Below are 56,754 nucleotides of genomic sequence, written 5' to 3'. Positions count from 1 at the left end.
GGCTTTTGCCTGCTACGGCAGGAAGGTAGAAAAGGCGATAGCCATGCGCAAGGCGGGAGCCAAGACTGTGTTGGTACACGAGTATGACTTCTGGGATGTTGTGGAGGAGAATCGACAGTAACTGTAGTGCCCGATCCAGCAGCATAGCGAAGATGGTAGACTCCACGTCGGCCCAGTCGACCTTGGCGGCAAGTACAAGCAAATAGAGTTGCGCCTAGATGTTGGGCAGCGATACTGGGGCTTTAAACAAATAGCCGTCAACCCATGGAATTGGAGTTGCAATATTTTACTGGAGACTTCGGGAATGGATACCCTGCCCCTTTTACCACCGCACCCATAGAATAAGTGATAGCATGCATCCTATGTCGGATAACCTGGCCCAATGTCGGACAAAAGTCGGATAAAGCTTTTCTTTTAACAGTCAGGCGCACTTGCGTTGCTTTGTCAAGTTTTTCAGTTATAAAACTTGACAAATTTCCTGCTATACACATTAGCGGTACAGCATGTGCGAAGTATGTTTATTTTAAATAACGTAAATTATAATTTACAAAATTAGGTATATTTGTAAAATATAGTTTACGTTATGGCCAAATCAAAAACTTTATACCCATCCTGGCAACGGCTATTGGCTGAGCTGGGGGAAAACATTAAGCTAGCCCGGCTGCGGCGCAGGCTCAGCACCGAACAAGTGGCCGAACGTGCGGCTATTTCTCGGCCCACACTTAGCCAGATTGAGAAAGGGGAGCCCACCGTGGCCATGGGGAATTATTTCAAGGTGTTGGCGGTGCTGGGACTGGAAAAAGACCTGGCGCAAGTGGGTCGAGACGATAAGCTCGGCCGCAAGTTGCAGGATGCAGAACTGCCGGTGCGAGAAAGGGCTCCTAAGCATTCAAGTGATACTTAAGAGAAGATGGCAAAGCACAAGGTAACCAACGCTATATATGTGTACGCCGACTGGGTCGAGCTAGGAGGGCCTCGGCTGATGGGCACGCTGCAGGCGAGCGTCGTGCGGGGCAAGGAGGTGTTCTCCTTTGAGTACGAGAAGACCTGGCTTAGCAGCGAATACGTCCAGGTGCTGGACCCTGAGCTGCAGCTGTACACGGGGCCGCAATTCCTGGCAGGGGAGGAGAAAAGCAACTTCGGCGTGTTCCTGGATTCCTCCCCTGACCGATGGGGCAGGGTACTGATGCGAAGGCGCGAAGCAGCGCTGGCCCGCAGGGAAGGGCGGGCGGAGCAGCGCCTGCTGGAGAGTGACTACCTACTGGGGGTGTACGACGGCCACCGCATGGGGGCGCTGCGCTTTAAACAAACACCAGACGGCCCTTTCCTGAATGACAACCGCGAAATGGCTACACCGCCTTGGACGGCTTTGCGTGAGCTGGCCTATGCAAGCCAGAAGCTGGAGGAAGATGACATCAATCAGGACGAGGAATACCTTAAATGGCTCAGCCTGCTGGTGGCGCCTGGTTCCTCATTGGGAGGAGCCAGACCGAAGGCGGGGGTGACTGACGAGAAAGGAAGGCTGTGGATTGCCAAGTTTCCAAGCCGTACCGATAACAGGGACGTCGGTGCTTGGGAGATGGTGGTGCAGGAGCTGGCTCTGATGGCGGGTATTAGCATGGCAGAGGCCAAGATAGAGCGCTATGCCTCCAGGCAGCACACCTTCCTGACCAAGCGCTTTGACCGCACTGAAACAGGGGAGCGTATTCACTTCGCGTCTGCCATGACACTATTGGGTTATCACGACGGCATCGACTACCAGGATGGGGTAAGCTACCTTGAGTTGGCTGAATTCATCACCACGCAGGGTGCCGCTCCTGAAAAAGATCTGGAAGAACTCTGGCGGCGAATTTTATTTAACATCTACGTGAGTAACACAGATGACCATCTGCGCAACCACGGCTTCATCCTTACCCCCTTGGGCTGGCGGCTATCTCCTGCCTATGATTTAAACCCGGTGGAGACTGGGGCCGGCCTCAAGCTCAATATCACAGAGGAAGACAACGCACTGGATCCGGAGCTGGCACTCGCCACGGCAGACTATTACCGCCTTTCCCCAAAGCAGGCGGCAGCGATACACCAGCAGATCAGCGAAGCCGTGAGTAATTGGCGTAGCGTGGCCAGCAAGTATGGTATCTCAAAGGCAGACCAAGAGTTAATGGCGCCTGCCTTTCAATAGGCAGGAAGACAAAAAATTTCAAAGTTCAATCCAATATTTTTATAAATAAATACTTTAATATTGATTACATTTAAGAAACCTTACTTTGACCAGTTTAAATAAAGCAAATGGATAACTTTAATTTCGATGATTCTAAATCCCAGGAAGAGAACTTAGAAGCATTCTTCAACTTTTGTATTCAAAAAGATCCTGTTTTGGGGAAGATTATTGCTGACAATAAGGACCTTTTAACAAGGGTGGATAGTGATGCATCCAATCTGAAATCTGAATTCAGAACAAAAGTTGCCCAACAAGTTTCAGCGGTATATAAGCAGTCTGAATAATGAAAAGGTATTTCTTAAGGCAAATCGAAATAGAGGGCTTCAGGGGCATAAACAATGAAAATCATCCATTAAAGTTAAAGATTGCACACGATAAGGTTTGCTCAGTCTTTGCCCCTAATGCATCTGGGAAGAGTTCAATATTCGATGCGCTTTGCTTTTCCTTCAAATCGGAGATTTCCCGCTTTAAGAATATACAGAATAAAGAGAACCCAGGAGAATACTACATCAATCACTTCCATTCCACTGGTAGATCCACTATAAGCATCAATTTGCAAGCTGATGATGGCAGTGAGACGGTTGACATCTTAATACAGAAGGAGAGGTCAGGAGAGCGTATCGTTACTTCTCCAAATCATCCTGATCCAGAGGAATTGCTTAAGTCTTTGAACCATGATGGGTTGATGATAGACTATGACTTATTCCGATCGTTCATAGACAACAGACCATTGGAAAGAGGGCGTTCTTTCTCAATGCTTATCGGTCTTTCTAAGATTAGTGCCTTAAAGCAAAGGTTAGATACCCTCTCTAATACGAAGAACATAAACACCGATCACAATTATGATACATTAAAGACAAAGCACCAGGCTAAACAAGATGAGTATAGAAAAACTCGCAATACCATAATTGAGACTTTAGGGAGACTTGAATTAGCGCATTTAGACCTAAATGATATTCCCAAACTTGAGTATCAGGCAATCTCTGTATTGAAGAATATTTCCATTTTTAAAGACATACTTACAGAAAAGGAATTCAAACACATTGATTTTGAAAGCCTTATAAATGTTCTAAAGAAAACTGAAGGAAGTAAGCTTCAGACTGAGTTCATAAAAAAAGATAACCTGAAAAGGGAAATAGAGAGGGTATTACCTGACAGCATAGACATTGAAACTGAGCAGCTCAATGAGTTGGCAAACTTGGTGGAAAGCAAACAAAAACTTTTAAAGTCAACCTTGGGGAAGGAATATCACACACTCTATAAAGCAGCCAAAAAAATCTTCGAAGACTTGAGCTACCCTAAGGCTACTTGTCCGCTTTGCGAATCAGCTGATCTAAACTTTGAAGGTGTCCCGCTTTATGACTTTGTGGTAGCTAAGCTCGATTCGTTCGAACGAATCGAGCAGGCAGACAAGGATATTAAAAGACTTTGGAATTCTTTTACGGGAAGGGGAAGGCATCTAAGAATACAAAGTTTGTTGACTGCTCATGCCATAAGCACAATAGCGGAAGGCGATTTAATGATTAGCTCAGAAAAGCTAGATCAGGAGTCATTTATGTCGCTAACGCAGAAGTTACAAGCCACTGATAAGCTAATCCTAGAGCAGCAAAAACAGCTTAACATAGATATAAAAGAAATCAGCGATAAGCTTCCACCTTCAATCACGGACACTGTCCAAAAAATTACAGACGTACGCAAACTAGCAGAAGACATTGCTCATCTCGCGAAAGTCAGAGATGAGGGAATAGAACTTAAAAATCAATGTGAGCATATAGAGCGATGGAAGGAATTTATTAATAATATATCTTTTCAGATTACCCAAGCAGAAACAGCTTTAAGCCAAGTGATCTGCTCTGAAATAGAAGAAGACACCCGTAATTTCTTCCAAAGGATCATAAATAGCAATAGAGTTGTTCCTAGTCTAAAGCGGGCCACAAACAAGCAGGACTTGGACCTTGTACTCGATTCATTTTTTAGCACTACAAATCTTTATGCTTCCCCCTTATTATCTGAATCATACCGTAATGCCTTCGCTGTTTCTGTTTATTTGGCAGCTCTAATCAGGAGTAAACCCAAAGCAAGGTTTCTGATCTTAGACGATGTCACCTCAAGCTTCGATGCAGGAAACCAACTAAGCTTAATAGAGCTTTTATTTTCAGTCATTTCAACTGCTAATAATCCCAATGGATTGCAGATAATAGTCTTAAGCCATGATGGGCTTCTTAAGAAGTATTTTAACACCCAAGCTTCTGGGTTAAGTGACAAATGGCAGCATTATGAGCTTGGTGGTGTGGCCCCAGAAGGACGTGTAACGGCCAACTTGATCGGGAATGATAATTTAAGGAGCAGGATCGTGGAGAGTCTGCAAGCAGGGGAATCTAATTTAGGAGCTTTGTTAATGAGACAGTATCTGGAGTTGAAGATAATGGAGGTGATAAAGAAGCTAGATATTCCTGTACCGTTAGACATTGCCTTGAGAGAAGACTCGCGAATGATAAGCGATTGCTTAAAGGCAATCAATTCTCACATTCAGCTAACTCATCAGGCTAACATCTGTGTACTTGATCAACAGCAATTGGACGCTCTCCAGAATACAGTAATCCCGTCCATCTTATCAAATTACTTAAGTCACTTAGAAACAAACTCGATCCTAAGCATTAATAATCAAACGTTACTTGGGTTGGTAGCAAGGATTGATGAGTTTAGTGAAGCCTTTAAATATACAGATGATAGGGGTGAGAGGAAGTATTATAGATCACTTACAAGGATAAGATGAAGCCTACTTAACATAAGGTAAATTATAAGACAATAAATATATAGCTATTTATGGTTACTAAGCCCAAACAATAAGTTTCTATCATCTGCTAGGACATTGGAGGTCTAGCCAAAATCTTACTTATTCATTCGCTTTATAATTCAGGTATTCATTTTTCTCCCCTGTAACCTCACTATAACTAAAAGTCTTCTCATCAATCTGCTTGCCGTTCTTATAAATAACAAAATGCATCTGCATAGAAGCAGGACCATCCTCTACAGCACTAAACTCATTGGCAGCATGAATGGTAAGTTCCCTTACATTATCCGCTTCAAAGGAATAGGAGGTCTCCGAAAGGTTCCCGTCAAACAACACGGGCGGCATGGCCTCGGTAGTCCCCCTCACTTTGAAATCGCCCCCTCCGATGGTAATAATCTTAATGAATTTCTCATAATCCCCAGACTGGCTGTAGTCGACCCGATAGGTAGCAGTATCAGGCAGCACAGGGTCCTTGCCTTCGTCATCACAACCAGCAAAAAATAGAACTGTACATAACAGAAGGGAGAAGAAAGATAGCTTTTTCATAGCCTAAAAATTAAATGGTTTATAGTTAGGTGAAAAAATATTTTCTACAGAGATGTAATTAACCGGAACAGCCAGTCGAGACACAGAAACTGCATTTCCTCTCCTAATGTCTTTGACTGCTATACTAGATTCAAGGTCATAACTTCACTTTCATAGGAATACGATTCTCCTGGTCGTTTTTGGGATGTATGATGTCGTTATAGTCTTTATGGCCAAGGGGCTTATGCACCTGAAGTCCAGAACGAATACCGGAGTTCTTCTCAAAGGCAAAAAGGCTCAGCTTGTCTACAGGAATATCAAACTTTTTCTCATCCAAACTGAAGGTGATACTGTCGGCATTCTTTGTAAAGGTGTAAGGCTTAGCTGCTATCGCCGTGGCCAGATAGATATCATAGATCTTACCCTGGTAATCGTTATCGAAAATGGTATGCTTTTGAGCATGCGGCCACGCCTTCAGGGAAAGCTCCACCTGCATCCTCGACATTCCCCCGCCGAACGAGACGAATACTGAGTTACTGAAGTCCCGTTTGTCCTTCTCCAGCTGATAAAAGCTCATGGCATCTATAGGGTTCTCTGCGAAGTAGACATGGCGTGTAAGAACCAGGTTCTGCGCAAAATCGGCTATCCAGACACCGTGCTTGCGGTCGCTGCCCGCTGCCACGCCCTTAAAACCATAATTGCGCAGGTCGTAGCCTATCGTCTCACTGCTACCCGGCTTTTGCAGTGGGAAGGCGATATTGGTATAGGCGTTATCCTTCTCCGCGTCCCGCACCAGCCTAATGTAAGGCAGGAACAGCTGCACCGTCTCGCTAGAGAGACCTCGTTCCTTGATCAGGTAATGCAGCTTAAAAACAGAGGCTTCCGATTCGACAAACCTGCTTTTGTCAAAAGGCTTCGCTTCCGTAGCAGCGTAGGCTGGAGCTTTGGGTTGAGAGGCATGGGCATATCGGGACAGCACCTTATTGATACCGTCGATCTCATTGCGGAAGCTTCCCTGGAAGCGGTGCAGCCGATTGGACACGAAGTCTATTAAGGACCCCTTGTCGTTGCTGCCATCCCGATTAAAGTACATCTGCCGGGAGCTGTCGCCCGGGTTGTTGATGATAATCCTGTCTCCGTCAGGGTGCCTAAACTCGGGGCTCTTTCTGCCCTTCAAGGGGTCGAATACATAGCCAAGCGACTCGGCGACCTGAATAATCGACACCTGCTCTCTGTATTCCTGAAAAGTCATAGGCAAGCTAACGTTTAATAGACACAACAGGGGTTTCCTTCACTGCCAAGGTATGGCTTTCTTTTACTGAGACCTGCCCCTCCATTATTTTCAGTCCTTTAGGATTGTTCAAATCCAGGCGGGCCGTAATCAGCTGATCCTTAGCTTTGGAATAAAGCTCCAAGGTACCTCCTTGCCGCAGGTGCTCTTTCTGATCAGTACTCAACACGATGTCCCTGATAGCACTGGGCACTTGGATATCCCGTACCCTTACCCTTAGAATCTCATTGGTCTCCTTATCCAATTGGAAAACATACAGTTCCTTCTCACCATTCAGCGACTTAAACGGCTTTACCAATAGCTCTCCGTCTAGCAGCTTCTCCAGCTCCTGCTTACTGGCTCCAATCTCGTTCTGTATCTCCCTTCGTATCGGGTGGATCATTAGCGATAAGGTGTTGTCTGGATTCATCTTCAGGCTCAGTTTGGCATCCACGGTAAGAGGCTCCAGATTAGTATCCTTTATGGTATAGGTATTCAGGCTCGTTCGCCGGCCAGTCAGTAGATTGACCAAGTCCTCAGATTTCATAGAAAGTACGTCTTTCTTGTTCATCCCCAAGCGCTCAAACTGACCGTAAGGCAGATCTTTTATATCGAAGTTCATAGTCTACTTAGATTATAGATATCTCTAACTAAATCTACGTTAAAATATTACTTAAGTATATATTATAAATTAATTATTGATTTTTTTAATTATTAATTATATATAAACAAAATAGTTATACATGATTTGTATAAAATATAAAGATATCGTTCACTTACCATTGTGGCTCAGCACTGATTTTACCTTAGACTACTTCCATTACTGAAGAAATCTATCTATTAAGATAAGATTAGTTATGTAGTTAATTAAGCGTTTGTTCTAAGTATGTAACTGCAGCGCTGCTAAAGCAGTACAACTGCGAAATTATTCTTATCTTTGCATTCATGAAGTACCTGACTGTCATTTGGGCGATTGTGATTCTGGCCATGGCGTGCTTGCCGTGTGCAGATGAAGGCGCAGCCTTTGCCCAAGGCAAATCTACGACAGTTCAGGCAGATGATTTTCACCAGGACGGTGCGCAGGACGAGGATCTTTGCTCGCCGCTGTGTGAGTGCAACTGCTGTGGCGGCATTACGCTCATCTCTTGGATAGCCCCGCCGTCAGAGCCGCAGCCATATCCGCAAAGCACGTACCGCAGCGCCTATCTTGATGACGCCGCCTATTCGCCTGAGTTCCCCTTCTGGCACCCGCCTAAGGTTTAACCTACCCTTTTCTGTTCAGGAAAACATGCCCTGCTGCATTGCCAATGCAGCTAAGAGTGGCATGCGAATATACGTTGTATATGTGGTTTTTTAGGTTAAATCAATCATGTAGTGTTAGATAAAATCATTCATTTTTCTATCTACAATAAGCTCATCATCGGCATTTTAACGCTGGGGCTTATTGTATGGGGCGGCTATTCCCTGACGCAGCTGCCCATTGATGCCGTCCCGGACATCACCAACAACCAGGTACAAGTCATCACCTCCAGCCCTTCGCTGGCAGCCCAGGAAGTGGAGCGGCTCATCAGCTTTCCGGTGGAGCAGACCATGGCCACCATTCCCGACATCGAGGAAGTGCGCTCCATTTCCCGTTTCGGGCTCTCGGTGGTGACCATTGTGTTCAAAGAGAACGTGGACGTTTACTGGGCACGCCAGCAGGTGGCAGAGCGGCTCACGGAAGCTTCTGAAAACATACCACCTGGCGTCGGCAGCCCCGAGATGGCACCTATTTCCACTGGCCTGGGGGAGATTTACCAGTATGTGGTGCATGCCAAACCAGGCTACGAAGACAGGTACACGGCCATGGAGCTGCGCACCATTCAGGACTGGATCGTCCGCCGGCAGCTGCTGGGCACGCCCGGCGTGGCAGAAGTAAACAGCTTCGGCGGCTACCTGAAACAGTACGAAATTGCCATAGACCCAGACAGGCTCAAGGCGCACAGCCTGAGTATCACGGATGTCCTCACAGCCCTGGAGCGCAACAACGGCAACACCGGCGGAGCCTACATCGACAAAAAGCCGAACGCCTACTTTGTGCGCAGCGAAGGGCTCATCGAGAGCCTGGGCGAAGTAGAGAAGGTGGTGGTCAGCAACACCTCCAACGGCACGCCGGTCCTCATCTCGGATATTGCCCAGGTGCAGTTTGGCGCCGCCAACCGCTACGGCGCCCTGACCGATGCCCAAGGCGAAGCAGTAGGCGGCATTGTGATGCTGCTCAAAGGCGAAAACACCAACCAGGTGGTGGAGCGGGTAAAGGAGCGCATGGAGCAGATCCGAAAGACCCTGCCCGAAGGCGTGGCCGTGGAAGCCTTCCTGGACCGGAGCGAGCTGATCGGCAGAGCCATCAGCACGGTAGAGAAGAACCTGATCGAAGGAGCCCTGATCGTAATCTTTGTGCTCGTGCTCTTTTTGGGGAACCTGCGGGCCGGTCTGGTGGTGGCTTCCGTTATACCGCTGGCTATGCTGTTTGCCGTCATCATGATGCGCCTGTTTAATGTAACGGGTAACCTGATGAGCCTGGGGGCCATAGACTTCGGCATCATCGTGGACGGCGCCGTGATCATCGTGGAAGCCACCATGCACCACCTGGGTTTGCGTGGCGGCAACAGGCTCACCCAGGCCCAGATGGACGAAGAAGTATATGAGTCGGCCCGTAAGATCCGCACGTCGGCTGCTTTCGGCGAGATCATCATCCTGATCGTGTACCTGCCTATCCTGGTGCTGGTGGGGATAGAAGGAAAGATGTTCCGGCCGATGGCGCTGACGGTTTCCTTTGCCATTCTGGGTGCTTTTATCCTTTCCCTGACGTATGTGCCGATGATGTCGGCGCTGGTGCTGAGCAAGAACACGGCGCACAAGCGGAACTTCTCCGACAGGATGATGGACTTCTTCCAGCGCCTGTACAGTCCCGTCATCAAAGGAGCCTTACGGTTGAAAGCATTGGTGCTGCTGGTAGCCGTTGGCTTGTTTGCCCTGGCCCTGCTGCTCTTCTCGCGCATGGGCAGCGAGTTTATACCCACGCTGGACGAAGGCGACTTTGCCCTGGAGACCAGGCTGCTGACGGGCAGTTCCTTGTCCGAGACCGTCGAGAAAGTGACGCTGGCTTCCCGAATCCTGAAGGAGCGGTTTCCGGAAGTAAAGGAAGTGATCAGCAAGATCGGGGCTGCTGAGATACCGACAGACCCGATGCCGATGGAGGCGGCGGACGTGACCATTATACTCAAAGACAAGGAAGAGTGGACCAGCGCCGACACCCGCGAAGAATTGGCCAGTAAGATGACCGAAGCCCTGGAAGCCATTCCGGGTGTCACCTTCGGCGTTTCCCAGCCCATACAGTTGCGCTCCAACGAGCTGATTTCGGGGGTGCGCCAGGATGTGGGCATCAAGATATTCGGGGAAGACCTGCAGGAACTGACGCGCCTTTCCCAGGAAGTAGGCCGTGTGGTGTCAACGGTAGAGGGGGCGGAAGACCTGTACGTGGAGCAAGTGTCAGGCCTGCCGCAGATTGTGGTGGACATTAACCGCGACCAGATTGCCAAGTTCGGCTTGGATGTGGAAACGGTAAACCAGGTCATCAACTCCGCCTTTGCCGGGCAGAGTGCGGGCATGGTGTACGAGGGCGACCGCCGCTTTGAGCTTGTGGTCAGGCTTGCGCAGGAAGAGCGGCAAAGTATAGATGACGTGCGGCAGCTTTACGTCACAGTGCCCAACGGCATGCAGGTGCCGCTGGAGCAGCTAGCAAATGTGCACTATCAACAGGGGCCGAACCAAATTCAGCGGGAAGACGCCCAGAGGCGCATCATCGTAGGCTTCAACGTGCGGGGCCGGGATATTGCCAGCGTGGTGGAAGAAGTACAGGATAAGATCGACCGCGCGGTTCAGCTGCCGACCGGGTACTTTGTGACCTATGGTGGGCAGTTTGAAAACCTGGAGCAGGCCAACGAGCGGCTTTCGGTGGCCGTGCCTGCTGCCCTGGCGCTTATCTTTTTGCTGCTCTACTTTACTTTTAAATCCGTACGGTTCTCGCTGCTCATCTTCACCGCCATCCCGTTCTCGGCCATTGGGGGCGTGCTGGCCCTGTGGGTGCGCGGCATGCCGTTTAGTATCTCCGCCGGGGTAGGTTTTATCGCTCTCTTCGGCGTGGCCGTGCTGAACGGCATCGTGCTCATTGCCGAGTTTAACAGGCAGCGAAAAGAATACCCCGACCTAAGCCTGCGCGATGTGGTGCTGGACGGTACATCGATACGTTTGCGCCCGGTGCTGATGACGGCTACCGTGGCTTCGCTGGGCTTTCTGCCGATGGCGCTCTCCACCACGGCAGGCGCGGAAGTACAGAAACCATTGGCTACCGTCGTGATCGGTGGCCTGATCACATCCACCCTGCTGACCCTGATCGTGCTGCCCGTACTGTATGTTTTATTAGAAGGTTATTACATGAAATATCAGCGTAAAAAAGCAAAGGGCGGACTTTCGGCGGATACGGCCTTTCTCTTCCTGCTGGCCGCTTTCACCGTGCTGTCGCTTGCCGCACCGCAGCAGGCAAAGGCGCAGCAAGGCGCAAAGGTGTACACGTTGCCCGAAGCGGTTTCCCAGGCACTTGACCGGAACCCAAGTGTAGGAGCTGCCAAGCTGGGTATGAAAAGAACAGAGGCACTGAAAGGGGCAGCCTGGGATATGGAAAAAACCCAGGTGCAGTACTCTACGGGCAAGCTTTCGACGGGTGCGTATGACAAGGAGATCTCCGTGTCCCAGTCGCTCCCGTTCCCCACGGTATACGCCCATCAGGCTAAGCTGGCGGAAGAGCTCACCCAGGTAAGCAGGCTCAACCTGTCACAGCGCCAACGGGAGATTGTGAGGGATGTCAGGCTGAACTACTACGGCTTGGTGTACACCCTTTCGCAGCTGAGCTTGCTCCGTTACCAGGACAGCCTGTATGCGCAGTTTCTGAGAGCAGCCCAGGTCAGACTGCGAACCGGGGAGACAAACCTGCTCGAAAGGGTAACAGCCGAGGCGCAGCTGTCGGAAGTGCGCAACAACGCCTTCCAGGTAGAAGCAGACAGGGCCATTTTCCAGGAGCGACTGCAGGCTATCTTAGCGACAGATGCAGGTGTCGCTCCGGCAGACACCGTTCTGCAAAAGCTGCCATTCCCAACGGTTACCGAAGATATGCTGGAGCAGCATCCACGCCTGCAGCTGGCACGGCAACAGGTAGAAGTGAGGCAGGCCGAGACAAAGGTGGAGCGGGCAAGGCTCCTGCCAGACCTGCAGGTGGGATACACCAACCGCACCTTAGGGGGCACCCACGAAAGCGTCATTGCCGATGTGGAGCCGGCGCAGGAAGTGTCGTTCGGCGTGGCCATACCCCTTTGGCCAAAACCGCAGCAGCGACGCATTCAAGCCGCCAAGCTGCAGGCCGATGCCGCCAACCTGGACCTGCAACAAGCCCGCAATGAGCTACTGGCAGATACCGAGGCGGCCCTGCAGCAGGGGTTAAAACTGCAAAGCAGCCTGGCCTACTACGAGGCAACCGCGCTGCCACAGGCGCAGCTCATCATCGAGCAGGCCACAAAAGCTTATCGGGTAGGGGAAATCAGTTACCAGGACTATGTGCTGAACCTAAACAGGGGGCTCCTCATCCGGACAAACTACCTGGAAACACTCCACGCCTACAACCGGGCCGTGATTGAGCTGCAGTTTCTTATCGAAAATCAAAACAACTAATCAATTTGAATCCATCCGAAATGAAAAGGATCAGCTATATAGTATATTTCATGGGGCTATTCCTGTTTAGCGCCTGCGGCAACGAAGCAGAAACTGCTCAGGAGCCCGGGCACCGGGAAGAAGAAGCGCATGAAGAAGAGAGCCCGGCAAGTGCCGAACTAACGGAAGAGCAGTACCAGGTGGCAGGCATTGCCTTAGGCAAGCCGCAGCTGCGCAACTTGAGCAACACCCTCACGCTCACTGGTAAGCTGGACCTACCGCCACAGAACATGGCTTCTGTAACGGCTCCTCTTGGCGGGTTTATCCGGAAAACCCAGGTGCTGGAAGGCACCTATGTTAAGAAAGGCGACCTGCTGGCTACCATCGAAAATCCGGAATTTGTGACGCTGCAGGAAGACTACCTGAAAGAAAAGAACCGCCTGGATTACCTGGAACTGGAGTACAAGCGCCAGCAGGAACTGCATGAGGAGCAGGTGTCCTCTGCCAAGACCTACCAGCAAACGGTGGCCGAGTACAGAAGCGTGCAGGCGCGGGTACAGGCCTTGGAGGAGCGGTTGGCTATCATCGGCATCACGAACGGCTCCCTTCGAAGCGCAAAAATCAGACGCATACTGCCGCTCCATGCGCCTTTAGAAGGCTATATCACTTATGTCAAGGCAGACGTGGGGCAGTATGTTGCCCCCACGGACGTGCTGTTCCGCATCGCCGATACCGAGCACCTGCACGTGGAGCTAACCGTGTTTGAAAAAGACCTGACTTCGCTCAAGAAAGGGCAAGCGGTGCGCTACTCCTTGCCTGGAGAAAGCGCGGCTCAGCGCGAAGCCACCATTTTCCTGATCGGCAAAGAAATCAGCCCGGAACGCACCGTGCGTGTGCATGCCCACATGGAAGAGGAAGACAAGGACCTGGCACCGGGCATGTACGTGCAGGCCCAGGTGGCACTGGATGACAAGCAGGTACTCGCCTTACCGGAGGCGGCGGTAGTGCAGGAAAACAATGCTTCGTTTGTCTTTCTCTACACAGGGCAGGAGCAAGAAGGAGACGCCCTGATGAAGAAGTTTAGAATGGTACCCGTGGAGCGCGGCGTGGAGCAGGGGGGCTTTGTACAGGTGGCGCTCCCAGCTGGAGTAGATACGGCTGCCGGAAACTTTGTAATAAAAGGTGCTTATTCACTGCTTTCGAAGATGCGCAATGCCGAGGAAGAAGGCGGTCATCACTAACCTGCAGCTAGTATAGTCGCTCTTTATGGAAGCGACTATACTAGCTTTGTTACATTTTAACCTTTCTTATAGAAAATGGATAAATCAACCTTCAAGATAAAGCAGATGGATTGCGCTTCCGAGGAAAACATGGTGCGCATGAAGCTTGATGGAATGCCCACAGTAAAAAGTCTGGAATTCGATCTACCCAGCCGCCAGCTCACTGTGTTCCACACGGGGGAACTGCAAACCATAGAAGCCTCCATCCATGAACTGGGACTAGGCTCCTCGTTAGTAACAACAGAACGTACGGAGCAGGAGCTAACGTTAGAAGACACACAAGGGCAAAGCAGGCTCCTATGGACAGTGCTGCTGATAAACTTTGGTTTCTTTGTAGTGGAGATGGTAACGGGGCTCCTATCCAAGTCAATGGGATTGGTAGCCGATTCACTGGATATGCTGGCAGATGCACTGGTATACGGGCTGAGCCTGTTTGCAGTAGGCAGCACCATTGCCAGAAAAAAAAGCGTTGCCAGAGCAAGTGGCTATTTTCAACTTACCCTGGCTGTAGTTGGCTTTGTAGAGGTGTTACGCAGATTTATTGGAGAGGAGCCACTGCCCGATTTCCGCACGATGATCGTAGTGTCCATCCTTGCTTTGGTAGCCAACGCTTTCTGTCTGTACCTGTTGCAGAAGGGGAAAAGCAAAGAAGCGCACATGCAGGCAAGTATGATTTTTACCTCGAACGATATCATCATCAACGGAGGTGTGATTCTGGCAGGCTTGCTGGTACTCTTTTCTGATTCTGCCCTCCCTGATTTGATTGTTGGTGCGGCTGTATTTGTAATTGTTATGAGAGGAGCGTTCAGGATCCTAAAGCTGGCAAAGTAGATAGGAAATGCTGCACCCCAGCTTCAACAAAAAACCAAAAATGGACATAGTAAAATCATATGGGAGCCTTTTTAGCAGGCTTGTGTGAAATTAGGGGAGGTTACCTAGTATGGAGCAGTAGGGGCTGTGGCCCTTGTGCTCTATGGCGTGATAGTCACCTACGGAGGATTCTTCATCATCATGTCCCTGGTCTGGGGCTGGAAGGTAGATGGCCATAGACCAGATAAGTGGGATATTGTTGGAGCCTTGATCGCGTTGCTAGGTACCTGCATCATTATACATGCCTAGAAAATAAAAGCAACCAAGTTCTAAACCATGCTACAGAAATTAGACAACATCCTGCTGGAGAAAGAGATCAAGCCAACAGCCATGCGTCTGCTGGTGCTGGACTTTCTTCTATCGCAACAGACAGCTGTGAGCCTCAGCGACCTGGAGGCAGCTTTTTACCGCTCAGACCGCATCACTCTATACCGTACCCTGAAAACATTCGAGGAAAAGGGGCTGGTGCATAGCATTATGGATGGCACCGGTTCGGTAAAGTATGCGATTTGCGAAGAAGGCTGTGAATGCGCTCCGGAGGATATGCACGTGCATTTCTTTTGCAATAAATGCCAAGAAACAATTTGCCTGCCCAAGTCCCGCATCCCTAAAATCCCCCTGCCGGACAACTTTAAGCAGGAAGAAATTAACCTGGTGATCAAGGGTACCTGCGGCAACTGCAGCTAAACAATGCAATGCAATTGCAGGCGGCTGGGCAGTACTTTTGTAAAAGAAAACAAGAGAAGGACCATGAAATTTAACTGGAGCATGCCCACACCCCTCCGGGCTTATTACCGACAGGAGCTAACCTCTTACCGCACGCTATGGCAGCAGGGGCTTGCTGCTGAGGCATGGCGGCATCTGGAGCGGGCGCACATTCTGGGGCAGCCTTACCCCATAGAGCACACTGCCGTACACTGGTATATGCTTTTGTTTGGTTTTAAAACCAAGAACGCTAAGGAGATAGTAGGGCAGTTTCCCCGCCTGCTGGTCGGGGGAGTGAAGTCATGGGCAGGGATGATACCGGTTGGAAACACCGGTGGTGCCAACGTGCCGCCGCTCCGGCCTATGCCGATTCCCGATGAGCTGCAGCTGATCATTCAGAATGCCCGTTAACCATTAAGCATTCACCACTATGGAAAAGAAAAACGACATAGCCAAAAACATAGAAGAAGACTTTAAGCCGTTGGAGATCACTTCGCCCCGCACGGCGGAAGCTCCCGGCCCTAATGTGGGGGCCGAGTGCTGCTCCGTGGACGGAAAGACAAAACAGGCAGGTGCCGTGGAGCACGAGCACGCCGAGGAGGAAGCCAAATCATCCTACATTCCTACAGCGCTTAGCCTTATCCTGCTATTGGGCGGCATCCTGCTGGACTACCTCGACACGCCCTGGTTTACCGGCTATGTGAGGCTGGTCGTGTACGGCATCGCCTACGTGCTGGTGGGCTGGCGCGTGGTGTGGCACGCCATAAGGAGCCTTCGGGGCAGTTTCTTCAACGAGTTCTTCTTGATGAGCATGGCCACGCTGGGGGCTTTTTACATCGGAGAATATGCCGAGGGCGTGGCCGTGATGCTCTTCTACGTGGTTGGAGAGCACTTTCAGGAAGCGGCCGTGTTGCGCTCCCGCCGCTCCATCAAGGCAATGATCGACAACCGGCCTGATGAAGTAGGGCTGGTGACTGAGAAGGGCATAATTAACGTGAAGGCAAAAGAAGTGAAGGTGGGCGACGTGGTGCAGGTAAAGGCCGGTGAGAAGGTAGCCCTGGACGGGGAGCTGCTCTCCGAACGCTCCTCCTTCAACACCGCCGCTCTCACCGGTGAGTCGAAGCCTGACACGAAACTAAAGGGGGAGACGGTACTGGCCGGTATGATCAACCTGGATCGGGTGATAGAGCTTCGGGTAAGCTCTGCGTACGAGAACAGTGCCCTGTCAAAGATCCTGAAACTGGTGGAGGAGGCTGGCAGCCGGAAGGCCAAAACGCAGCAGTTCATCACCCGGTTCGCCAAAGTCTACACGCCCATCGTGTTCTTTCTGGCCGTGGGCCTGGTGTTCATCCCATACTTTTTCGTGGAAGCCTATGACTTCAACCAATGGCTGTACCGGGCCTTGATCTTCCTGGTGATCTCCTGCCCCTGCGCACTGGTGATCTCTATCCCGTTAGGCTACTTTGGAGGTATTGGGGCGGCCTCGCGCAACGGTTTGCTCTTTAAAGGCTCTAACTTTCTGGACCTGATGACGCAGGTGGATACGGTGGTCATGGACAAGACCGGCACTTTGACAGAGGGGGTGTTTAAGGTACAGCAAGTGGAGACGGTTCTGGATGACAAATCCTGGTTCCTGACGGCCGTGGCTGCGCTGGAGAGCAAGTCCACGCATCCAATCGCGCAGGCCATTATGGCCGAGGCAGGCCAGGCATATACACAACACCGTGTGGAGCAGGTGGAGGAGATATCCGGGCATGGGCTGAAAGGTAAGGTGGACGGCAAAGAACTGCTGGTGGGAAATACCAGGTTGCTGGAGAAGTTTCATGTTGCTTTTGACCCGAGCCTGAAGGAGATCGTAGAAACGATCGTGGTAGTGGCTGTGGGCGGAGCTTACGTTGGCTATATCACCATCGCCGACAAAGTTAAGGAGGATGCGCCGCTGGCTGTAAGAAGGATGCGGGAGCTAGGGGTGAAAAGGCTGGTGATGCTCTCCGGCGACAAGAACTCGATTGTGCAGAAAGTGGCGGGCGAACTGAAACTGGACGAGGCATATGGCGGGCTTCTGCCGCAGGACAAGGTGAACAAAGTGGAAGAGCTGAAAGCGGAAGGCCGAACTGTGGCCTTTGTGGGGGATGGCATCAATGATGCGCCCGTGATAACGCTCGCAGACGTGGGCATGGCCATGGGCGGGCTGGGGTCCGATGCGGCCATCGAGACGGCGGACGTGGTGATTCAGACAGATCATCCTTCCAAGATAGCCACGGCCATCAATATCGGTAAAAAGACCAGGCAGGTCGTTTGGCAGAACATCGCCCTGGCTTTCGGTGTGAAGGCCATCGTGCTGATCCTGGGTGCTGGCGGTTTAGCTACCATGTGGGAGGCGGTGTTCGCCGATGTGGGGGTAGCCTTACTGGCCATCCTTAATGCCGTGCGGATACAGCGGATCAAGTTTGACTGAGGCAGTAAGGACAGCCGCAGAATCAGCTTTGTGGAAGCTGTAGCTTGTTTCCTTAACTTTCTGAGGCAGATAAATTACAACTGGTAAAGGCTCAACATCGGAGATGAAGCAACTTGAAAACAGGTAATTTCTGATCTGTAAACGGTTTGCAATAGGCTTGATTTCGGGTTGCAATCGGGTTCAAGTGAAAGGTTGGCCATCTTAACAAATGACCGAAATTTGAGATAGATAATTCATCCCTGGCAGAGAATTAGCCTTCTAAGTCCTCCAATTACCACTCTGCCTTGCATATCAAATAAAATCGGGCAATGGTTGTATTTAAGCATTCTCTTTAATAGTAAAATTATTCTACTTTTGTAGTATAAATTACCTGTACCAGAAAAACACCTTCCAAATGGAGCAAGAGAAACAGTCACCCTGCATAAGGGTTTATGCTAATTAAAAAGCAGATAAGTTCCTGCAGAAGGAGAATAGAGGACTTAACGGACCCTATTCAGTTGCTTTCCAGCACACTGAGCCTGGCCGGAAGTGAGGCTCGACTAAAAATACTTTTCCTTCTCAAAGAGGAAGGGGAGTTGTGTCCCTGCGACATAAGCGACATACTGTATATGTCTGTTCCTGCTATCTCGCAACACTTGCGCAAACTTAAAGAGGGCGGTCTTATCACAGCAAAGAAAACCGGCCAAACCATTTTCTATGCGCTTACCCCTAAAGCCCAAAAGTTGCTCCAGCGCCAGTTTAATTTTCTTGCAAACGCTACCATAAATACCACACCATGAAAAGCCAAGGAATACCATCTACAAAGAGCAAGGAAACGCCTGCAGCAAAGGTATGGATAGGGGCAGGTGTAATATCTGCCGTTGCAGCCTCGCTTTGCTGCATTTCTCTCCTACTGGCAATTATGGCGGGAGCTAGCGGTGTTGTCACTGCTTTTTCATGGCTGGAGCCACTGCGCCCTTACTTGATAGGTTTAACAGCGCTGACGTTAGCCTTTGCCTGGTACCAGAAGCTAAAGCCTGTCAACAAAAAAGATTGTGATTGTAATACGAATACTAAACCTAACTTTATGCAAAGCAAAAACTTCTTGTCCATTGTAACCGTGTTTGTCGCTGTGATGCTGGCCTTTCCTTCCTATGCCCATGTCTTCTATCCACAGGCACAAGGACAACAGGTAGCGGCTAACAAAGCAAATGTCCAGACAGTAGAAATCAAAATAAAGGGAATGACCTGCGCTGGTTGTGAAGGGCACGTGAACAGCGAAGTCAACAAGCTGGCTGGTATCCTGAAGGTGAAGACTTCCTATGCCAACGGCAATACGCTGGTGCAGTTTGACAAGTCCAAGACAGATGTAAAGCAGATTGAAAAAGCCGTGCTAGCCACAGGCTATAAAGTGACAGAAGTAAATAAACAATAATGGTAACTGTACTTCAATCAACAATTACTTGCCCGCACTGTGGGCATCAAAAAGAAGAACAAATGCCTGTAGACGCTTGCCAGTACTTTTACCAGTGCGAACAATGTGAGGCTATCTTGAAGCCAAGGCAGGGCGATTGTTGTGTATTCTGTAGCTATGGCACCGTACCATGCCCGCCAATTCAACAGGATAGAAGCTGCTGTAGATAATTCTTCCACAATTAGTTGATTGAAGTACGGTTTAGGCTTCTTAACAAAAGAAGCCTATAATTGTGGAAGAAACATCAAGAATTAATGTACTGCTTCCTGGATTTACGACTCGTCCAGAAAAGTGTTAACCATTCATCTTTTAAACAAGATAAATCAAGAAAGATTATTGAAAAATTGGCTGTAGAAACAAAATGAATCAGGGGGTATCCAGCAACCGAATCACCTCCTCAATCTGCGTGGAAAATTCACTTTGGGCGAGCTTCAGCTTTTCAACGGCAATGCTGTTGAGGCTGTGGCTGTTGGACAGTTTCTCGTGCTTCTCCAGGATGTCGAAGTTGTCGGAAAAAAGAAGGTCCACGTGAAAGTACTTGCTGTAGAAGCTGAACAGAAGCAAAAGCAATTCGATCGTCCCTCCCACCCCGTTCTCCAGCCGGGATATCTGGTTCTGGTTCACCCCCATGGACTCTGCCAGGCTTTCCTGCGATAAATCAAGCCGCTTCCGCAGCAGCTTTAGCCTTTGGCCTAACTCCTGTATGCTTACGCTCATACCTGTAACGCTGTGATTAGTGTCTTAACCTCATTCCTAATTTTATTGTAGTTTGCTCTCAGGATTTGGTCTTTTTGGTCGGGGGTACCAAAGTTATAAAATTTTGGCAGGTCAAGATACTGCTTTTCTTCCTGTTGTATGTTATCGAGGTCTAAATTAATTTTACAGTGGTAGGTACTGGCAACATACTTCCCGCTATACTCTTCGCTATCGGAAGCCACCTGTCCTACCAGTTCACCAGCCTGCAAATTGGCTATTTTGGATGCCGGAATCAGCGGTCCCATTTCCTCATTCATGTTCACCGAGGTACGGTTCCGGTCCACGCTGAGCCCCTCCTTTAGCTGCCTCACCCTACCAAACAGTTTCTCCAGCCAGTCAAGCGTTTCTTTATTACGGGCAGAGCCCGAGAGTACATTGGCCGCTACCGAGCAAATGGTGTCGGCTGTTTCCCTGCCATACTGCTGCCGCAGCTGCGGTAGTTCCTGTAAACCCAGCAGCACAGCTATCTTGTTACTCCTGGCGGTAGCGATCAGGTTCTCCACCCGGTGTATGTAAAGCGTGGGAGACTCATCTACGATCAGCCCACAGGGCAAGTTCCCCTTTGTATTGATCAGGCGTGTCATGCGATTGAGGATAAGCGCATTGCAGGCGCTGTTAATGCTCTGTGTGGCCGGGTCATTTGCAATCACCAAAACAGAAGGATTTTCCCGGTCCGTTATCTTTAAATTAAAGTCGTCTCCTGATAATACCCAGAAGGTTTCTTTTGTGGCCAGCCGGCCAATATTAATCTTTAAGGTGCCAATCTGCCCTTCCAGCTGCTCAAAAGCTCTGTTTTTATATGCTGTGGCAAAAGGCGAAAGCAGACTCTCCAGCTCAGGTTCGGAAAAGAGCACCTCGAAAATCTGATCATAGCTTAGGTTAATGAAGGAAAGCACATGCGGAAACGAAGAATACCGCCCCCCTTCGTGGCGGCTCAGAAAGTAGATGCAGCTGGCCAGGAAATTAACGGCTGATTGATTGAAGAATTGAGCAGTCCCTGAGTCCCTGTCTCCTTTCCGCAGAGCCTCCAGCAGCGCCTCAGCCGTTTCGGTGGCATCGGCCAGGGTAGGTAGGTATTCTGGCTTTAAAGGGTTAAACCTCCTGCTGTGCTCTACGCTGTTAAAATTGATGACATGGAACCTGTGGTTTTTCAGTACCCCTCTCTTTCTATTGACCAGGTAATGGTAATAAGTCGTTTTGGCAAGGTCCGGAAATTTGAAGTCGTAGACCATCAAAGAGAAGCCTTTTCCCAGAAGCTGTTTGATAAAAGGCAACACCACTGAGAAAGATTTTCCAGAGCCAGGTGTACCGATCAGCAATGTTGCCCGAAAGGGGTTCACCACGTTGAGCCACCCGCGCTGTATCCGCTTTTGGTAATAGTAAAGCATTGGGATATTCACCGAGTAAGGCGTATGCACCGGTTTCCTGGACTGCTCAAAGGACTCATTCTCCACGTTGAATTTGTCCTTCATCAATCGGTGCTGTATATGCTTGGAGATGTTATCCAAGGCTATATGAATCATCACCGCACCTAAGAAAGAGAGCAGGATGTAAGCCGCATCAGACAGGGACACATCCCAGAAAAGAATACGGCTGCTTTCAGAGTAATAAAAGAAACCCGAGCCAAAGAAAAAGGCGCAGCCGATGAGTAAGGGAAGGAAGATATGCCGGAGCGGGTCGAGGTTCAGGTTCTTCCTGGCCTTTGTGCCAATGCTCACGATCAGAATCAAACCGAAGGTAAAAGCTTTGGAGAAGTAGATGTGCTCATAAATAGCCATGCGCTTTACCTTGCGCAGTACAGGCTGCAGCTGATACATACTGTCCGAATCCATAAAGAGGAAAACAGCTGCCTCTACCACAATGGTGAAGTAGATAAGTCCCTGCAGGAAGGAGTAAAGTTTTTTGATTTCGCTGGATTCTTCCATATCGTTACTGATAAAGGTTATCCAATACTACCTGATAGATGTGAGGGAAAGTCTTGGCAAACTTTCATTCCTGAGAAAATTCCCATCGACTAGCTGATACCTGCTCACAATGGAATTTTGATGCCTGCCAGCAAACCAGCCCTGAAGTTGTGGTTTACCCGGAGTACCCCCTCGTTTTTCTGTTGGAGCATCAGCACCAAATTTCCCGGCAGCACATAAACCAGCTCCAGGCCTGCCTGCAGCGCGCCAATGAAATGTGCTGTATTAGAGCCAATGCCCGTTCCTAGGCGCAGTTTGAGCAACGTGTTTCTGGAACGGATGAGCATGGGTTTGTAAGCTCCCACTAACCAGTTTTTGTTGGCGTCCACGTTGCTCTTATAGGCATCACCGAAGATCTCATAGGAATTGTGGTGGCGTTGGTTAAACTCCAGGGCAAGATTAGCAGTTAAGGCATCCTCGTACATCCAGCCGCCTGCCAGGTTCAGGTGGGTATAGCCCTCCTGCGCCCGGCACGGCAGCACAACCAGGAGCAGCAGGGAGAGGAGTAGCGTCTTTCTCATAAGGTGTCTGCATGAAGGATATCTGAATAATCGATTTTAAGGGAGATGGTGCGCCCTGAAATCTGCTCCTCGGCCACCTCAATATTGAACACCTTTTCCTCTGGAAAAGTGAACTTCCTGAACACAAACACGTTCCGGTATTTGCGCTTGAAGTTACCCGTGTCATAAAGCTGAAAATTGGGCTGTAGCTCCACCTGCTGAAAGTTAGTGGCCTTGACAACCTTTTTATCCTCTATCTTAAACCGTATTTGATCGATCGTATAGGGAATGTTGGTGTCATTCTTGATGGAGAGATCAATAAAGAAATAGTCCCCCACCGTATAGATGTTGTTCAGCCGTGCCCGCATCCCATGCCCTTTCGTAGTCACACTATTGAACTGTGGTTTTCGCTGGAGAGCCAGCAGCGCAAACCGCGCCATGTCCTCCCGGCTCATGGCCACAGCCGGGTTCAGGTAATCATCCACCCGGGTGGGGTCTATACGCACCTCCGTGTCTGCCCGATCTGCTCGGCTGTAGGCCAGCTTATACTGTACCAGGAAGCGCTCTGCAACGATGGTGATAATACCCGGTTTTGCTCCGCCATGCTTGGGTTTGACCCGAAGAATGTTGGCAACAGGTATGTCTCCGGCCACATCATCTGTGGAGATATCTACATACTGTATTGGCTCAGGACTCACAATATGCGTGGAGATGCTTTCATGCACGTGCACTACCTGAAGAGAATCCTGTGCCGAGGCAGAAAACAGCAGGGCAAACAACACATATAGAAGGAATAGCTTTTTCATATTATTGGGCTTTATTATCTATCAAATAAACAATGGTGTTGTACTTCAACTTAGCTTTGTTCTTCCGGATGGCTTTGCCTGCAGCGCGGGTGGTGGTCTGCGAAACCCTTTCCAGCATAGAATAAAGCATTTGGCTGGCATTGTCAGGTGAATCCTCAAAAGTCAGTGTCTGACCACTGCTCACATTCCCGGCAAGCTCTTTTGTAAAGTCCCGGAACTGTGAATCTGGGACATACAGCCCAGCCAGGCCGTCGTTGTCGTAGATACTCAGGTCTACCGGGATGATTTGATTGCCGTAAAGTATAGAGCGGATGGCTATCTCAATTCGTTGGGCACTGAAACCGGAGACTGTGCCGTAGAGGTAGCTGCCTTTCTTTATTTCGTAATCCCGCACATAGATGTCATCCAGCAAGCGAATCCTGATCCTGCCGCCTTGCATCACCTTCAACCCTTCGTCCAGGATGGCTCTGATAAACTGCTCCTCACCGTCGGCTGTAATGGTGTTGAAAAAGGCTTTGTTCGAATTTCTGTATTTGCTCACGGGTAACGGTGCCGGCTCTTGCTTCTCGGAGGCTGGTGCATGGGCCATCGTCGGCTGTGGTCCCCTACGTGAAGGCACAGGCTCCTCTCCTACCCGGCTCAGGCTGTCAATAAACATCATCTGCTCCCGGAACAGCCGCATTTCCTTTTCATATGCCGATTCAACTTTCCGCATAGGGCGGGTTGACCGTCCAGGCACAGAGGCAGTAGCCGATGCATAGCGCTCTGAGCTGAGGCGCTGCCGCTGGCTTACCCGCTCCATAAATCCCTCCGGCTGCTGATCCGATAGGATACGGTTATTGAGACTGTCGAGCATCCGCCGCTCCTCCTCCGTGTACACGCTGCCATAGGCAATGTCCCTAGGGTCTACCCTATCCTCCCCGATTTCCTGCATGGCCGAGTAGTCGGTCCTATACTTAAACTCGTCCTGAAAAGCCGAGAACTTATCCTTCATGTCCCGCTTTCTCAGGTTGGCATCCGGAAGAGAGGTATTAAGGGCTGTTGTCTCGGTGAACTCTACTTTCGTTTGTGATGTGGTGGCCGCCGGTGTCATGTCCAGCCACAGGTAATTAAGCAGGACAAGGAAAGGCAGTATGATGAGAGGGATGGCATACCTGGGATGTCGAAAGTTAATTCTCTTCATGGATGATTCGGTTTAAACGCTGATCAATGTATTTCAGGAAAACACTGTCTTGGGCACGCAGGCTGTCAGGATTTAACTGCCTAGCCGCGTTATAGAGCTTTATCAGCTCAAGCATATCTGCGGTATTCGACCTGCCTGTATTCATCTTGCTGCCAGAAGTATCAAGTTGCCTGTACAGCTTGCCAGCCGATACCGCATAGGTCCCCTGGTGCAGGTGCCGGACGATGAGCAACCCTATGACAGCCACAGAAAGTAAAACCAGCATGGCCAGCACCACTGCTTTAGGATTCGAGGCACAGTAGTCCCTGACACTTCCCTTGAGGTATGAAAGCCTTTGCTTTATGTTACCGCTAAAAGGATTTCTTTTCGACATACTCCAGGTCCTTGTTCATGACCGTTTTCCAGTTCTTTATCAAAAGCCCATGGGGGTTGTTCTCTGTGCGCGGCACTTCCTCGAGGTCCCCCTCCGTTACAAGAAGTCTTTTCATCACAGAGGTCTCCCGCTCAATGCGTTGCGTGGCGTAGTAGGTAAAGTGTCTGTTTTCGTCCACTTTAACGCTATCGGTTTTGATCGTCAAAACCGCAGAGCTCGCCAGAATCTGGTTGTAATAGCCCTTCTCCTTCAGGTTGTTGTATTGTGCCAGCCCAGACTCATCGATCAGGTACATGGCCTTGGAGATGTTATTTTTCATGTAGGCGTCATCTGGCGGTAGCGTGAAGAAGAGCAGGTGAAACATGTTCACGTGCGACTTGTACTCTACCGTCCGGTTTACCCCCAGCTCGGTCTGCTCCACCAGCAGCGGCACCGAGTGATCGATCACATAAATCTTCTTCCGCTGCTCCTCGGCATAACGAAAGGCAAAGACGCAAACCGTACCTACTATAATGATGGAGGAGATAAAGCTGCCGATACTCACGGCAAATGCCAGCTTCATTTTCTTTTCGAGGTTGTTTATCATAGCAAGCGCTTTAGGTTTATTTTAGAATTCCTCCGGCCGCCTTCGCAGCTCCTCCTGCCATCGTACCAATGGCATTCCCCACGCCCGTGGTATGCACGATCCAGGTGGAAATAATGGGAATGGTCAGCATGGCCAATCCTCCCACAATCAAGGAGACGATGTAGAAGCTGATGCCGCCCGAGGGAAAGGAAACGTAGGCAATGAACATCTCTTCGTTGCCCAGTACTGCCTTCAGGATATCAATTTCCTTCATCAAGCCATACTTGACCAGCACAAAGGAGATGGACATAATGATATAGCCAATGCCTGAGTACAGCCCCACGGAGATATAGCGGGCAATCCATGTCAGGTAAGAGTCCCGAAAGCCCGGCAGCACGCTAAGGGCAAAGGAAAATGGGCCCAAGATCACCAGGATGCCCGCAAAGATGATCTGCAGGAAATAGATAATGTAGGAGCATACCTGAAAGATGGTGATCACAATCCACTCCACCACCATCATCGCCGTAAAGTGCAGCTTGGCCATCAGCATCAGATAATAGCCTTTCATTTTGTTAAACAGGGGCTGCAGGTCGATTCCCATGGTTTCGTACCAGCTCGCGTCGCTGGCCTCGCTCTCAATCCGCTCAAACTCAGCGCTGCTCTCAGAGAGTTTTCGGGCCACACTGTCCACCAGCGCGAGGCGTTCCCGGTGCAAATCTTCCACCTGGTCTACCTGTGAGCCATACATGCCTTTTGCCTGATCATTGACTAGCTGTAACGGCAGGTTCACAGCGTCAATAAATCCTGGCCAGAAAACAATCACCAGTGTCAAGGCGAAAGGGCGCAGCAAGGGCATGATGCGAAGCGTTTCATCCCCGGCCATCATTTTGTAAGCCTCAAGGCCAAAGTACAGCAGCATGCAGATGGCGCAAAGCGCCTGCGCATCATAAAGGAACACGCTGACCAGATCCTGTATATGGAGAAAGAGCCCGTCGAACAGGTCAAATATGGCTTTATCAATCAATTCACGCATAGCATCAGTCGGTTAAGTTTTGGCTCGTTTTAAAGAGAGAGATGAGCCGCCTGAAATCATTCCTCAAGACCGTAAGCTCCTCGATATATACCCGCAGCTGCTCCCCTTTTGTGGCATCGTCCAAGTAAGAGTCCAGGATAATCCCGATGTCGGCGTTGATTCTGTCCCGCTCGGCATGGACGGCCAAAATATAATCTGACTGCACCCCAGCCTGCACCGCCTCAGCATTCATCCCCAATAGGGCTGTGTTAAGTTCATCGATCTTCTTTTTATACAGGAGGTGGTATCCTTTATTCAGGGACCTGTCGGCAAACTTGAACATCTCCTGCTCAAATACCTGGCTTACTGCTTCCTCCTGCGCCTCCGCCTTCACCCTGTTCTGGTTCAGCAAAGCCATGGTAGGCGCAAGCTGCAGCATGTTCCGCTTGTCAGGTCCTTTCCTGTACTTGTTATGGAAAAGAATAAAGTACCATTTCGGGTTGAACTTTCCCCAATGAGTAACAACCTCCCGCTCCAGCTGGTACCTCGTGTTTTTACTGTTAACTGGCTGCACGCCTTGCCCCAGGGCATCTGTAAAGAGACCAGAAAGCAGGGCCAGGCACAAAGCGGGTACACATAACGTCTTCATAACAATAAAGGTGATTTATTTTTTGATTGCCTTGTACTCATCCATCAGGGAACGGATAATAGCCTGGCTGTTGTCAGGGTAAGCAAGCCCCATCGGATTCATGGTCTTCAAAAGCCCCGCGTACTTGGCCACACGCATCTTTCGGGTAATGGAATAGGCCAGCCCCCGCATCACCCGCAGCTCGTCCACCACATGGCGGATAAGGGTGAGCCTGTCGGCATTGTTCATCAGGTTCACATCCGTGCCGATGACAGCCACCTGGTAGATATAAGTAAATAGGTCGGAGGTACGGTTGAGCAGCTCCAGCTCTGTTTTGGCGGCGATCAAGAGCAACTCGTTATCACCACGCGCCAGTTCCATCATTTGGTTTTGGTAGTGGCCTATGTCTGCGGCAATTTGGGAGGCATAGATAATGTTTTTACTTTGCCCGATAATGGATTGAACGGATTTGAGAGAGTTGTACATCTTTTCCTCCAGCTCTTTGATCTGCGTCATCTTCAGGCTGATGGTAGTCTGTAAGGCCGCAATCTTTCCTTCATTTTCCTTAATGTCGTTTAAGGCCGCCTGCTGGGCTGTATGGTTCACAACAAGTGTGGAGACTACCGCTGGGTCAAAAACAACCTGCTGGGCTAGTACATGCCCTGTTACCAGGCTCATAAAGCTAAGCGTGCATAGGTACTTTTTCATAGCTGCGTTGCAAAATCAGGTGAACAAATTCATTTAGCTTGAGGCCCGAGACCCTGAAGTCCGCGACAAATTTTTCCAAGGCTTCCCTGAAATTCCCATACTTGCTCAGGTACACTTGCATGGCCTCTTTTTCCTGGCGCTCGGTGGTATAGGTCAGGTACTCTTCCAGCGATACCTCCACACCATACACCTCACCGGTGCCCCCGCGCTTGATGTAGACTTCCTTGAAGCGGCTCCGCCCCTCTTTGTTGTCGAGGCTGTTGATAGTGAATATTTTCTTCCGTTCCACCTCATTGATAGAGAGCAGTGCGGCGATCTCATCGAAATTGTCCTTGAACTTGGTCTGGTCTAAAAGGCAGATGGTGTCGGAGTTGTTGATGATGGAGTTCTTAACCACAGCATTTCCGATGATATCCTCCAGCTCCTGTGTCACTACCACAGCCTCTCCCCAGAACTTGCGAACCGTTTTATAGACGTAGAGGATATAGCCGGCCATGAGCGGGGAGGCAATGGCCTTCCAGGCCTCCTCGATGATGAGCGCCTTACGGTTCTTCTTGTGCCGCATTTTCTGAAGGAACACATCCATAATGATCAGGGTGGTGATCGGGAAAAGGATCTTATGCTCCTTGATGGCATCTATCTCAAAAACAATAAAGGGCTCATCGAACAGGGTGGTATCCATCTCGTTGTTCAGTATCTGCCCATACGCCTCCCCTTTGCAGAATTTCTTGAGGATAAAGCGGTAACTGGTCAGGTCAAATTTAATAGACTCTTTTTGCGTAATCTCGTCTATCTTCCTGATGGAGAAGTCATAGAAAGACTGGAAGGAAAGGTAGCTGCTCTCCAAGCCGTTTTCAAAGTAGTGCTGGTAATAGGAAGTGATAACGGAGGAGAGGACGCTGTCCTCGATTTGGTTAACAGTGCCACCGGCACCTTTCCAAAGTAGGCCCACCAATGACTTGAGAAACTCCCGCTTCTCCTCATTGAATTCGGCAGCAGAGATCCGGAAGGGGTTCATGGTGATCGGCTGCTCCTCGGAGTAGGTAATGTAGCGGCCCCTGTAGTAGGCACACAGGCCGGAGTAACTGTGTCCGGTATCCACCAGGATCACATCTGTGTGCTGCAGGGCATACTGCCGGATCAGGTGGTTCATGAAAAATGACTTCCCCGCTCCCGAAGGTCCCAACACGAACTTGTTACGGTTATTCATCCGGCCTGAGAAGATGGGCGCATCACTTGTGTCAATCGTGATAGGAATCCCCTGTCGGTCCGTGAAGTATACCTGAAAGCTGGATGACTCACTTTGCAGCAAACGTTCTTTAAAAAGCAGACATAAGGCCGCGTCTGAAGTAGTCAAAAACTTATCATATACTTTAAGCTCCGAACAATTGCCGGGAAAGGCACACCGGAATAGCTCAAGTTGGTTATATGCGTTTCGGGAGGGAATAATGCCAATGGAAAACAAAGCGCTTTCCAGATAGTTAGCGGCACGGTCTATCTCCTTTTCTCTGGCTGAAAGCAGCACGCTGTAATGCCCGTACACGAGCAGCTGGTTATCCTTGGCGATATCGGCCATCACCTGATCAATATCCTGCACACTCAGATCATTGGCCGGGTCAGGCATGGAGAGGTGTTTTTTTCTTTTGGCCTGCAGCCTGGCCAATTCCTGGCGCTGATCAGGGATTTGGATCACCTGGTTGTACACCAGGCAGTCACAACCTGGCACCTGGTGCAGAAAGTGCATCAGGTCTACCGGGAGGCTGTACCCTATGTGAAGCGCTGTGTTTGGCTTAATGTTGGACGGAAAGTTGATCTCATCTATGTCCACAAGCGAGATACATCGGATAACGCTGTCACCGACTTGCAGGCCTTCATCTGAGGCAAGGAGGTTATTGAGCGCATAAACCTCATCGGAAAAGTTGAAGGCAAGCATGCGGGAAATAAACTTCTTCACCTCGGTCTCTTTCAGAGCATAGGGCTTGAAAGACCTGCTCTCCAGTATGTCCAGCACTTTGGCAACGTTCCGCTGGAATGCTTTGAAGTCTTTCTCGTCATAGGTAAAGAAGCTGGAGCGCCGCACGTCCCTTGTTATAGTCAGGTATGTAGAGACGGCCAGGTACTCTCTTCCTGCAAATGTCTCCTGAAATTTCTGACTCAGGAGGTCATCCGTTTGCTTCGGCACATAGCACTTCCTGGCTAGTATGTCCGTTTTCTGAAGGGTGTAGCCTGCGCCTAGAATTTTAACGATGTTGGCAAAGGTCTGGTGGAAGTGTTGGTAAGCCTCCACGTCTGCACAGTACTGCAGGGCAGGATTTTGTACTTTGATGATGACCGAATAATCTCCGCGCTCATGATATAGAATATCATGGGCATGACGGTCTATGCCAATGTATGGCAGACCAAACCGCTGCTTTTTCATGGCTGAGAAAAGTGATGACGTTAAAGTTGTGCTGCCAGGGCCAGACTCCTATCTTCGTGCAGAACGCCTCCATTGTGCGGGCATGATGTATACCCCTTTGGACTTCGTTTTATGATGCAACCCTTTCTTCTGCTGCATAGCCGTAAACCCCATACCGCCGAAAGTCACGATCACCAAGGCTACCAGACCTGAAAAGAAGTTGAGCGAAACAGATAAGACAACTGCCGCAAAGAAGCCAGTTAGAACGGAGGCCAGGCCCCAGTAGATATATCTACCTTTCAAGGACTTAAATACAAGGGGTTTTTGCAGCCCCTTGTAGACATTAAATCCTCTGTTATCTTCGGGAGCCACGGCTTACAAGCCGAAGAAGGCTTTGATCACCACCCCCACCACCATCAGGAATACGCAGGACCCCATCCACCCCATGACAGCCTTTTGTGTGTCCTGGTCTCCGGAGTTCCACTTGATGTACACCCTAACTCCTCCAATCAGGCCAACAATAGCTCCGATGACCAGGATTAGGTTGCCTACAGGGTCAATATAAGTTTGAAGCTCAGAGGCTCCGGCATCAATGCCTCCGGCCCCTTGAGCAAAGGAAGATGGGACAGCGAGGACTACCAACACGAGCATAGCAAGTATCTTTCTCATAATCTCTGTTATTGAATTAAAAATTTATGAAGAAAAAGGTATTGCGTTTGAAAGTCGCCTGGCGTTCTGAAGGAACTCCTCTAGGGGTATCCCCTGCCCTATCACGGGCATGGCGACACTATTCTCAGAGGCCGTCTGGTGCGCAAAGGCATGCCCGTCGGCTGCAACAGGATATTCTTGGAGACCGCTATCCAAGGGTTGCTCCTCCTGCTCGTAATCCTCATAATCCTCCTCGAATTCTTCCTCCAGGTAATCCTCGTCTACAATGTCTTGGGGTGCCTCTGTAGTGTCTACTAAATCTGCAACACTGTACTGCGCTACCACATCTGCGGCTACGCCTTTTGCATTTCGAAGGTACAGGTCAAACAACAGGTTACCTGCATAATAAAGCACATAGAGTACTGCTACCGTAGCAAAGAAAACGCCCCAAGACATAGCTATATAATTTAAGTTAAAACATCGATTTACAAACTAGACATTCCTACTTTAAATATATAATCTATATGAAATACGGTTTTATACTTATACGTATATTTTAAGATTAGATTATTTATTTATATACTTTTTTACTTAATGTTATAGATTCAGCTTAGTTCAGGAACTTGTTATCCGTTCTATCACGGAGCCTTTGAATCTCCTCTTTATGCTCTTCAATGAATTTAGCAAACAGGTAGCTTGCCAGCACATTGATTTTAATCCCTCCTTTTTTCTTCAGCAGGTCTAGCACTTCGTGTATATGCACGTCCACATAGACTGTTTTGGAGGTAAAGGTAAACTCCTCCTTCGCCTTATCGAGTTCAGCAAGCAGTTGCTCAAAGCTTAAACCTGACGCTGCTTTACCCGAAGCCTTTGCAGCTGTCTTTTTCGAGGAAGGAGCCTCCTGCTTTTTGCCTGCTGTAGCGTTAGAAGAAGCCTTAGGCTTTTCACCGGCTTTGCCTGATTTTGAAACTACTGGCACCGTCTCTTCTCTTTCCTCAGGAATTGGTTGAACAGCTTTCTCTTCTGCGTTTTTCTGCTGGGGAGCCTGTCCTATGCTTTGCTTAAAGCTCTTGATGTCAAACCCCTTGTTACCTGCTGTAGCCATGAATATTATACGTTATTTAATTAAAATGTTTCAATTATTGAATATTAATATAAATTTTATTTAAAGAATCTTCTATACTGTCTCTAAATACTCATTATATATATACCCAAAAGACTTGTCGAGCACCCCTCGGATATCCGAAGAGATCGATACGGTATCTATGCGTTGAAATCCTACCCGGTCTGGCAGCGCCGGAGCCACAGTGCCGAACTGCGCCAGCTGCTCATCCACGGCAGCTTTCAATTCATAGTTCACGGAGGACTTCAGGCGGTTTGGCAGGAACACGATCTTTACCTGCGGGTTAACATGCTTGGCCACCTGAACAAAGAACATGGTGGACTCAAAAGTCATCTTTTCATAGGCAAACGGACAGACGATTACTTCAGCGTCCTGGTATACAGCAATGAGCTCGTTCGTATCCAGCCTGCCAGGCATGTCCATAATAACATGCCCCCCTTGCAGACTATCAATATGCACCTTGTATTTCGGGTACTCCTCTACCTCCATCTTGATAACCTCGTACAGTGGGTCATTGGCATATAGATCCTTCTCCTTCTCCCATCTGGAGTAGATGGAGTCCTGAAAGTCCATATCCAGGATGATCACATTGTCCTTTTTCTCTAAGGCCAGATAATTAGCCAGCAGTATACAGGTGGTGGACTTGCCTACCCCTCCTTTTTGGTTTGCTACTACAATTTTCATGTATTAATCGTCTATGTGTTTTATCGTTTTCGTTGATTCTTTCTCTTCCTATTCTCTCCCTGATCAGGTCCGAGGTTTGACTCCATAAGGTAAAGCATAGAAGCTGCCAGTTGACCGATAGTCCCGGAAGACTGGGCCCATATGTCCTGCAGCCTTTCCTCTCTCGCCCGATCACTACCCTTATCAAGCTCAACAACCTGCACAGCATGAAAGTCAGGCCTCTCTTTTGTCAGATCTGCCCAAGCATACACCCGTTTCTGCTGATGATCAATCAGGAAGTGCTTTCCGTCTGCATGAGCGATGCTCCAGCCGCAACTGTCCAGTATTTCCTGCAGCGGCCTGCCGCTGGCAAGGCCGCTGTGCAGCTTGGCGGCCACCACCTCCTTCTCCAGAGGGTCAGAAGCCTTCGCTACCGACAGATCCGACTGCTTTACAAAAAACAGCCTGGAAAGCAGCCTCATATCCTTATCGCTCGTCACGGCGTACTGCCGCGCCTCCTGCAGCCTTTCTTGGTAAAGCAGCGCCCTGACATGGGCCTTATCAAGCATCAGAACAGGGATGCTGCCTTCTTCATCTCCCTTGATGCGGATCTCTCCCTTTTTGTTGACAAGGAGCCCTGTTGCCTCCAGCTGTCTTTTGAAGCCGGTGTAGCACAGCCCCCTGTCTGCAGAAAGCTTGGCTATGAGCTCCCGTCCAGCCTGTATTTTCTCTTCTCTGTTAACACTGGAAAGCAGCTCGTCGAGCTTCATCACCTGGGAACCCTTCAGCACCTGTTTGCTGGCATGGTCGAGAATCGTGTAGCCATAGGGAGTGCTCTTCCCCTTTGCCTGGTGCACCACCAGCTCTATCCCGAACTTTTCCTTTAATAGCCCGGAGAACTGCTCCACCGTTAGGCCTCGTTTATACTTACGGAATATGGCTTTCAGCTGCCCTACACGCGCATCTGGTGCTTTATGCTTCGCTATCCTGTCAGCAACTTCTTTGCTTGCAAAGGCATGTACCACTGAACCGTACTTAATGAGCTGATACTGTCCATCCTTCTCCGTGACTTTCACGCCTTCCCTTTCGAGCAGCAACTTAAACTGAGCTTCAGAGGAAAATCCATATGCCAGCGCTTTAGTCAAGCATGTTTTTACCTCGTATTCCACATCCTGCATCAGAATCTCCTGCATCACTTTCTGAGACCTCATGTTTTCATACTTGTCGTTCACCTTCTTCCCCTCTTTGCTTACCCTGGTAGACACCATGTGTACATGGTTGTGCGCAGTATCTGAATGAAAGTAGATAAGGTAGGGGTTATCATGGTACCCCATGCGCTGGAGGTATTTCTCCGCGATTTCCAAGAGTTCCCCCGCACCCTTCTCCCTTCCCTTGCAGGAAATAATGGCATGGAACTGGGACTTTAGCACTGACTCGTTTGTGTTTGCCACCAACGTCATGTACCTGATGTAATCCTCCTGCTTCAAGCTTCCCGCTGCCAGGTTCAAAAAGCCGAAGTTCTCAGCCTTGAGCAGCTGAGCTACACCCTGTGCTCTTTTCTCTTCATTATAAACAACGCCATTGAACCCGGCAGCGGCAGAAAGGATTTTCACGATCATAGCCCATTCATTAACGCATCAAAAATATAACAAATAATAATTTTCACATAAAAGCTACTATATATTATTTAACAATTTTCAAGCATTATATTTTATCTAATAATTATTATTTACTATTTATTACATAAAAATTAACAATTTATATATAAAGATTATTAATTCTTACTTATTAATTCTTACTTATTAATTCTTACTTATTAATTCTTACTTATTAATTCTTACTTATTAATTCTTACTTATTAAATAATAAATATTATTTAATTTTCTTAAACCTTGCAGCAGCAATCCGGAGAAAAGACCGAAGCGCCTTGACCAACTCTTTTTCTATGGCCCCAAACTCTATCATGTACCTGTTAAAATCAGCAAGAAACTGCAGGTTTATCATATTGTTTGCCTTCAGGTAATTGACATACCGGGCAACTTGATTGATATTGTTGCCGACCCTGCTGATCTCTGGGCCTAGCTTATCCAGAACAGCGATCAACTCTTTGGGATTAGCAATAAAATCGTCAGGCTGCGCCAATGCCTTCTTCCGCAGGTAAACAGACAATGATTCATGCCCTGCAGCCGTCATCTCAGCCTCCAGTTGCCTGTATTCGCTATCGGAAAAGGTCAGCTTTACTTGCCTGGCTCTCTTTAAGTCAGGCGATAGTTTTGGGCGCCCTCCCTTTGTTTTCTTAACATCTTCCATACATACTTTGCTCAATAAAAGACACGAGTTGCGAGTGGCTTTACCCCTTGCTAACAGCTACGCTGAAGGCAAGGCAAGAGGTTTTGAGGGACTCAAAACACATCTTGCAATACAAAGCCCCCCATACACCAAAAGAAAGAATTCTAGGCAAATAATACAAGGAGAAGGAGCTAGGAAGAGATAAGATTTCAAAGATGGAGCATTGGGTAAGCTGGAGGGAACAGGGGAGTATGGATAACAAGTACCTACTATAAGAAAAAGCTTCAAATACTAAATCCAGCGGTACAAATATTTAATAATTATTATTTATCATGTATTACCTAACAGCTCATAAGTATTATCTAATAAGTAAAATGGATTATATGTTATGTATTATTTGTTAAATAATAATTATTTTTTACAGCTAGTAATATTTGTCAATTAAAGGCAAGCAGCTTAATAGTCAAAGTAGATAGTTTGAGACGAAAAGCAGAAAGAGTCAGAAAAGGGTAGACAGGTCAATAGGGGAGAGGTAAGGTTCCAGAAGCCTTCGGCTCTTAAAAGCCCTCACATGGCAAATACTACCATCGCTATTACATGAACTTACCCAAACCTCTGCAAAAAAATTACCCATGTAGTAGAGACATACCCGATACACTCCATCAAGGCGGCTCGAAATAAACTGCCCCTCATCCCATACAGCCTGCGCCCTGTCATCGATAGAAAGAATACTATTGAACTCATATAGATTCATAGGAGAACAAGCTAGAAGTTGAACAATAGAATAGTAGGCAATATAAAGCTTAGCATCTTATGCTTTGTAAAACTATTATTTAGTTGCTTCTTCAGCAGATGCCGATTTCTTGATTGTTTCGTGAAGTAAGGCAAAGAGCTTGATCGCATCTACATCCAGTAGTACCGCAAGGTCCAGCAATTCGCTTACACGAAATGAGCGGGGATCGTCAATCTTGTTTCGAAGTCGCTGGTTATTTATGCCTAGTGCTTTGGCCACGGGAGTATACGGTACGATATCAAACAGCTCAGTAAGTGAAGTCAGCTGTTGCTTTTCAAGCATACGCTTGCCTAGTTCAAACTTAGAGCTCTTGTCTTCTATCTGCATTATTCTATAATTAACGAATCCTGATGGCTTATCTTAAGCCAAGTATCTAAGAAATGACACTTACAAATATATACGTAACATATACAAATTAATACTAAAAGTATTTGACAAGTTTACTTTTATTCTTTCTCGACCTGTTACTTAAGAGCAATCAAGAAGGCAGAAGTAGGAGAGAGGAAGATGAACGCTTTAGAGGGCCACAAGCACCCATTATAGTATCCATTGAGTCTTTAACAAGACAGCAAGATAGGACCACAAAAAACGGCCATATTTGCTTTGAGCTGATTATACGGCAGACGCTTCACATAAAGCCTACACCCCAAAAGTAATCCCGCCGAAGGCGGGTCGCCATAGCAGGATTTCACCTTTCAAATTTCCGCAGTTAAATCCATCAGTATTGAAAATGAAAGATCTTGCCTGTTGTTACCAGGCAAGATCTTTCAAAAGGCTACGCTGCCACAGTTGGTTCTGCCGCCAGATTACTTTCTGCCTGTAGGTTTAGGATATAGCTGGCCGCTTTAAAAGCCTTTGTGCTTGCATAGATGATCATTGTCTTATCATCCTTAAATTTCTTCGCCCATCCCTGCAGGTAGGCTACCGAGTTTTCAAAAACCTCCGCTTTGATACCTGTAAAGGCATTGAGGAAACTTGCTCCCATCTCGGCTATGAGTTCCTCCTTAGAGTAATTTATGTCGCCAAACCGGGCCGCCTTCTCTTCGTCAGCAAAACGGTTAAGCCTGGTTTGATGGCCTGTGGAGTGAATCAGTTCGTGAAACAAAGTTGCGTGATAAGCCTGAGAGGAAACAAAGCTGCTCAGCTCCGGCATCTGTACCGTATCATTAAAAGGCGCATAGTAGGCCTGGGAGCCTCCGTGCAGAACGTTCGGGCGTGGCATAGGGTATTGATCAACCACCTCCTGACAAGCCTCTATTACCTGCAGTTCGGTACGCTCATGAACAGAAGGGAGGGTAAACTCTATTCCTTCCACTTGATCAATATTAAATACCGTCCAAATAAAGGGGACAAATCTTCTCTGGTACACCTCTTGTGTCTCTCCTGTAGTGCCATTACCCTCCCTAGTATCACTTTTGGCGTAAACTTTCCAGTAGATGATCTGTGTTCCTTTCTCTCCCTTCTTTACATACCCCCCCAGCTCTTTAGCCTGTTTATAGGTAAGAAAATAGGGCGTCTTAAAGCTTTTTTTATCAGTCAGGTAGTTCAGAAAGAAAGCATTGAAGCCTTCATAATAGCGGCCAGATATATAGTTTTTAGGCAATCCGTAAGATGTCCATGGCTTTCTCCAGAATACCTGGCCTTGCTCTAATTGCTCGATGACCTCATTTGTTACCTGATCTGCCAGTTGAATGAATTTTTCATACGCGCTCATAAATTTTAGCTTTAGAAGGTTAAACAAAACTCATATTAATATATACGTTTAGTATCTATTTAGTTACATTTAGTGTATATTAATTATCCACAAAATAGAGTTTTTATTTCCCCTTATGTTAGCGCTAAATTGCCTGTGTGCTATTGTAGAACAGGCATTGCTACAGAAAGAAAAAAAGGAAAACCCGCCGTCAGGCGGGCCGCTACGGTTGGTTTAACAGCCGAGATTTGAAAGAGTGAGGGACTTCTATAAAAGTCCCTCGTCTGCAAAAGAATAATAGCCCTCATTAGTAAGGATGATGTGATCCAGAACAGCAATATCAAGTAAGTTACCGCCCTCTTTAACCTTTTTTGTAAGGCTGATATCTGCACTGCTGGGCTTTAAGTTGCCCGATGGGTGATTATGGGCTAAAACGATCCCACTGGCATTGGCTTTGAGCGCAGCGACAAAGATAAGTTTCGGATCTGCCACCGTACCGGCCACGCCACCGGTAGAAACTTCAAATATTCCCAGCACTTTGTTTGCCCTGCTTAATAACATAACCTTAAATTGCTCGCGGAACTGTATGCTGCCTTCATCCCACAGCTGTAGGAAGAAAGTGTAACTGTCTTTAGAACTCGTAATCTGCGGGCGCTCGGAGGCCTTCACCTGGGGATGATAGCTCAGCTTTACCTCTGCAATCTGACTGACGGTTGTTGAAGTCTGTTCCATACACACAAAATTTAAAAGCGTTGACATAAAAGGTATATTAATATATACGATATGTATACAAAGAGTTACATTTCGTATATATATTTTTTTAAGCTTTTATATTTTTTATCAGCCCTGTGTAAAACTTCCCGTGGATGGTTGATTAACAAAATGAAACGCTAAGTATGTTAGCAAAAACAGGGGCTAAAAAGTCTGTTGCTTTCGTAATTGAGCAGAGTAACTTTAACAGGCAGCATCGCTTTCTCTTCCCTTTTGTTAATCTTTATTGTTCACGAACCCCTCGGACATTTCAAATTACTATATATAAGGAAGTATATAGAAGTATATATATTTAGTGGCAATACTTGAACGGCTGTACGGAATAGAGCCAATGGGGTACATTATCGGTGAGGCAATACTTGAATGACCAACTACTACTGAGGCAATACTTGAACAGCTTTGGAGAAGCGTGGCAATACTTGAACGGCTTGAGACAATACTTGATTAGGTAAAACAGTTACTGTTGAGGGAAGTAGCCAATTTGTGGCAATACTTGAACGACTTGAGACAATAATTGAATAGATTGTGGCAATACTTGAACGGCTCCAGCTACTGAGGCAATACATGAACGGCTCTGAAAGAGTGTGGCAATACTTGAACAGCAAAATTCTCTTGGCTCAAGAAGGTATCCATAAGGTAAAAGATCGATATGATACATTAAGCCCGCCGCTTCATATGGCTTGCAGTAACGCAACCTGTCAAGAGACCCTCAGAAAGAACGCCTGTGGCATGCTGGAGACATTCGCTAGGAGTTTCTATCATCATTATTCAAATGCCCTTGTAAGTCGCTGTACATTAGAGACAAATCGTTCCTGCGCATAATGTCGATTCTCTCCACATTGCACGTTATAGAAGAATTGGCTGCTCAGCTTGTTATACACTATTTCGGTGACTCTACCTTTTTGGTCACCTAATCCTGTGAGCGTACTGCTTACTTCTACATCTTCTCCAAGTTTGTATTTTGCAAAAGTCATATCTCATCCATATATTAGATTGGTTCTTTATGTTTTGTATGCGTGGCAATACTTGAATAGTAGGCTGGAACACTTCCTTAAAGCCCTTCCTGAGGCAACATACTGAGTTTTCATCTGGACTCTAGCTCTGCCCTGCGTGACAATACTTGAATAGCTTTTTAATTATCGTCGGAGAATAGACCTCCTCGAATAAGCTTTTTCGCCATTGCCAATGTGATATCCTTGTTGTGCACCTTAAAGTATGCTTTGCAAAGCTCATTTGCCTTGTGCGTCAGGTCCGCGTCCGAATTAGTCAGCCAACGCTGAAAAGTATCTTTCTCTCCTGTGATCTGGACATGGTTCCCATAGGTATGGTGGAAAAGATCTCGCATACGCTCCAGCAGGGCAATGTAAAAGTTATGATCCTCCTTCGCCTCCATTACCTCGTGGTATACGGAGAAGTCCAGACTAACCCAGTAGAGCTCCTGGTACTTTTTCGTTGGATCCCCCTGAACAAAGGTATAGTCGAAAGGCAGCTTTCCCTTCTCCCGAATGTAGTCCAGCACCCTCTTCACACTTTTTTTCTTAAACCGAGGTTCCTCTGACTCAATATGGGCAACCGAGGCCAACAGATCTATAGGCAACTTTGTGATGCGTTTACCCGAACTAAGCAGCTGGTGACGTGTCTTGTAAAGGAAAATGTACAGGCTCTTACGCCCGTCGCCGCCACGCCCTTTTCCTACATGCTTGTAGCCGTTGGTGTCAATAGTATAGTACCTGCGGAAAAACCCTTCCATAAGCTCATCCGATATTCGGACATCGTAAATCTTGATGGTGTTGGTGTGTCTGTCGATGCTAACCTTAATATCCTTGAGAATGGCAAAATTCTTCAGCTCTATCACCTTATCCTGATGCTTATACTCGTAGGAGCGAGAGAAGATGATGTTGTTGCTCAGCATGTGAAACAAGGCATAATCAAATGTTGTCTCAAACCTGTGACCGAAATATTCCGGCACTTCCGCTTTGGGGTTATTTTTGAACTTGGGGTGCACCTCACACAAGGTCTGCTTGTTACGCCCAGTCTCTTTGCAGAACTCTGAAAGCGTGAACCTCGTGAACCCGAAAAGGTCCTTTTTCATTTTCCTCGAAATGAAGACGATGAAATCTTTCACAATACCGGCATCTTCATCAAAGGACTTCTCAATGTCTCTGATGTTATCGGCTACGCTCCTGTCAATCCTACTCAGGAAGTAGGTCGGATCGCTTAAAAGGGCCTCAGAGGGTTTGTTCTCGTGTTGCATAAGTTACAAAAATACAGGTACGGATTGGCAACTCAGCCACTGGTACAGTCCTTCCTCCTCCTTATAAGGAACGGGTTGGTAAAAATCTTTGGGTAAGTTAATTTTTTTCAAAGTTAACAATGTACAAAATATAAATCTTTACAGAACTAGCCTTTCTCGATTCGGATGCTGTACCCAACCTTCTGCAGCGTTTCCTGGGTTTTGATAAGCCTTGCCAAAAAGGTTTGCCTATAGCTCCCCTTCCCACGGCCAACGCCTTCATCCAGCTCGGCCAACTTCTCCCAGGTTAGGTTTTTCTCCTTAAACATAGCCTTCACCTGTGCGCTGATGTGGGTCTTAGGATCACACGCTGCGCATGCCTCCCCTTGGTTAATCTCATTCATAGTTTGAACCTGATAGATTGCTTATTTGATAACTCGACAGGCTCGAGGGCCTCCTTAAACAGCGGGTAAAAAGGGGAGGGGCCTTTGTTTCCTGCAGCAAAAGAAGCCTGCTCTGCCTGTTGGTACTGCTGTGCCGAGACCTTGCGCCAGTCAATTTCATACCCCGCCTGTTGGGACAAAAGGGAAAAGAAAACCTTTAGTGTTCTGGTGTTACCCTCCCGAAAGGGGTGAATGGCATTCAGCTCCTCAAAAAAATAAGACCCTTTCAGTAGAAACTGCTCCCTGTCCAGCCCCTTTAAATACCCCGCTGCCTTCAGCTCCTGGAGTAAGTGGTTAGCATAGGGCTCAATCATACGTGGCGCGGCATGTACAGCATTGCCTTTGGAGATCATCACACTCCGGAGCTCCCCTGCCCAGGGATAGACGGTGCCAAATGTTTCCTTGTGGATCAGCTGCCAAAGCGCTAAATCAAACTTTAGCTGGCTGGCAAATTTACCAGGCAAAGCCAACACGTTATGTCTCCAGTGGGTAAGCTCTAGTTTGCTTAGCTTAGCTGCGTCCCTGATGTCAAAATGATTGATCAGCACACTGGTGCCAGGATAGCAGTACCTGTCGTTCATTACAGATACTTTAAGTTGAATACCTGAGTCATCTCCTCAGGCGTGATTTGCCCATTGATATACAGTTCGTCAAGCACCTTGTTGAGTTTCTCCTCCTCGTAGCCCTCGCAGGCAGCGATGTGGTTTGTCTGCCCGAGTTGCTCCCTCCGTTCCTGGCGAACTTTTTCCGATACCACAGGTCTGTCTCTGTACTGAGATAAAAGCTGCTGCACCTTCTGCTCCCTGACCTCCTGCTGTACTGATTCCAGACTTCTGATCAGTCCGTTGAAGTACTCAGCTATAGTCCTGTGATTGCGTTGGTTCGTGGCTTCTATGGCTTTGATAAAGTACATATCGTCCACGTTACTCTGGTCATAGTTTTCCAGTATGATCATGGTCCCGTTCTGCAAAATGCCTTTTACTCTGTTCATGCTAACTCAAGGTAATGCCTGTATTGGTATACGAAATAGTCTTATCAAATGTAACAATATATCGTTACATTTGCAAATAAAAACAAGCTTTGCTTCCGCTTCTGTTTCCAACTCCTGTATTATCACAAGACTGTTAATCACCAACATATCTAGATCCGAAGTCATCTATGGCAAGAAGCAGTTCATCAAAAGAGGCTCTATGGTTATGTAAAAAAGTTGATGTAAGCTAAAGGTAGCGGTATATTATTCTGTTGTTAAATCTAACAGTGATACCATGAACTGTAATTGCATTAGGGAAATCAAAGAGCAGGTAGAGCGGGAACTTATTATGAAGGGTAAGAAAGTTGTGAGGGTGACAGTGCCAACGGAACTTCTCATATGTGAGAATGAGAGAGGGGCGCAAGAAGTCAAGGCGGTGACATTCTCAGAGTTGCACGTTCAGCTTGAGGAGTTGGAACGACATCAGAAAGCCATCTTTATACATAGCTATTGCCCGTATTGTGGCACCAAAGTTCTGTGATACGGGATATGCCAGAGATAGCGCTAGACAAAAGTACCTTACCCAAAGATGGACAGCATGTCAAGTGGCTGGTATGGATAAATGACGTAGAGGCTATCTGGAAAGAAGGGGAGTACCTTGCAAAAGGGCAGCTGTTCATCAGAGGGCCATTTAATGGAAGTTACAGTTCATTATTAACTATAAGCGATGAAGACTTCGATTCCGCTTGGCACGTGCTGAGGTGGGAGGCTATGAACAGCAGCATCACAGTGCAAGGGAAGTAAGAAATATTTTCCAAGGGAGGTTTATGATCGTTAGTGTGTCCCTTGTTTCAAAGCAACAGAATCTACCACTTCATGATAGAGCCCTTGCGGTTTTGCCAGGATACTATACAGAGACATTTTTATTCTCAAGGAACTATAAAATCACATACCCAAAGAGTTGATCAATGTTCTGTGGGACCGCCAGACTAACTTCAAAATAGCGTTTATTGAGTTCATACTAATAAAATTGCTTGATACAGTTATTAAAAGGCAGTCAGACTTGATAGCTAAGCCTCTTTGTCAAACCCCACAGCTTCCAGAAATAAGGCGAAGAAAGTCTTCCTCATAACACGAGGAAATCATTGCACCAATAAATCTTAAGCTATTATTAGGCCACTAGCATTATGCATTATAGTCAAGTATCTAAATAACAGAAATAAATAATACTTATTATATATGGCTCAATATTTAATACCTAATAATTATTATTCATTACCTATTAAATATTAATTATGCGTTTTGTCTCTGGTCTTGATGATAGTCACTGAACATAAGTAACTATATTATATGAGCCTTATCTAAACGAAAGACTTTGCTGAGCCTCCATTAATGAAGCATGCTTCTCCTTATCCAGTGTTTTGATCAACTCATGCAAAAGCGAATAAGCAGAGTTTGATTGAAGCAGATCTACCTCCTGCACACTATTCATCATTAACTTTCGGTTACAGATATTGATGCGGTTAAGCATCGGAACAATGCTGTTGAGGTAGCGGTTATAGAAGCCAGCAATATCTTCCACGCCGTCAGGAAGCTTATAGCCTGACTTACCTTGGATACTTGCGATTAGCACCCCGTTGTCGCGCAAGTGCTGGACACAAACCCGCAGCTGCTGCTCCGAAAAGGCCGGAAATCTCCTTTTCATCTTTTCGATGATTTCCCGTTTCTCGATGAGGCGGTCAGGAGCGGTGCGGAACATCAGGTACAGGTACTGCAACACGGCAAGCGCCTCCTCCGAAAGACTGTTTCTGCCAGAGAGTGCCTCTTGTGCGGACTCCGAGGCTATTCTTCGTATAAGGTGGTTCTTCTGCCGGTCTTCAGGGGTAGGGGAGAGGAGATAGTCTGTTCTTTCAAAAGGGAAAAAATCAATGAAAGTACGGTCGTGCAGCAGATCGAACAGGGCGGATGCCTTTTCGTGGCTGTGACTGGTGCAGTAAATCTTGCCCAGGCAGCCAGAAAGAAAATCTGCCAGCTGCACCAGGGGCTCCTCTGCCTTGTCCTCCACCAGGCGGTAAGAGCGCTCCGGCGTAAACAGATCCCGCTGGATGACCTTGGTTTCAATGAAATGGTGCAGGCTGCGCCGAAACTCTGGCCAGCCAAGCCGATCGGCATGGATAGAGAAGGCAGTGAAGTTTTTGGGAAACTGCTTGAGAAAGATCCGGTTGAAGTATTTATAGAAGACATCATTTTGATCAAAACCCGCTCCTTCCAGCTTGCTCTTGTTGATGACCATTCCCAGCACCACGAAGTCCAACTGGCGCAGTTCCCTTAATACCTCCAGTCTTTTCCGGAAGCCCTTCTCATCATTGGGAATACGGCTGGACTTGATGGGTTGGCCTTGAAAGAAGCGGCGACTAATTGTCTCCCTTAGCTGCCGGGCCTGCTCCAGCTTCGTCTCATCCAAGAGAACAGCTGTCAGCACAAAGTGAGAAAAAGTACCAGCTTTATCCAGGTTCAGGCTGGCGTTTCCGAATTCGTCCAGGAAAATATGTACATGCTGCATAAAAGGAGTTTAGGGTGATAACTCTTATACCACATAAGATACAAAAGATGAAGCACTTTCAATATAAATATAGCAAACCTAAACTACTCTGGTGAGGTGAGGGCATCCGTTTGAAGCTGCCCTTGTCGGATGTGCAGCCGCTGAACGGTGATGGCAAAGAACTTCTTCCCCCTTCGGGTGGTGAAACCATGGCTGTTGAGCCGGTCAGCAATTTGCTGATAGGTCATACCCTTTTCCCGATACATCTGGATCAGTTCCGTGGCCTGCCGGTTGGCTTTGTGCGAAGCCGCGTTCTCCTGCCGCACCTGAAGCCCTTTCGTTCGGGCACCATGAGTCAGGTTCTCGGGCGTACCTAGGGCAAAACCCTGTAGCTTCTTTTGCTGGAGCGCGGCCCGCGTCCGGGTGCTGATCAGCTCCCGCTCGTGCTGGGCCAATACGGCGAAGATTCCAATGGTCAGGGTATTGGCATCGGGCATGTCCACGGCTAGAAAATCTACATGGCTGTCACGCAGCTTAAAGATAAACCCGGCATTACGACTGAGGCGATCCAGCTTGGCGATCAGCAGCTGGGCCTGCTCCCCCTTGGCCAGGGCGATGGCCGCCTCCAGCTCCGGCCGGTCGTTGCGCTTGCCGCTCTCCACCTCGATGTGCTCGGCCAGCAGTGTGTCGCCGGCCTTCAGGAAACCTTTCACCATCTCGCGCTGTGACTCTAGGCCCAGCCCGCTCTGGCCTTGCTTCTTGGTGGAGACCCGGTAGTAGGCCACGTACTTCATCTTCGCTACTCCTTATTATATATAGGTGAAACTCGGGGGCAAAGATAGCTATAACATTTTATAATCGTCCGTTTGTAAAATGTTATAACTGCATAAATGGCGCATTCGTTTGTAATTCTCCTCCCAAAAAGGAAATCAAGTTGAGGAACGGAGGAGGTGCTTAGCTTTTACAGTATATTTTTTATTGCTTTCTCAGCTTTTACAGAACACCTTGATAAAAGGAATATTTTACACCTAGTCTGGGTCCTGTGTGGCGCTACCTTTCAGCCTTGACTGTGGCTAAGGTAATGTGGTAAGTAAGCACGGGCAACAACATTAGTTGAACAAGAGGCGAAAGTCCTATTCCTAACTCAGGCACCACTGGCATGCGGGGAGTGTACTCCCATGCTCCTGTTTTAAGGGCCCACAGCTCGAAGCCTACAGCAAGGACACCCGCAATTAAAGCAGCAACAGCATACCGTGTTTTGCGGTTACGCCTCGGCCAGTAGAGGTCTTGATAGATAAGGGTAAGCAGGAGATACAACAGCAGAACCACTAACCCGTCAATCACAGCGGCAACAAAGCAGATCCAAAAATGCTCCACAAAGTCACCGTAGCCATCATACAGAAAGGCCTGCGCATTCTCCCATACCAAGTTCAACCCAAAACCTACTAAAAGTGTCCACACAGAGAGCTTGACAACACTCTTCCACCTTATATTACCATAACACTGCTCATCCATGATCGACAGATGTGTATTCTATGAGTGCGGCTAGATAATTCCAAACTATTAAAAATGCTGTCAATTTTGAATCCACCCTCTACAGGTTTGCACACATAAAGTTGCCGTGGCTGCGCCTCCATTAGGTGCTCTTCAACCACTTCCCAAACAAGACGATAGCTCCAACTGCTACTGCAGCGGACAATATTTCCTTACGGTGAAGGCTTGCCCACAACTGCGGACTAAAATTTGTAGCTTGGCTACCGAATAGACCATGTGCACCATGATCACCTGGTAACGGTTCCCATAAATTGTGTTTTCTGCTAGGATCTTCAGGTTCGTCGGTCTGCTGACCTTTGTAGCCGTTTTTAGCCAATACATAGTCTGCAAACCAAGGTGCAATTTTGTTCCCTACAATTGCCTGCAGTGTTGGCCAACCAACATTTATCTCTCGTCTGTCATGCTCTGCGGCGTAAAGTACAGCCTGTGCGGCCACTTCAGGCTGATAAATCTTTCCCATTGGCCTAGGCTTATGAGGGATCCTGCTTTTTACAAAGCCAAACTGGGTGGTATTCATAGCGGGCAACTGTACCATAGTAGCCTGCACCTTGCTTTTATCGTGCAGCAGCTCAGTCCGTAGCGAGTCAAAGAACCCCTCCACAGCATGTTTTGAACCACAATACGCTGACTGAAGGGGAATACCTCTGTAAGCCAGGGCAGAGCCCACCAGCACAATCTTGCCTTTGTTGCGGGGCTGCATGCGCTTAAGTGCCGCTAAAGTGCCATACACCTGACCAAGATACGTTACTTCGGTAACTCGTTTATATTCTATTGGCTCCATTTCTTTGATAGGACTAAACACGCTGTTCATAGCGTTGTTTACCCAAACGTCAATGGGCCCAAGGTGCTCCTCTGTTTTAGCAGCGGCTTCTTCGACAGCACTCGCATCTGCGGCATCTACTTCGAAGTAAATGGCTTTGCGCCCCATGGCTTCAATCTCTTTTTTAGCTCCTTTTAAACCTTCTAATCCTCTAGCCAGAAGTGCCACGTCATAGCCGTTATTCCCGAACGCGCGTGCAATGGCTCTTCCAAGGCCAGCCGACGCACCAGTTACCACAGCTACACCGCGATGCATTATAGCTCCATTATTACTTGAATTCACACCTTTATTTATTTGATGGTTAACTACTTAAAATTTTAAGTAACTACGCCTGATTGTTAAGATGAGTTTAAAAGGAACAACCTTATACACGCTTGTGAAGCTAACTATCTTTATTTGAGAGTAGCACCTAAACAAACCATAAAACATTGTGTAATATAACTTTGCAAGCTCCATAAGTAAGAAACTGGAAAGCAATTTTTTGATCAATCCAATGAATATGCAACAACCACAAAAAATATGTAAAACTAAACTGCAATGTGCTTTGTAAAACCAATGGTGTAAGTAGAACTTCACATGCTTTAGTTAGTATCCAAATTGCCAAGTGGTTAAGCAAAAAAAAACGCGCAGAATGGGTACTGTACAGGTATCTTGTAGCGGTGGGACTGCTAATCTGCTTTAGTCCTCCAAACAGCAGCAGTTGCTTGGCCTTTTGTAGTGATTGCATGTGTACTGCTACAGACGGGTACCTTACTAGTATTTGTACAAGTATGTCTTCTTAAAGAGAACTATGGAAACAAACAAACACAAGAACAGTAATAACGGCAGCGAGGAACACAAAACTGGGATGGGCATGCGTGGCATCACACGACCTATGGCCGAAAGTGGGACACGCCAGCACAACCAGGAAATGCACCATCAGGGCGATGGAAAACAGGAGAACCACATGCAGGAACATGGGAAAAAGCATGGTATGGAGATGACAAGGGAAATGCGAGAGAAGATGCTGCACATGCACCACATGCAGACGCTGTGGGTGTATTGGATGATCATCATCCTTGGCTGCTGGGTTCTAGTTTCGCCACTCACCTTCGACTACGGAATCGGTACTGTGCAGCCATCTGGTGGCAGAAGCGTGTGGCTTAGCCTGGAGCAGCGTATTGCCTTTATGAAGTGGAGCGACATCATCAGCGGTGCTTTGCTTATTTTCTTCGGGTGGCGTGGGCTAACTCCTAACCGCCCCGTTAGCCTTTGGGTTTGCTGCTTTGTAGGCATTTGGTTAACAATGGCACCAATCCTTTTTTGGTCACCAACGGCTGTTGCGTATCTTAACGATACTCTGGTGGGGGCACTAATCATTGCCTTAACCATACTTATACCCGGTATGCCCAATATGATCATGTATATGAAAATGGGCCCCGACACACCTCCCGGCTGGAGTTACAACCCCTCCAGCTGGCCGCAGCGCTGGATAATGATGGTGCTGGGCTTTATTGGTTGGGTGGTATCACGGTACCTGGCAGCTTTTCAACTGGGCTATATTGATTCCGCCTGGGATCCTTTCTTTGGGGAGCAAAGCGAGCAGGTACTAAACTCTTCCATGTCGCATTCGATGCCTATCTCGGATGCTGGGTTGGGTGCAATCGCCTACACTTTTGAGTTCCTGATGGGCTGGATGGGCGCACCCTCGCGTTGGCGTACTATGCCATGGATGGTGGCCGTGTTTGGCATCCTCGTGATCCCGCTGGGGTTGGTGCACATCTTTTTGGTTATCAGTCAGCCTGTAATGGTAGGAGCTTGGTGTACCTTCTGTCTGCTGGCCGCTGCCATCATGCTGCCAATGATCCCGCTGGAAGCAGACGAAGTAATTGCTATGGGGCAGTTCATGAAAAGAAAGCTGGATCAGGGTGAAAACTTTTGGAAAGTGTTCTGGAAGGGCGGCACCATTGAGAGCGAAGAAAAAGATGAGGCTCCAGACATGATGAAATTCCCACAGAAGCCAGGTAAAGTCTATAGCGCCTCTATTTGGGGAGTAAGCTTTCCATGGACTCTGTCTCTTGCTAGTCTTTTAGGAGTAGCCTTGGTGTGCGCTCCTGGTATTTTTGGTGTAAGCATACAAGAAACGGTGGCCGACGTTTTCCACCTGAGTGGCTCACTCGTAGTGGTGGTGTCTGTGATATGTATGGGAGAGCCTTTGCGTATAGGACGTTATGGCAATGTGTTGTTAGGACTTATCGTGGCAGTTATGCCTTGGTTTCTGGATAGCAGCCCTACCGTTTTAAGTATAACAGGTATAGTGTTAGGCCTTGCCGTGGCTGCCCTGGCACTGCCTCGTGGACCTAAAACACAGCGCTATGCAGGGTGGGATGAGTACATCAAGTAAGAGAAAAAACGCTGATGACCAAGGGGTGCTCTCCGATGAGGAGATCAGGGCACAGGTGCGTGACGTGCTGTACCGGAATATGATCAGTGGCCAGCGAGCAGGTTTCACTTATCACTTCACGAAGCCTTCTCCGGGAACCTACCCCTTTCAGTACTTCTGGGACACCTGCTTTCACGTCTTTACGCTCACTGCCTTGGGTGAGGTGGAGATGGCAAAAGAGCACGTACAAAGCCTTTTTGAAATGCAGCGGCCAGATGGCTTTATTGGCCACATGAACTACTGGAAGCGTCTCTGGCCTGGCCGTATTACGGACTTCCTGCAGCTGATGCCGCGGGACGTGCTGCATTTCTACAAGCCCCACATGTCTGCGCTCGTACAACCGCCTATTGTGGCGCAGGCCGTCCTCCGGATTTACCAGCACAACCAGGATCTCGCTTTTGTAAAGCAGCTGTTGCCGAAACTTAAAAGGTACTACAGGTGGCTGGCGCAGAACCGCGATTTTGAAGGGGAGGGGCTTCTTTCTATTATCACACCTTTTGAGTCTGGTATGGACTGGAAGGCCAGCTACGACCCTTTGCTAAAATTCACGAAGGGAAAAGCTGGTCCCCAGCTTTTCTGGAAAGTGCTGCAAGTAGACGCACATAATTTCCTGAAAGGGTACAGCCTGCCCCGCCTCTACAAAAGCAATAGGTTTATCGTAAAGGATACTGCCTTCAACACCATCTATGCGCAAAATCTGAAGGCTATGGCAGAACTATGCCAGTTGACGGGGGAAGAGGAGGAAACTCATTACCTGGTATTAGCAAAGCAGACGGAGAGAAGTATACTCAACCACATGTATGATGAGGAAGACGCTGCTTTCTATGACCTGCATGGACATCATTTCAAGAAGCTACGAGTGCGCACAGGTACTATCTTTTTCCCGGTCGTGCTCAAAAGTGTGCCGGATGAAGTGTGCCGAATCGTGTTGGAAAGGCACCTGTTGCAGAAGGACGGCTTTCATGTCCCTTTTCCGATTCCGTCGCTCGCTGTTGACGAGCCGGCCTTCAATCCCAACGGCTCACTCTATATCTGGCGTGGGCCCACCTGGGTGGTGTTCAACTGGTTCATGCAGGGCTACTTGCTGGAGAAGGGCTATCAGAAGGAAGCCCGGGAGTTGCTACTGAGTGTGAAGCGGCTGATCACCAAAAGCGGCTTCAGGGAATACTACAATCCTTTTACAGGGGAGGGGCACGGGGCGGAGGACTTTACCTGGTCGGGCTTAGTAGTGGACATGATCAACAGAGAGAATGAGGACGAAGGCAGAGGTATGAGGACGTCCCAATAACCTTTCATGGAGGCACTGAAACCAATGCGGCAGAGGTAGGTGGGCTGAAAACTTGTTTAAATAAAAAGGGAAGGGACATTTCATACTACTAACTGTATATAGGCTTAGTTGGACAGCAATAACACCTTTAAAGAGCCTGATAGAAACGGAAGGAATCACTATACATTGATACTAAAAGCACTAATAACTATGGAATTACTAAAGTTTAGAACAAACGTAGCGGATCAGGAAGCACTAACCAAGGTAGCTCATTATTTGAATAAGGAAGAAAAGATAAGCAAGTGGAACCTTGATACAGAAAGCACAGACAAGGTACTCAGCGTGTCAGGCACAGAACTGAACCCACAGGTAATCGAAAACGCAGTGGAGCAGGCAGGGTATAAAGCTGAGCTTATCCGCATAATGGGCATAAGTGGAGGAGACTTATAACTGAATCAACAAAAGGTGATTACGGACATCATAATTTAAAATCAATGGCTCTACTTATTCTCTTATAAAGTTAAGTAAGGTTTTGTCTTTTTGTGGTAACTAGCACAGTGGCGTGGCATGTAAATAGCTGTGCTTCCACAAAAATTACCTCAACTAAGGAGGCCTGTGCAAATAAGGCGGGAACGTTTGTCCACAGGATGAAGCTACGTTACAAATGACCGCTCTCGTAGCAGAAAGCAAACGTAAAAGATACTGGAAAGCTACAGGACAACCACACAATTTATTCCCAAGCCCAGGTAACTTATCCGCTTGTGTCCAACCTGCAAGGTATATCGCGCATCAAATCCGTACGGGCTGCCTCCATGTTCGGCATGAGCTTCATTTTTGTGTTTTTTCAGGATGAGGAGGATATTTATTGGGCACATACCCGGGTGCTGGAGCGGCTTAACTATGCTTAACGCTTTCTGCCTCCCGGCATTTCACCAAGGCTCGGGCCTAATGGCACCGGCCTTGGTCATGTATATTTGTACACGTTGGAAGCCCCGGGTTATAACTTGGGAGAGCTCCGTGCCCTGCAAGACTGGTACATCAAATTTACCCTGCAAAATACCGAAGGTGTAAGCGAAGTAGCTTCTTTCTGTGGCTTTCAGAAACGTTACCAGATCAATATCGACCTACATAAACTGGTTTATTATGGTATTCCGCTGATGGAGGTAACGAATGCCATTGCTAGCAACAACCGCGCTGTAGGGGGCAGCATATATGAGATCAATGCCAGCGGCTACCTGGTGCGGGGGCTTGGGTATATCACCGATATAAACGACATCAAAGACATTGCCGTGGGCACCTATAAATCTGTCCCGATCACGATAAACGATGTGGCGTCGGTGCAGGTAATAGGAGACTTACGGCTGGGCATCGCAGACCTGAACGGAAAAGGCGAGGTGGTCGGTGGCATCGTCATTCGTAGGTACGGGAAAAATGCCCAAGTCTTAATAGACCGCGTGAAGACAGGATTAACAGAGATTTAAAAAAGCTTGCTTCCCAGAGTGATGTTTAAAGTAGCTTATAACCATAGTGATCTGATTGATGGAGGGAAGAGGCTCTTGGGCTGATACGTTTGTAACCCATAGCCACCCTTTTACCTACTGGCTCTAAGCAACACGCTATTACCTTAAATATATAAAATTGTGAGGCAAATATATAAAACCAACAAGTATATTTTATGTATAAAAATTTGTACAAATAGCCTAGCATTACATGGTTATAGAGTAAAGACTTGGCTTCTTCATTATTGTAAGAACGACACTGTGAGAACGGGTGTACTTCTTCAAGTGCTGAACTCGTATAATTTATACATAACTACTTTTCAATGAGTGCGACCGACAAAAAACGCTACACACTGAATAAGTTGTATAAGGAACATAATTTGCAGCCTGTGTCAGAAAGTAATCAAGCAAGTGTTTAAGGGACTTGGGACCAGGTAGAGGAAGTCCAGCTAGGTAAATCCGTTACTTGTTTACAGTCTAGTGGAGAAGCTAAGGAAGCAGTAGAAAAATACTGGAAGCAACAGTTTTAAGTCATAAAGGACCCTCATACACTTATAACAGAAAGGATACAGTTGGCACTTGCCCAACACGTCAGACAAGAGTTCCCTGGTGAGGGTAGCGATGTTAAGATTCCAGCCTTCTTATTGAAAAGCTTAGTGGTAAATTATAACAAGTTTAGTAAGATACATACGCGTGTCTTTGGGCAAACTATTGGAAGGTACGCAGTTCTGATAAGGATGGAGAGAGCCAAGGAGTCAGATGTCAGGGCAGAAAGGAGACCACTGCAGACACAGGGTTAGAAGGCAGTACGTGATAAAGGATTGATGGAGCATGTACGGCATACCCACTTAAGAAACAGTAGTCACAACCTATAAACCTATAGCAGAATACTTATGAAAAACCACTGGATATGGATGGCAATAGGCTGTCTTTTGCCTTTGCTGCTGATCTTTCTGGCACCAGCTCTGGGGTTGGGCGGCAACATTTCCCTTTTCGTTTTTATTCTGGTCATGTTCGCCTGTCATTTGCTGATGCCGATGCACGGAGGGCATAACCATCAGCAGGACAGTAATGGCCACAGCACAAAAATTACCAAACCAAATAGAAATCATGAACAGCATCAACATTAAAAAGTTTGGCTTGGCTTGTGGAATAACGGGTGCAATTAGTTACGTGGGGTGTATCCTGTTAATGGCCACGGTGGGGTATAAGGGGACGGTTAGTTTCTTTAATAGCTTGCTTCATGGGCTAGATGTTTCATCTGTAATCAGGATGGATGTCCCCTTCTGGGAAGCCGTTATAGGGATTGTGGAAATTTTTATTATTTCCTGGCTCTTAGGTGCCTGCATTGCGGCTATATATAATGTTAGCCTCAGGAGTTCATGAGCGTTCGGCATGCCCCTGTAAAGCAAAGTGAAAACAAACATATTTCTTTAATCTTTTTGAGCAATGAAAGAAAAAGTAAGAGTAGCAGTGAACGGGTATGGTGTTATCGGCAAACGGGTGGCCGATGCCGTTCGTCTGCAGGACGACATGGAGCTGGCTGGCGTCTGTGACGTGGTTTCTGACTGGCGTATTAAAGTGGCCTTGCAAAGAGGCTACCCGGTTTACGCCTTCGACAGCCCGGCTCAGGAAAAAATGGAGCAGGCTGGTATTGAGGTGCGCGGCACGTTGGCAGGCATTCTGAAGGCCTGTGATGTGGTGGTGGACTGCACCCCAAAAAAGGTAGCGGCCCAGAACATAGATAAGTATAAAGCGGCAGGGCTGAAGTTTATCGTGCAGGGGGGCGAGAAACACGAGACAACAGGCCATTCCTTTAGCGCCGAAAATAACTACGACACCGCCCTGGGGCGCGAGTCCACCCGGGTGGTGTCGTGCAACACTACTTCCATTATCAGAACCTTGACAGCCCTGAAAAAGGCAGGCCTGCTGCAGAAGGCGCGGGGCACCTTGCTGCGCAGGGCAACAGATCCCTGGGAGAGCCACCTGAATGGCATCATGAATACACTGGTGCCGGAGCCGGAGATACCCAGCCACCAGGGGCCGGACGCGCAGAGCGTGGACCCGGACTTAGACGTGATCACCGCCGCGGTGAAAGTGCCGGAGACACTCAGCCACTTGCACTACTGGAACGTGCAACTCACCAAAGAGGCCAGCAAAGAAGAAGTGCTGCAGGCTTTCAGTAACTCCACCCGCATTGCCATGATCAACTATGCCAACGGCCTTTCGGCCAACAACACGGTAAAAGAACTGATGCTGGGACTGGACCGTCCTTACGGCGACATGTATGAGGTGGCGCTGTGGCAGGACATGCTGAAAGTAGTGGGGAATGAGCTGTTCTACGCCTATCTGGTCGACAACCAGGCCATCGTGATCCCTGAAACGATAGATGCGATCCGGGCGCTGACAAGGCTGGAGGAAAATGCACAGGCCTCCATACAAAAGACCAACGCTGTCCTGGGGGTACGGCAGGGGGCTTTAATTTGAACACAGAGGAGCTGTTAGTGATCAAAGCTACCTTAGGAAAAGGCGAATGAGACTGGATACGTTTAACTCAATAGCGATTGCGATTAGTGTGGCAGGAAGTGGCGTCATTATATATGGCACACTTTTGACCCTTTTCCGTTTTATAAAAACGGAGATGCGCTTCTTTCATGACGCTACCGCTGTTATGGTGAGGCAGGAGCGTAACCGTTCCCGCCTGTCAGCTTACCTGTTGCTTGGGCTTGATTTCATGCTGGCGGCCGACATTATCCACACGATCCATGACCCAAGTTTGAATGAGCTCTATGTTTTGGGGCTCATTGTAGTGATCCGATCCGTGATCAGTTTCTTTCTCCTGAAGGAGATAAAAGAGTCCATAAGTATCGGTAAAAGCTGAGCCATTTATTTACATGCTATACCCATACGGGCGCGGCTAGTGGGGAGCGGCTCCATATAACCTTTGCCATCAGCGCAGCGCTTTTCAAAATATTTTCATTATGAAATCACTTAACCGAGGAATACCCTGATTAGGCACAAGGCCTTTTTAAAGCAGGCTACTCCGCAGTATACCGTTTGGTATTGAATAAGAATTGCCAGAGAAGCCAACTTCTTCAGGCTGATGTCCCATTATAAAATAGCTATGACTGATTTTAAAAAGGAGCTACATCCTTACACATATCCTGCCGCTTACCAGAAGCGTGTGGCTTACTTCTCGATGGAATACGCTATTGAGCAATTCCTCAAGATGTATAGTGGAGGGTTGGGTTTTCTGGCTGGCTCACATATGCGGAGTGCCCACCATTTGAAGCAGAACATGGTGGGGATAGGCATTTATTGGAAATACGGCTACTATGATCAGGTACATAAGTCAGACCAGACCATGGACGTTTTGTTTCTGGAAAAGATATATTCCTTTCTGCAGGAAACAGACATTCAATTTGAGATTAACATCAACCATACCCCTGTTCAAGTAGGTGTTCTATACCTTCCACCACACGTTTTTAATACTGCTCCTGTCTTCTTCCTGACTACTAACTTGGCCGAAAATGATTACCTGGCTCAGACTATTACGCATAAGCTTTATAACTCGAATCAGGAAGCCAGAATCGCTGCAAGTATCTTACTTGGGGCAGGAGGGCATAAATTGCTGGAGATCTTAGATCTTGCCCCGGATGTGTACCACCTAAACGAGGCGCACGCACTGCCGCTGGCTTTCTCTTTGTTTCATAAATACAGGAATTTAGACGAGGTAAAGAAACGGTTAGTGTTTACTACGCATACACCCGAAGCAGCCGGGAATGAGAAAACGGACATACGGTTGCTGGATAAAATGGGCTACTTTACCTACCTGCCTTTAGAGGAGGTAAGACACATCACAGGCATAAACGGGGACACATTTGATCATACATTGGCTGCCTTACGCTTAGCCCGAAAAGCAAATGCTGTTTCCAGAATGCACGGAGAGGTAGTTCAAACGCTTTGGGGCGGTCACCCGGACATTTGCCCTGTCACTTATATCACAAACGCACAAAGCTACGCTTATTGGGCAGACCAGGATCTGTATGACTGCCTGCAGCAAGGGGACCACGAAAAGCTGTTTCTAAGGAAGCGGCAGCTTAAAAAACAACTTCTTGAGGTAGTAGCCGATCAAACAGGTGATTTGCTGGATGAAAACGTCTTCACAATCGTGTGGGCACGGCGCTTTGCAGCCTATAAACGGGCAGACCTGATAATGGAAGATGTGGCCCGTTATGAAAGAATGATAACTGACCCCGAGCAACCTGTTCAGGTAATATGGGCAGGGAAGCCCTACCCAACGGATTATGCTGCCGTTTCTGTGTTCGACCGGTTGGTACATCATAGTAAAAAGTATCACCATTGCTCTGTACTGGTGGGGTATGAACTCAAACTTTCAAAGCTCCTGAAACAGGGGGCAGACCTGTGGTTGAGCAATCCTCTGGTAACGCATGAGGCGTCGGGCACAAGTGGCATGTCAGCTGCCATGAACGGGGCAGTTTTGCTATCAACTGCCGATGGTTGGGTGCCTGAGTTCGTGCGGCATGGCATAAATGGGTTCATGGTGCCTCCCGTAGACCCAACGCTGCCATGGCATGAGCAAAACAAGATAGACGCAAGCAATATAATGGATACACTTGAACACGATATTCTGCCATTATACTACAACCAACCAGAGAAGTGGTTATCGATCATGAAAAATAGCATGCAGGACATTCTGCCTTATTTTGACTCTGATCGGATGGCCCAGGAATACTACGAAAAGTTGTACAATACTTAAGACACAGGCTGTATTTATACCTTTCTGGTAAAAAAC

The 56,754-nt window shown here is 47.9% G+C and carries 57 protein-coding genes and 1 pseudogene (1 of these 58 cut by a window edge); 26 read left to right on the top strand and 32 right to left on the bottom strand.

Annotation, left to right across the window (positions count from 1 at the left end; genetic code table 11):
- The 5 genes from C8N40_RS20585 to C8N40_RS20565 all read left to right on the top strand — a co-directional run.
- On the top strand, positions 1-121 hold the 3' portion of the coding sequence (locus C8N40_RS20585) for a BRCT domain-containing protein (RefSeq protein ID WP_211318160.1). 794 nt of this gene lie to the left of the window's left edge; only the last 121 of its 915 coding nucleotides appear in the window; its start codon lies off the left edge, out of view; its stop codon occupies positions 119-121.
- A 462-nt stretch (positions 122-583) separates the two neighbouring features.
- The gene (locus C8N40_RS20580) at positions 584-904 is read left to right on the top strand and encodes a helix-turn-helix transcriptional regulator (RefSeq protein WP_108213698.1); all 321 of its coding nucleotides are present in this window, start codon (positions 584-586) and stop codon (positions 902-904) included.
- A gap of 6 nt (positions 905-910) precedes the next feature.
- On the top strand, positions 911-2,179 hold the full coding sequence (locus tag C8N40_RS20575; protein WP_211318159.1) for a type II toxin-antitoxin system HipA family toxin: 1,269 nt from the start codon (positions 911-913) through the stop codon (positions 2,177-2,179).
- A gap of 107 nt (positions 2,180-2,286) precedes the next feature.
- Positions 2,287-2,502 carry a hypothetical protein gene (locus C8N40_RS20570; protein ID WP_108213697.1) on the top strand — a complete coding sequence of 72 codons (216 nt, stop codon included), beginning with the start codon at positions 2,287-2,289 and terminating at the stop codon, positions 2,500-2,502.
- Complete coding sequence (locus C8N40_RS20565) at positions 2,502-4,994, top strand: ATP-binding protein (protein ID WP_108213696.1); 2,493 nt, start codon at positions 2,502-2,504, stop codon at positions 4,992-4,994. The genes C8N40_RS20570 and C8N40_RS20565 overlap by 1 nt, the downstream gene beginning before the upstream one ends.
- Before the next feature lie 120 nt (positions 4,995-5,114).
- Here C8N40_RS20565 and C8N40_RS20560 read toward each other — a convergent pair whose 3' ends face one another.
- The 3 genes from C8N40_RS20560 to C8N40_RS20550 all read right to left on the bottom strand — a co-directional run bounded on the left by C8N40_RS20560 (position 5,115) and on the right by C8N40_RS20550 (position 7,429).
- Positions 5,115-5,558 carry a beta-barrel fold lipoprotein gene (locus C8N40_RS20560; RefSeq protein WP_108213695.1) on the bottom strand — a complete coding sequence of 148 codons (444 nt, stop codon included), beginning with the start codon at positions 5,556-5,558 and terminating at the stop codon, positions 5,115-5,117.
- A 136-nt stretch (positions 5,559-5,694) separates the two neighbouring features.
- Positions 5,695-6,789: a DUF3991 domain-containing protein gene (locus tag C8N40_RS20555; RefSeq protein ID WP_108213694.1), complete on the bottom strand. Its 1,095-nt coding sequence runs from the start codon at positions 6,787-6,789 to the stop codon at positions 5,695-5,697.
- A 7-nt stretch (positions 6,790-6,796) separates the two neighbouring features.
- Entirely contained in the window at positions 6,797-7,429 is a 633-nt protein-coding gene (locus tag C8N40_RS20550; protein WP_108213693.1) for a DUF4099 domain-containing protein, read from the bottom strand.
- Between the two features lie 323 nt (positions 7,430-7,752).
- On the opposite strand from C8N40_RS20550, the gene C8N40_RS20545 reads away from it, so the two are divergent.
- The 11 genes from C8N40_RS20545 to C8N40_RS23210 all read left to right on the top strand — a co-directional run bounded on the left by C8N40_RS20545 (position 7,753) and on the right by C8N40_RS23210 (position 19,485).
- Positions 7,753-8,070: a DUF6660 family protein gene (locus tag C8N40_RS20545; protein WP_108213692.1), complete on the top strand. Its 318-nt coding sequence runs from the start codon at positions 7,753-7,755 to the stop codon at positions 8,068-8,070.
- Between the two features lie 111 nt (positions 8,071-8,181).
- Complete coding sequence (locus tag C8N40_RS20540; RefSeq protein ID WP_108213691.1) at positions 8,182-12,570, top strand: CusA/CzcA family heavy metal efflux RND transporter; 4,389 nt, start codon at positions 8,182-8,184, stop codon at positions 12,568-12,570.
- A gap of 50 nt (positions 12,571-12,620) precedes the next feature.
- Positions 12,621-13,790, top strand: a complete 1,170-nt coding sequence (locus C8N40_RS20535; protein WP_170114173.1) for an efflux RND transporter periplasmic adaptor subunit — start codon at positions 12,621-12,623, stop codon at positions 13,788-13,790.
- 75 nt (positions 13,791-13,865) lie between these two features.
- Positions 13,866-14,660, top strand: coding sequence for a cation transporter (locus C8N40_RS20530; RefSeq protein WP_108213689.1), 795 nt, complete (start codon positions 13,866-13,868; stop codon positions 14,658-14,660).
- Positions 14,661-14,840: 180 nt separating this feature from the next.
- Positions 14,841-14,948, top strand: coding sequence for a YnfA family protein (locus C8N40_RS23215; protein ID WP_108213704.1), 108 nt, complete (start codon positions 14,841-14,843; stop codon positions 14,946-14,948).
- Between the two features lie 27 nt (positions 14,949-14,975).
- Positions 14,976-15,386: a Fur family transcriptional regulator gene (locus C8N40_RS20520; RefSeq protein WP_108213688.1), complete on the top strand. Its 411-nt coding sequence runs from the start codon at positions 14,976-14,978 to the stop codon at positions 15,384-15,386.
- A gap of 63 nt (positions 15,387-15,449) precedes the next feature.
- Positions 15,450-15,815, top strand: coding sequence for a DUF3703 domain-containing protein (locus C8N40_RS20515; protein WP_108213687.1), 366 nt, complete (start codon positions 15,450-15,452; stop codon positions 15,813-15,815).
- A gap of 19 nt (positions 15,816-15,834) precedes the next feature.
- Positions 15,835-17,862, top strand: a complete 2,028-nt coding sequence (locus tag C8N40_RS20510; RefSeq protein WP_108213686.1) for a heavy metal translocating P-type ATPase — start codon at positions 15,835-15,837, stop codon at positions 17,860-17,862.
- A gap of 431 nt (positions 17,863-18,293) precedes the next feature.
- A complete protein-coding gene (locus tag C8N40_RS20505; protein WP_245905205.1) occupies positions 18,294-18,641 on the top strand; it encodes an ArsR/SmtB family transcription factor in 348 nt (115 codons plus the stop codon).
- A complete protein-coding gene (merTP, locus tag C8N40_RS20500; protein WP_108213685.1) occupies positions 18,638-19,276 on the top strand; it encodes a mercuric transport protein MerTP in 639 nt (212 codons plus the stop codon). Before C8N40_RS20505 ends, merTP begins: the two co-directional genes overlap by 4 nt.
- Positions 19,276-19,485, top strand: coding sequence for a GDCCVxC domain-containing (seleno)protein (locus C8N40_RS23210; RefSeq protein ID WP_108213684.1), 210 nt, complete (start codon positions 19,276-19,278; stop codon positions 19,483-19,485). Before merTP ends, C8N40_RS23210 begins: the two co-directional genes overlap by 1 nt.
- Before the next feature lie 196 nt (positions 19,486-19,681).
- Here C8N40_RS23210 and C8N40_RS20490 read toward each other — a convergent pair whose 3' ends face one another.
- From C8N40_RS20490 to C8N40_RS20370, 25 genes are all read right to left on the bottom strand, one after another.
- A complete protein-coding gene (locus tag C8N40_RS20490; protein WP_108213683.1) occupies positions 19,682-20,032 on the bottom strand; it encodes a helix-turn-helix domain-containing protein in 351 nt (116 codons plus the stop codon).
- The gene (locus tag C8N40_RS20485; protein WP_108213682.1) at positions 20,029-21,996 is read right to left on the bottom strand and encodes a type IV secretory system conjugative DNA transfer family protein; all 1,968 of its coding nucleotides are present in this window, start codon (positions 21,994-21,996) and stop codon (positions 20,029-20,031) included. Before C8N40_RS20485 ends, C8N40_RS20490 begins: the two co-directional genes overlap by 4 nt.
- Positions 21,997-22,100: 104 nt before the next feature.
- A complete protein-coding gene (locus C8N40_RS20480) occupies positions 22,101-22,556 on the bottom strand; it encodes a hypothetical protein (protein ID WP_108213681.1) in 456 nt (151 codons plus the stop codon).
- Positions 22,553-23,341 (bottom strand): conjugative transposon protein TraN, encoded by a 789-nt coding sequence (gene traN / locus C8N40_RS20475; RefSeq protein WP_108213680.1) that lies wholly within the window; start codon positions 23,339-23,341, stop codon positions 22,553-22,555. Before traN ends, C8N40_RS20480 begins: the two co-directional genes overlap by 4 nt.
- Before the next feature lies 1 nt (position 23,342).
- A complete protein-coding gene (gene traM, locus C8N40_RS20470; RefSeq protein WP_108213679.1) occupies positions 23,343-24,524 on the bottom strand; it encodes a conjugative transposon protein TraM in 1,182 nt (393 codons plus the stop codon).
- Positions 24,511-24,897, bottom strand: coding sequence for a hypothetical protein (locus C8N40_RS20465; RefSeq protein WP_245905204.1), 387 nt, complete (start codon positions 24,895-24,897; stop codon positions 24,511-24,513). The genes traM and C8N40_RS20465 overlap by 14 nt, the downstream gene beginning before the upstream one ends.
- Complete coding sequence (gene traK, locus C8N40_RS20460) at positions 24,875-25,483, bottom strand: conjugative transposon protein TraK (RefSeq protein WP_108213677.1); 609 nt, start codon at positions 25,481-25,483, stop codon at positions 24,875-24,877. Before traK ends, C8N40_RS20465 begins: the two co-directional genes overlap by 23 nt.
- A 16-nt stretch (positions 25,484-25,499) precedes the next feature.
- On the bottom strand, positions 25,500-26,495 hold the full coding sequence (locus C8N40_RS20455; RefSeq protein ID WP_108213676.1) for a TraJ family protein: 996 nt from the start codon (positions 26,493-26,495) through the stop codon (positions 25,500-25,502).
- Positions 26,496-26,499: 4 nt separating this feature from the next.
- Entirely contained in the window at positions 26,500-27,123 is a 624-nt protein-coding gene (locus C8N40_RS20450; RefSeq protein ID WP_146173615.1) for a hypothetical protein, read from the bottom strand.
- A gap of 15 nt (positions 27,124-27,138) precedes the next feature.
- Positions 27,139-27,810 carry a plasmid transfer protein gene (locus C8N40_RS20445; protein ID WP_108213674.1) on the bottom strand — a complete coding sequence of 224 codons (672 nt, stop codon included), beginning with the start codon at positions 27,808-27,810 and terminating at the stop codon, positions 27,139-27,141.
- The gene (locus C8N40_RS20440; RefSeq protein ID WP_108213673.1) at positions 27,785-30,229 is read right to left on the bottom strand and encodes a TraG family conjugative transposon ATPase; all 2,445 of its coding nucleotides are present in this window, start codon (positions 30,227-30,229) and stop codon (positions 27,785-27,787) included. Before C8N40_RS20440 ends, C8N40_RS20445 begins: the two co-directional genes overlap by 26 nt.
- A 48-nt stretch (positions 30,230-30,277) precedes the next feature.
- A complete protein-coding gene (locus tag C8N40_RS20435) occupies positions 30,278-30,580 on the bottom strand; it encodes a hypothetical protein (RefSeq protein WP_018480020.1) in 303 nt (100 codons plus the stop codon).
- Between the two features lie 3 nt (positions 30,581-30,583).
- On the bottom strand, positions 30,584-30,877 hold the full coding sequence (locus C8N40_RS20430; protein ID WP_170114172.1) for a DUF4134 domain-containing protein: 294 nt from the start codon (positions 30,875-30,877) through the stop codon (positions 30,584-30,586).
- Positions 30,878-30,901: 24 nt separating this feature from the next.
- Entirely contained in the window at positions 30,902-31,312 is a 411-nt protein-coding gene (locus C8N40_RS20425) for a hypothetical protein (RefSeq protein WP_108213671.1), read from the bottom strand.
- A 154-nt stretch (positions 31,313-31,466) separates the two neighbouring features.
- Positions 31,467-31,961 (bottom strand): hypothetical protein, encoded by a 495-nt coding sequence (locus C8N40_RS20420; protein WP_108213670.1) that lies wholly within the window; start codon positions 31,959-31,961, stop codon positions 31,467-31,469.
- 72 nt (positions 31,962-32,033) lie between these two features.
- Complete coding sequence (locus C8N40_RS20415; RefSeq protein ID WP_108213669.1) at positions 32,034-32,663, bottom strand: ParA family protein; 630 nt, start codon at positions 32,661-32,663, stop codon at positions 32,034-32,036.
- Between the two features lie 20 nt (positions 32,664-32,683).
- The gene (locus tag C8N40_RS20410; RefSeq protein ID WP_108213668.1) at positions 32,684-34,261 is read right to left on the bottom strand and encodes a relaxase/mobilization nuclease domain-containing protein; all 1,578 of its coding nucleotides are present in this window, start codon (positions 34,259-34,261) and stop codon (positions 32,684-32,686) included.
- Positions 34,262-34,514: 253 nt separating this feature from the next.
- On the bottom strand, positions 34,515-34,952 hold the full coding sequence (locus C8N40_RS20405) for a plasmid mobilization protein (RefSeq protein ID WP_108213667.1): 438 nt from the start codon (positions 34,950-34,952) through the stop codon (positions 34,515-34,517).
- An 808-nt stretch (positions 34,953-35,760) separates the two neighbouring features.
- Positions 35,761-36,051, bottom strand: coding sequence for a hypothetical protein (locus tag C8N40_RS20400; RefSeq protein ID WP_108213666.1), 291 nt, complete (start codon positions 36,049-36,051; stop codon positions 35,761-35,763).
- 448 nt (positions 36,052-36,499) lie between these two features.
- Positions 36,500-37,438, bottom strand: coding sequence for an ArdC family protein (locus C8N40_RS20395; RefSeq protein WP_108213665.1), 939 nt, complete (start codon positions 37,436-37,438; stop codon positions 36,500-36,502).
- Between the two features lie 246 nt (positions 37,439-37,684).
- Complete coding sequence (locus tag C8N40_RS20390) at positions 37,685-38,149, bottom strand: JAB domain-containing protein (protein WP_108213664.1); 465 nt, start codon at positions 38,147-38,149, stop codon at positions 37,685-37,687.
- Positions 38,150-39,320: 1,171 nt separating this feature from the next.
- Positions 39,321-40,442, bottom strand: a complete 1,122-nt coding sequence (locus C8N40_RS20385) for a hypothetical protein (protein WP_018480082.1) — start codon at positions 40,440-40,442, stop codon at positions 39,321-39,323.
- Positions 40,443-40,588: 146 nt separating this feature from the next.
- A complete protein-coding gene (locus C8N40_RS20380; RefSeq protein WP_108213663.1) occupies positions 40,589-40,825 on the bottom strand; it encodes a hypothetical protein in 237 nt (78 codons plus the stop codon).
- A complete protein-coding gene (locus tag C8N40_RS20375; protein ID WP_108213662.1) occupies positions 40,822-41,445 on the bottom strand; it encodes a Fic/DOC family protein in 624 nt (207 codons plus the stop codon). Before C8N40_RS20375 ends, C8N40_RS20380 begins: the two co-directional genes overlap by 4 nt.
- Positions 41,445-41,855: a hypothetical protein gene (locus C8N40_RS20370; RefSeq protein WP_108213661.1), complete on the bottom strand. Its 411-nt coding sequence runs from the start codon at positions 41,853-41,855 to the stop codon at positions 41,445-41,447. Before C8N40_RS20370 ends, C8N40_RS20375 begins: the two co-directional genes overlap by 1 nt.
- Positions 41,856-42,383: 528 nt before the next feature.
- Between C8N40_RS20370 and C8N40_RS20360 the strand changes: the two genes are divergently transcribed.
- A complete protein-coding gene (locus C8N40_RS20360; protein WP_146173614.1) occupies positions 42,384-42,638 on the top strand; it encodes a hypothetical protein in 255 nt (84 codons plus the stop codon).
- Positions 42,639-43,191: 553 nt separating this feature from the next.
- Here C8N40_RS20360 and C8N40_RS20355 read toward each other — a convergent pair.
- The 4 genes from C8N40_RS20355 to C8N40_RS20340 form a co-directional block, all read right to left on the bottom strand.
- On the bottom strand, positions 43,192-44,397 hold the full coding sequence (locus C8N40_RS20355; protein ID WP_108213658.1) for a DUF3800 domain-containing protein: 1,206 nt from the start codon (positions 44,395-44,397) through the stop codon (positions 43,192-43,194).
- Positions 44,398-44,480: 83 nt separating this feature from the next.
- On the bottom strand, positions 44,481-45,170 hold the full coding sequence (locus tag C8N40_RS20350; RefSeq protein WP_108213657.1) for a recombinase family protein: 690 nt from the start codon (positions 45,168-45,170) through the stop codon (positions 44,481-44,483).
- 256 nt (positions 45,171-45,426) lie between these two features.
- Entirely contained in the window at positions 45,427-45,891 is a 465-nt protein-coding gene (locus tag C8N40_RS20345; protein ID WP_108213656.1) for a hypothetical protein, read from the bottom strand.
- Positions 45,892-46,012: 121 nt separating this feature from the next.
- Complete coding sequence (locus C8N40_RS20340; RefSeq protein WP_108213703.1) at positions 46,013-47,005, bottom strand: SDR family oxidoreductase; 993 nt, start codon at positions 47,003-47,005, stop codon at positions 46,013-46,015.
- A gap of 619 nt (positions 47,006-47,624) precedes the next feature.
- Here C8N40_RS20340 and C8N40_RS20335 point away from each other — a divergent pair.
- The 9 genes and pseudogenes from C8N40_RS20335 to glgP all read left to right on the top strand — a co-directional run bounded on the left by C8N40_RS20335 (position 47,625) and on the right by glgP (position 56,718).
- Complete coding sequence (locus C8N40_RS20335) at positions 47,625-49,133, top strand: vitamin K epoxide reductase family protein (RefSeq protein WP_108213702.1); 1,509 nt, start codon at positions 47,625-47,627, stop codon at positions 49,131-49,133.
- Entirely contained in the window at positions 49,117-50,460 is a 1,344-nt protein-coding gene (locus C8N40_RS20330; RefSeq protein WP_108213655.1) for an amylo-alpha-1,6-glucosidase, read from the top strand. Before C8N40_RS20335 ends, C8N40_RS20330 begins: the two co-directional genes overlap by 17 nt.
- Before the next feature lie 189 nt (positions 50,461-50,649).
- On the top strand, positions 50,650-50,889 hold the full coding sequence (locus C8N40_RS20325; RefSeq protein ID WP_108213654.1) for a hypothetical protein: 240 nt from the start codon (positions 50,650-50,652) through the stop codon (positions 50,887-50,889).
- Between the two features lie 278 nt (positions 50,890-51,167).
- Positions 51,168-51,920: pseudogene (locus C8N40_RS20320) on the top strand (efflux RND transporter permease subunit).
- A gap of 911 nt (positions 51,921-52,831) precedes the next feature.
- On the top strand, positions 52,832-53,068 hold the full coding sequence (locus tag C8N40_RS20310) for a hypothetical protein (RefSeq protein WP_108213652.1): 237 nt from the start codon (positions 52,832-52,834) through the stop codon (positions 53,066-53,068).
- Entirely contained in the window at positions 53,049-53,324 is a 276-nt protein-coding gene (locus C8N40_RS20305) for a DUF5676 family membrane protein (RefSeq protein ID WP_108213651.1), read from the top strand. The genes C8N40_RS20310 and C8N40_RS20305 overlap by 20 nt, the downstream gene beginning before the upstream one ends.
- Before the next feature lie 63 nt (positions 53,325-53,387).
- Entirely contained in the window at positions 53,388-54,425 is a 1,038-nt protein-coding gene (locus tag C8N40_RS20300) for a type II glyceraldehyde-3-phosphate dehydrogenase (protein WP_108213650.1), read from the top strand.
- A gap of 46 nt (positions 54,426-54,471) precedes the next feature.
- Positions 54,472-54,819, top strand: coding sequence for a DUF1622 domain-containing protein (locus C8N40_RS20295; protein WP_025603926.1), 348 nt, complete (start codon positions 54,472-54,474; stop codon positions 54,817-54,819).
- Between the two features lie 243 nt (positions 54,820-55,062).
- Positions 55,063-56,718, top strand: coding sequence for an alpha-glucan family phosphorylase (gene glgP, locus C8N40_RS20290; RefSeq protein WP_108213649.1), 1,656 nt, complete (start codon positions 55,063-55,065; stop codon positions 56,716-56,718).
- The last annotated feature ends 36 nt before the right edge of the window (positions 56,719-56,754 follow it).

The organism is Pontibacter mucosus (assembly GCF_003054055.1).
GTDB classification, from domain to species: domain Bacteria; phylum Bacteroidota; class Bacteroidia; order Cytophagales; family Hymenobacteraceae; genus Pontibacter; species Pontibacter mucosus.
This window is presented reverse-complemented; position numbering and strand designations above follow the sequence as displayed.

What these genes read in the sequence shown, in the direction of transcription:
- C8N40_RS20575 (WP_211318159.1), top strand. Translation starts at nt 911, where the DNA reads ATGGCAAAGCACAAGGTAACCAACGCTATATATGTGTACGCCGACTGG.
- traM (WP_108213679.1), bottom strand. Translation starts at nt 24,524, where the DNA reads ATGAAGAGAATTAACTTTCGACATCCCAGGTATGCCATCCCTCTCATC.
- C8N40_RS20310 (WP_108213652.1), top strand. Translation starts at nt 52,832, where the DNA reads ATGAAAAACCACTGGATATGGATGGCAATAGGCTGTCTTTTGCCTTTG.
- C8N40_RS20580 (WP_108213698.1), top strand. Translation starts at nt 584, where the DNA reads ATGGCCAAATCAAAAACTTTATACCCATCCTGGCAACGGCTATTGGCT.
- C8N40_RS20350 (WP_108213657.1), bottom strand. Translation starts at nt 45,170, where the DNA reads ATGAAGTACGTGGCCTACTACCGGGTCTCCACCAAGAAGCAAGGCCAG.
- C8N40_RS20565 (WP_108213696.1), top strand. Translation starts at nt 2,502, where the DNA reads ATGAAAAGGTATTTCTTAAGGCAAATCGAAATAGAGGGCTTCAGGGGC.
- C8N40_RS20465 (WP_245905204.1), bottom strand. Translation starts at nt 24,897, where the DNA reads ATGTCGAAAAGAAATCCTTTTAGCGGTAACATAAAGCAAAGGCTTTCA.
- C8N40_RS20385 (WP_018480082.1), bottom strand. Translation starts at nt 40,442, where the DNA reads ATGCAACACGAGAACAAACCCTCTGAGGCCCTTTTAAGCGATCCGACC.
- C8N40_RS23215 (WP_108213704.1), top strand. Translation starts at nt 14,841, where the DNA reads ATGTCCCTGGTCTGGGGCTGGAAGGTAGATGGCCATAGACCAGATAAG.
- C8N40_RS20530 (WP_108213689.1), top strand. Translation starts at nt 13,866, where the DNA reads ATGGATAAATCAACCTTCAAGATAAAGCAGATGGATTGCGCTTCCGAG.
- C8N40_RS20450 (WP_146173615.1), bottom strand. Translation starts at nt 27,123, where the DNA reads ATGAAGACGTTATGTGTACCCGCTTTGTGCCTGGCCCTGCTTTCTGGT.
- C8N40_RS20480 (WP_108213681.1), bottom strand. Translation starts at nt 22,556, where the DNA reads ATGAGAAAGACGCTACTCCTCTCCCTGCTGCTCCTGGTTGTGCTGCCG.
- C8N40_RS20420 (WP_108213670.1), bottom strand. Translation starts at nt 31,961, where the DNA reads ATGGCTACAGCAGGTAACAAGGGGTTTGACATCAAGAGCTTTAAGCAA.
- glgP (WP_108213649.1), top strand. Translation starts at nt 55,063, where the DNA reads ATGACTGATTTTAAAAAGGAGCTACATCCTTACACATATCCTGCCGCT.
- C8N40_RS20305 (WP_108213651.1), top strand. Translation starts at nt 53,049, where the DNA reads ATGAACAGCATCAACATTAAAAAGTTTGGCTTGGCTTGTGGAATAACG.
- C8N40_RS20485 (WP_108213682.1), bottom strand. Translation starts at nt 21,996, where the DNA reads ATGGAAGAATCCAGCGAAATCAAAAAACTTTACTCCTTCCTGCAGGGA.
- traN (WP_108213680.1), bottom strand. Translation starts at nt 23,341, where the DNA reads ATGAAAAAGCTATTCCTTCTATATGTGTTGTTTGCCCTGCTGTTTTCT.
- C8N40_RS20515 (WP_108213687.1), top strand. Translation starts at nt 15,450, where the DNA reads ATGAAATTTAACTGGAGCATGCCCACACCCCTCCGGGCTTATTACCGA.
- C8N40_RS20335 (WP_108213702.1), top strand. Translation starts at nt 47,625, where the DNA reads ATGGCCGAAAGTGGGACACGCCAGCACAACCAGGAAATGCACCATCAG.
- C8N40_RS20340 (WP_108213703.1), bottom strand. Translation starts at nt 47,005, where the DNA reads ATGCATCGCGGTGTAGCTGTGGTAACTGGTGCGTCGGCTGGCCTTGGA.
- C8N40_RS20415 (WP_108213669.1), bottom strand. Translation starts at nt 32,663, where the DNA reads ATGAAAATTGTAGTAGCAAACCAAAAAGGAGGGGTAGGCAAGTCCACC.
- C8N40_RS20505 (WP_245905205.1), top strand. Translation starts at nt 18,294, where the DNA reads ATGCTAATTAAAAAGCAGATAAGTTCCTGCAGAAGGAGAATAGAGGAC.
- C8N40_RS20555 (WP_108213694.1), bottom strand. Translation starts at nt 6,789, where the DNA reads ATGACTTTTCAGGAATACAGAGAGCAGGTGTCGATTATTCAGGTCGCC.
- C8N40_RS20380 (WP_108213663.1), bottom strand. Translation starts at nt 40,825, where the DNA reads ATGAATGAGATTAACCAAGGGGAGGCATGCGCAGCGTGTGATCCTAAG.
- C8N40_RS23210 (WP_108213684.1), top strand. Translation starts at nt 19,276, where the DNA reads ATGGTAACTGTACTTCAATCAACAATTACTTGCCCGCACTGTGGGCAT.
- C8N40_RS20440 (WP_108213673.1), bottom strand. Translation starts at nt 30,229, where the DNA reads ATGAAAAAGCAGCGGTTTGGTCTGCCATACATTGGCATAGACCGTCAT.
- C8N40_RS20510 (WP_108213686.1), top strand. Translation starts at nt 15,835, where the DNA reads ATGGAAAAGAAAAACGACATAGCCAAAAACATAGAAGAAGACTTTAAG.
- C8N40_RS20295 (WP_025603926.1), top strand. Translation starts at nt 54,472, where the DNA reads ATGAGACTGGATACGTTTAACTCAATAGCGATTGCGATTAGTGTGGCA.
- C8N40_RS20410 (WP_108213668.1), bottom strand. Translation starts at nt 34,261, where the DNA reads ATGATCGTGAAAATCCTTTCTGCCGCTGCCGGGTTCAATGGCGTTGTT.
- C8N40_RS20550 (WP_108213693.1), bottom strand. Translation starts at nt 7,429, where the DNA reads ATGAACTTCGATATAAAAGATCTGCCTTACGGTCAGTTTGAGCGCTTG.
- C8N40_RS20430 (WP_170114172.1), bottom strand. Translation starts at nt 30,877, where the DNA reads ATGAGAAAGATACTTGCTATGCTCGTGTTGGTAGTCCTCGCTGTCCCA.
- C8N40_RS20445 (WP_108213674.1), bottom strand. Translation starts at nt 27,810, where the DNA reads ATGAAAAAGTACCTATGCACGCTTAGCTTTATGAGCCTGGTAACAGGG.
- C8N40_RS20345 (WP_108213656.1), bottom strand. Translation starts at nt 45,891, where the DNA reads ATGGATGAGCAGTGTTATGGTAATATAAGGTGGAAGAGTGTTGTCAAG.
- C8N40_RS20490 (WP_108213683.1), bottom strand. Translation starts at nt 20,032, where the DNA reads ATGAGCGTAAGCATACAGGAGTTAGGCCAAAGGCTAAAGCTGCTGCGG.
- C8N40_RS20570 (WP_108213697.1), top strand. Translation starts at nt 2,287, where the DNA reads ATGGATAACTTTAATTTCGATGATTCTAAATCCCAGGAAGAGAACTTA.
- C8N40_RS20400 (WP_108213666.1), bottom strand. Translation starts at nt 36,051, where the DNA reads ATGCAGATAGAAGACAAGAGCTCTAAGTTTGAACTAGGCAAGCGTATG.
- C8N40_RS20520 (WP_108213688.1), top strand. Translation starts at nt 14,976, where the DNA reads ATGCTACAGAAATTAGACAACATCCTGCTGGAGAAAGAGATCAAGCCA.
- C8N40_RS20300 (WP_108213650.1), top strand. Translation starts at nt 53,388, where the DNA reads ATGAAAGAAAAAGTAAGAGTAGCAGTGAACGGGTATGGTGTTATCGGC.
- C8N40_RS20355 (WP_108213658.1), bottom strand. Translation starts at nt 44,397, where the DNA reads ATGCAGCATGTACATATTTTCCTGGACGAATTCGGAAACGCCAGCCTG.
- C8N40_RS20375 (WP_108213662.1), bottom strand. Translation starts at nt 41,445, where the DNA reads ATGAACGACAGGTACTGCTATCCTGGCACCAGTGTGCTGATCAATCAT.
- C8N40_RS20390 (WP_108213664.1), bottom strand. Translation starts at nt 38,149, where the DNA reads ATGGAACAGACTTCAACAACCGTCAGTCAGATTGCAGAGGTAAAGCTG.
- C8N40_RS20535 (WP_170114173.1), top strand. Translation starts at nt 12,621, where the DNA reads ATGGGGCTATTCCTGTTTAGCGCCTGCGGCAACGAAGCAGAAACTGCT.
- C8N40_RS20560 (WP_108213695.1), bottom strand. Translation starts at nt 5,558, where the DNA reads ATGAAAAAGCTATCTTTCTTCTCCCTTCTGTTATGTACAGTTCTATTT.
- C8N40_RS20325 (WP_108213654.1), top strand. Translation starts at nt 50,650, where the DNA reads ATGGAATTACTAAAGTTTAGAACAAACGTAGCGGATCAGGAAGCACTA.
- C8N40_RS20405 (WP_108213667.1), bottom strand. Translation starts at nt 34,952, where the DNA reads ATGGAAGATGTTAAGAAAACAAAGGGAGGGCGCCCAAAACTATCGCCT.
- C8N40_RS20455 (WP_108213676.1), bottom strand. Translation starts at nt 26,495, where the DNA reads ATGCGTGAATTGATTGATAAAGCCATATTTGACCTGTTCGACGGGCTC.
- traK (WP_108213677.1), bottom strand. Translation starts at nt 25,483, where the DNA reads ATGATAAACAACCTCGAAAAGAAAATGAAGCTGGCATTTGCCGTGAGT.
- C8N40_RS20360 (WP_146173614.1), top strand. Translation starts at nt 42,384, where the DNA reads ATGCCAGAGATAGCGCTAGACAAAAGTACCTTACCCAAAGATGGACAG.
- C8N40_RS20330 (WP_108213655.1), top strand. Translation starts at nt 49,117, where the DNA reads ATGAGTACATCAAGTAAGAGAAAAAACGCTGATGACCAAGGGGTGCTC.
- C8N40_RS20370 (WP_108213661.1), bottom strand. Translation starts at nt 41,855, where the DNA reads ATGAACAGAGTAAAAGGCATTTTGCAGAACGGGACCATGATCATACTG.
- C8N40_RS20395 (WP_108213665.1), bottom strand. Translation starts at nt 37,438, where the DNA reads ATGAGCGCGTATGAAAAATTCATTCAACTGGCAGATCAGGTAACAAAT.
- C8N40_RS20425 (WP_108213671.1), bottom strand. Translation starts at nt 31,312, where the DNA reads ATGTCTTGGGGCGTTTTCTTTGCTACGGTAGCAGTACTCTATGTGCTT.
- C8N40_RS20545 (WP_108213692.1), top strand. Translation starts at nt 7,753, where the DNA reads ATGAAGTACCTGACTGTCATTTGGGCGATTGTGATTCTGGCCATGGCG.
- merTP (WP_108213685.1), top strand. Translation starts at nt 18,638, where the DNA reads ATGAAAAGCCAAGGAATACCATCTACAAAGAGCAAGGAAACGCCTGCA.